This is a genomic window from Novosphingobium lindaniclasticum LE124 (genome assembly GCF_000445125.1).
Taxonomy (GTDB): Bacteria; Pseudomonadota; Alphaproteobacteria; order Sphingomonadales; family Sphingomonadaceae; genus Novosphingobium; species Novosphingobium lindaniclasticum.
On sequence record NZ_ATHL01000138.1, the window covers coordinates 1 to 48769 of the forward strand.

41 protein-coding genes and 1 pseudogene are annotated in these 48769 nt (G+C 64.9%); 18 read left to right on the forward strand and 24 right to left on the reverse strand.

Annotated elements, in window-relative coordinates; genetic code table 11:
* The 3 genes from rpoD to L284_RS43785 all read right to left on the reverse strand — a co-directional run.
* Nucleotides 1-1659 (reverse strand): RNA polymerase sigma factor RpoD (gene rpoD, locus L284_RS43775; protein ID WP_021235741.1); only part of this gene is annotated, 1659 nt, incomplete at its 3' end.
* Nucleotides 1660-1699: 40 nt separating this feature from the next.
* The gene (dnaG, locus tag L284_RS43780) at nt 1700-3586 is read right to left on the reverse strand and encodes a DNA primase (protein WP_021235742.1); all 1887 of its coding nucleotides are present in this window, start codon (nt 3584-3586) and stop codon (nt 1700-1702) included.
* Nucleotides 3587-3613: 27 nt separating this feature from the next.
* Complete coding sequence (locus tag L284_RS43785) at nt 3614-4066, reverse strand: GatB/YqeY domain-containing protein (protein ID WP_021235743.1); 453 nt, start codon at nt 4064-4066, stop codon at nt 3614-3616.
* A gap of 163 nt (nt 4067-4229) precedes the next feature.
* On the opposite strand from L284_RS43785, the gene carA reads away from it, so the two are divergent.
* The 3 genes from carA to greA all read left to right on the forward strand — a co-directional run bounded on the left by carA (nt 4230) and on the right by greA (nt 9494).
* A complete protein-coding gene (gene carA / locus L284_RS43790) occupies nt 4230-5396 on the forward strand; it encodes a glutamine-hydrolyzing carbamoyl-phosphate synthase small subunit (protein WP_031343041.1) in 1167 nt (388 codons plus the stop codon).
* Between the two features lie 168 nt (nt 5397-5564).
* Complete coding sequence (gene carB / locus L284_RS43795) at nt 5565-8888, forward strand: carbamoyl-phosphate synthase large subunit (RefSeq protein ID WP_021235745.1); 3324 nt, start codon at nt 5565-5567, stop codon at nt 8886-8888.
* Between the two features lie 129 nt (nt 8889-9017).
* On the forward strand, nt 9018-9494 hold the full coding sequence (greA, locus tag L284_RS43800; protein ID WP_021235746.1) for a transcription elongation factor GreA: 477 nt from the start codon (nt 9018-9020) through the stop codon (nt 9492-9494).
* A gap of 85 nt (nt 9495-9579) precedes the next feature.
* Here the strand turns inward: greA and L284_RS43805 are convergent, their stop codons facing one another.
* The 5 genes from L284_RS43805 to L284_RS43825 all read right to left on the reverse strand — a co-directional run bounded on the left by L284_RS43805 (nt 9580) and on the right by L284_RS43825 (nt 11738).
* Nucleotides 9580-9801, reverse strand: coding sequence for a DUF4170 domain-containing protein (locus tag L284_RS43805; protein ID WP_021235747.1), 222 nt, complete (start codon nt 9799-9801; stop codon nt 9580-9582).
* A 129-nt stretch (nt 9802-9930) separates the two neighbouring features.
* Nucleotides 9931-10512, reverse strand: a complete 582-nt coding sequence (locus tag L284_RS43810; RefSeq protein ID WP_021235748.1) for a hypothetical protein — start codon at nt 10510-10512, stop codon at nt 9931-9933.
* A gap of 12 nt (nt 10513-10524) precedes the next feature.
* A complete protein-coding gene (locus L284_RS43815; RefSeq protein WP_021235749.1) occupies nt 10525-10821 on the reverse strand; it encodes a hypothetical protein in 297 nt (98 codons plus the stop codon).
* Complete coding sequence (locus tag L284_RS43820) at nt 10818-11204, reverse strand: phage holin family protein (RefSeq protein WP_021235750.1); 387 nt, start codon at nt 11202-11204, stop codon at nt 10818-10820. Before L284_RS43820 ends, L284_RS43815 begins: the two co-directional genes overlap by 4 nt.
* A gap of 18 nt (nt 11205-11222) precedes the next feature.
* Nucleotides 11223-11738, reverse strand: a complete 516-nt coding sequence (locus L284_RS43825) for a hypothetical protein (RefSeq protein ID WP_031343045.1) — start codon at nt 11736-11738, stop codon at nt 11223-11225.
* A gap of 185 nt (nt 11739-11923) precedes the next feature.
* Between L284_RS43825 and eno the strand changes: the two genes are divergently transcribed.
* A complete protein-coding gene (gene eno, locus L284_RS43830) occupies nt 11924-13210 on the forward strand; it encodes a phosphopyruvate hydratase (RefSeq protein ID WP_021235752.1) in 1287 nt (428 codons plus the stop codon).
* 221 nt (nt 13211-13431) lie between these two features.
* On the opposite strand, the gene L284_RS43835 is transcribed toward eno, so the two are convergent.
* The 3 genes from L284_RS43835 to L284_RS43840 form a co-directional block, all read right to left on the reverse strand.
* Nucleotides 13432-13998, reverse strand: coding sequence for a hypothetical protein (locus L284_RS43835; RefSeq protein ID WP_021235753.1), 567 nt, complete (start codon nt 13996-13998; stop codon nt 13432-13434).
* Nucleotides 13999-14203: 205 nt separating this feature from the next.
* A complete protein-coding gene (locus L284_RS48440; RefSeq protein ID WP_021235754.1) occupies nt 14204-14350 on the reverse strand; it encodes a hypothetical protein in 147 nt (48 codons plus the stop codon).
* Nucleotides 14351-14765: 415 nt separating this feature from the next.
* A complete protein-coding gene (locus L284_RS43840) occupies nt 14766-15254 on the reverse strand; it encodes a GNAT family N-acetyltransferase (RefSeq protein WP_021235755.1) in 489 nt (162 codons plus the stop codon).
* 200 nt (nt 15255-15454) lie between these two features.
* Here L284_RS43840 and acpA point away from each other — a divergent pair, with 200 nt between their 5' ends.
* Together acpA and L284_RS43850 are read left to right on the forward strand one after the other, a co-directional pair.
* Nucleotides 15455-17137 carry an acid phosphatase gene (gene acpA, locus L284_RS43845; protein WP_021235756.1) on the forward strand — a complete coding sequence of 561 codons (1683 nt, stop codon included), beginning with the start codon at nt 15455-15457 and terminating at the stop codon, nt 17135-17137.
* Between the two features lie 119 nt (nt 17138-17256).
* A complete protein-coding gene (locus L284_RS43850) occupies nt 17257-18666 on the forward strand; it encodes a M20/M25/M40 family metallo-hydrolase (protein WP_021235757.1) in 1410 nt (469 codons plus the stop codon).
* A 21-nt stretch (nt 18667-18687) separates the two neighbouring features.
* Here L284_RS43850 and L284_RS43855 read toward each other — a convergent pair whose 3' ends face one another.
* The 4 genes from L284_RS43855 to L284_RS43870 all read right to left on the reverse strand — a co-directional run bounded on the left by L284_RS43855 (nt 18688) and on the right by L284_RS43870 (nt 24785).
* The gene (locus L284_RS43855) at nt 18688-19797 is read right to left on the reverse strand and encodes an acyltransferase family protein (RefSeq protein WP_021235758.1); all 1110 of its coding nucleotides are present in this window, start codon (nt 19795-19797) and stop codon (nt 18688-18690) included.
* Nucleotides 19798-19911: 114 nt separating this feature from the next.
* On the reverse strand, nt 19912-21579 hold the full coding sequence (locus L284_RS43860) for a phytoene desaturase family protein (protein ID WP_021235759.1): 1668 nt from the start codon (nt 21577-21579) through the stop codon (nt 19912-19914).
* Between the two features lie 9 nt (nt 21580-21588).
* Entirely contained in the window at nt 21589-22893 is a 1305-nt protein-coding gene (locus L284_RS43865; RefSeq protein ID WP_021235760.1) for an amino acid permease, read from the reverse strand.
* 149 nt (nt 22894-23042) lie between these two features.
* The gene (locus L284_RS43870) at nt 23043-24785 is read right to left on the reverse strand and encodes a gamma-glutamyltransferase family protein (RefSeq protein WP_021235761.1); all 1743 of its coding nucleotides are present in this window, start codon (nt 24783-24785) and stop codon (nt 23043-23045) included.
* A 172-nt stretch (nt 24786-24957) separates the two neighbouring features.
* Here L284_RS43870 and L284_RS43875 point away from each other — a divergent pair, with 172 nt between their 5' ends.
* The 5 genes from L284_RS43875 to L284_RS43895 are packed head-to-tail and all read left to right on the forward strand — an operon-like array spanning nt 24958 to nt 30023.
* Complete coding sequence (locus tag L284_RS43875) at nt 24958-25410, forward strand: MarR family winged helix-turn-helix transcriptional regulator (RefSeq protein WP_021235762.1); 453 nt, start codon at nt 24958-24960, stop codon at nt 25408-25410.
* Nucleotides 25407-27470 (forward strand): FUSC family protein, encoded by a 2064-nt coding sequence (locus L284_RS43880; RefSeq protein WP_021235763.1) that lies wholly within the window; start codon nt 25407-25409, stop codon nt 27468-27470. Before L284_RS43875 ends, L284_RS43880 begins: the two co-directional genes overlap by 4 nt.
* Nucleotides 27467-27682 carry a DUF1656 domain-containing protein gene (locus tag L284_RS43885; protein ID WP_021235764.1) on the forward strand — a complete coding sequence of 72 codons (216 nt, stop codon included), beginning with the start codon at nt 27467-27469 and terminating at the stop codon, nt 27680-27682. Before L284_RS43880 ends, L284_RS43885 begins: the two co-directional genes overlap by 4 nt.
* On the forward strand, nt 27679-28608 hold the full coding sequence (locus L284_RS43890) for an efflux RND transporter periplasmic adaptor subunit (protein ID WP_021235765.1): 930 nt from the start codon (nt 27679-27681) through the stop codon (nt 28606-28608). Before L284_RS43885 ends, L284_RS43890 begins: the two co-directional genes overlap by 4 nt.
* Nucleotides 28608-30023 carry an efflux transporter outer membrane subunit gene (locus tag L284_RS43895; protein ID WP_407635855.1) on the forward strand — a complete coding sequence of 472 codons (1416 nt, stop codon included), beginning with the start codon at nt 28608-28610 and terminating at the stop codon, nt 30021-30023. Before L284_RS43890 ends, L284_RS43895 begins: the two co-directional genes overlap by 1 nt.
* A gap of 3 nt (nt 30024-30026) precedes the next feature.
* Here the strand turns inward: L284_RS43895 and L284_RS43900 are convergent, their stop codons facing one another.
* From L284_RS43900 to L284_RS43915, 4 genes are all read right to left on the reverse strand, one after another.
* Nucleotides 30027-31178 carry a glycosyltransferase gene (locus L284_RS43900; RefSeq protein ID WP_021235767.1) on the reverse strand — a complete coding sequence of 384 codons (1152 nt, stop codon included), beginning with the start codon at nt 31176-31178 and terminating at the stop codon, nt 30027-30029.
* On the reverse strand, nt 31175-32092 hold the full coding sequence (locus tag L284_RS43905) for a hypothetical protein (protein WP_021235768.1): 918 nt from the start codon (nt 32090-32092) through the stop codon (nt 31175-31177). The genes L284_RS43900 and L284_RS43905 overlap by 4 nt, the downstream gene beginning before the upstream one ends.
* A 25-nt stretch (nt 32093-32117) precedes the next feature.
* Entirely contained in the window at nt 32118-33308 is a 1191-nt protein-coding gene (locus L284_RS43910; protein ID WP_021235769.1) for a glycosyltransferase, read from the reverse strand.
* A gap of 79 nt (nt 33309-33387) precedes the next feature.
* Complete coding sequence (locus L284_RS43915; protein ID WP_021235770.1) at nt 33388-34227, reverse strand: DUF2334 domain-containing protein; 840 nt, start codon at nt 34225-34227, stop codon at nt 33388-33390.
* 256 nt (nt 34228-34483) lie between these two features.
* Between L284_RS43915 and L284_RS43920 the strand changes: the two genes are divergently transcribed.
* Nucleotides 34484-36265, forward strand: coding sequence for a DEAD/DEAH box helicase (locus L284_RS43920; RefSeq protein WP_021235771.1), 1782 nt, complete (start codon nt 34484-34486; stop codon nt 36263-36265).
* Between the two features lie 106 nt (nt 36266-36371).
* On the opposite strand, the gene L284_RS43925 is transcribed toward L284_RS43920, so the two are convergent.
* Together L284_RS43925 and L284_RS43930 are read right to left on the reverse strand one after the other, a co-directional pair.
* A complete protein-coding gene (locus tag L284_RS43925; RefSeq protein ID WP_021235772.1) occupies nt 36372-36827 on the reverse strand; it encodes a GreA/GreB family elongation factor in 456 nt (151 codons plus the stop codon).
* Complete coding sequence (locus tag L284_RS43930) at nt 36824-38704, reverse strand: ABC-F family ATP-binding cassette domain-containing protein (RefSeq protein WP_021235773.1); 1881 nt, start codon at nt 38702-38704, stop codon at nt 36824-36826. The genes L284_RS43925 and L284_RS43930 overlap by 4 nt, the downstream gene beginning before the upstream one ends.
* A gap of 225 nt (nt 38705-38929) precedes the next feature.
* Between L284_RS43930 and L284_RS43935 the strand changes: the two genes are divergently transcribed.
* The 5 genes from L284_RS43935 to L284_RS43955 all read left to right on the forward strand — a co-directional run bounded on the left by L284_RS43935 (nt 38930) and on the right by L284_RS43955 (nt 43245).
* Nucleotides 38930-39256: an FtsB family cell division protein gene (locus L284_RS43935; protein ID WP_031343053.1), complete on the forward strand. Its 327-nt coding sequence runs from the start codon at nt 38930-38932 to the stop codon at nt 39254-39256.
* A 174-nt stretch (nt 39257-39430) separates the two neighbouring features.
* Entirely contained in the window at nt 39431-40516 is a 1086-nt protein-coding gene (gene pdhA, locus L284_RS43940; RefSeq protein ID WP_021235775.1) for a pyruvate dehydrogenase (acetyl-transferring) E1 component subunit alpha, read from the forward strand.
* The gene (locus tag L284_RS43945) at nt 40516-41895 is read left to right on the forward strand and encodes a pyruvate dehydrogenase complex E1 component subunit beta (protein ID WP_021235776.1); all 1380 of its coding nucleotides are present in this window, start codon (nt 40516-40518) and stop codon (nt 41893-41895) included. The genes pdhA and L284_RS43945 overlap by 1 nt, the downstream gene beginning before the upstream one ends.
* A gap of 118 nt (nt 41896-42013) precedes the next feature.
* A complete protein-coding gene (locus tag L284_RS43950; RefSeq protein ID WP_031343055.1) occupies nt 42014-42694 on the forward strand; it encodes a hypothetical protein in 681 nt (226 codons plus the stop codon).
* Between the two features lie 83 nt (nt 42695-42777).
* Nucleotides 42778-43245, forward strand: a complete 468-nt coding sequence (locus tag L284_RS43955) for an EF-hand domain-containing protein (RefSeq protein ID WP_021235778.1) — start codon at nt 42778-42780, stop codon at nt 43243-43245.
* A gap of 155 nt (nt 43246-43400) precedes the next feature.
* On the opposite strand, the gene trmFO is transcribed toward L284_RS43955, so the two are convergent.
* From trmFO to gyrA, 3 genes are all read right to left on the reverse strand, one after another.
* Nucleotides 43401-44747, reverse strand: coding sequence for a methylenetetrahydrofolate--tRNA-(uracil(54)-C(5))-methyltransferase (FADH(2)-oxidizing) TrmFO (gene trmFO, locus L284_RS43960; RefSeq protein WP_021235779.1), 1347 nt, complete (start codon nt 44745-44747; stop codon nt 43401-43403).
* 175 nt (nt 44748-44922) lie between these two features.
* Nucleotides 44923-45267, reverse strand: a complete 345-nt coding sequence (locus L284_RS43965) for a DUF952 domain-containing protein (protein WP_021235780.1) — start codon at nt 45265-45267, stop codon at nt 44923-44925.
* A complete protein-coding gene (gyrA, locus tag L284_RS43970) occupies nt 45264-48026 on the reverse strand; it encodes a DNA gyrase subunit A (RefSeq protein WP_152524763.1) in 2763 nt (920 codons plus the stop codon). Before gyrA ends, L284_RS43965 begins: the two co-directional genes overlap by 4 nt.
* 348 nt (nt 48027-48374) lie before the next feature.
* Here gyrA and L284_RS43975 point away from each other — a divergent pair.
* Nucleotides 48375-48769: pseudogene (locus L284_RS43975) on the forward strand (hypothetical protein); the annotation flags it as partial.

Sequence of the window (48769 nt, forward strand, 5' to 3'; positions counted from 1 at the left end):
CACCTTTTCGAGCGGCATGGACAGGCGCTCGGCCATTTCCTCGGGCGTGGGCTCGCGGCCCTGCTCGTGGAGGAACTGGCGGCTGGTGCGGACCAGCTTGTTGATCGTCTCGATCATGTGGACCGGGATGCGGATCGTGCGGGCCTGATCCGCGATCGAGCGGGTGATCGCCTGCCTGATCCACCAGGTGGCGTAAGTGGAGAACTTGTAGCCGCGGCGGTACTCGAACTTGTCGACCGCCTTCATCAGGCCGATGTTGCCTTCCTGAATGAGGTCCAGGAATTGAAGGCCGCGGTTCGTGTACTTCTTGGCGATCGAGATCACCAGGCGCAGGTTCGCCTCGACCATTTCCTTCTTGGCGATGCGCGCCTCGCGCTCACCTTTCTGGACCATGTTGACGATGCGGCGGAACTCGGGAAGCGCCATGCCGGTGGCGGCGGCGATGTCCGACACTTCCGAACGGATTCGTTCGACCGGATCGGCCTCGGCTTCCGCAAAGGCCGCCCACTTCTTGTCCTTCCTGGACATTTCGGCAAGCCAGGTATCGTCCAGTTCGCGGCCGACGTAGGTATCGAGGAAGTCGGCGCGCTTGACCTTGTGACGCTCAGCCAGGCGCAGCATCTGGCCGCCCAGCGTCGTCAGGCGGCGGTTGAAGGCATAGAGGTTGTCGACGAGATATTCGATCTTCGTCGCGTGGAACTTCACCGATTCGACCTGAGCGGTCAGGTCTTCGCGCAGCTGCTGGTACTGGTCTTCCTTGGCGGCGGGGAAATCGATGCCCAGAGCCAGCGCGTCGAGACGTTCCGACTGAAGGCGTTCGAAGGCCTGGAACAGCTCGGTGATGAGCATGAACTTCTCAAGCGCCTCGGGCTTGAGCGCCGCTTCCATCTGGGCGAGGCTGAGGGTGTTGTCCTCTTCCTCTTCCTCGGCTTCGCGCTTGGGGATCGGGTTGCCGTCCTCGTCCAGTTCTTCCGAGTTGTCCTCGTCCGAATCGTCCTCGTCCTTGAACGAGGGGCCGGCGGTCTTCTCGCTGATCTCGCCGTCGTCGTCGCCTTCACCGTCCTCGGACAGGCTTTCCGGCGCCGGCTCCTTCGAGAGCATGGCGTCGAGATCGAGGATCTCGCGCAGCTGCATCTCGCCGTTGTTGAGCGCTTCGGACCACTGGATGATGGCGTGGAAGGTGATCGGGCTCTCGCAAAGACCCAGGATCATCATGTCGCGGCCGGCTTCGATCCGCTTGGCAATGGCGATTTCGCCTTCGCGACTGAGCAATTCGACCGCACCCATCTCGCGCAGGTACATACGCACGGGGTCATCGGTGCGCTCGACGGTTTCCTTCTTCTTGGCGTCGACCACCATGCGCGGCGAGACGTCGTCCGAATCGACCTCTTCGTTGTCGTCGCCGTCGTCTTCCTGCTGGCCTTCGGAATCCTCGTCGTTCTCGACGATGTTGATCCCCATTTCCGAGATCGCGGCCATGATGTCCTCGATCTGCTCGGAAGACATCTGATCCTGAGGCAGCGCCTCGTTCAGTTCGTCGTAGGTGATCACACCCCGGCGCTTGGCACGGGCGATCAGCTTCTTGATCGCACCCTCGTTGAGATCGATCAGCGGTGCGTCATTACCGTCGTTATCGCCGGTGTTGTCGTTCTTGCTCATTCTTCGCCGTTATCCCCGTGCATTCGGCCCGATTATACCATCAGGACGAAGCCGCCTGTCTTGTCGCCATTTGCCTGAGACGACTATCAAATTCCAGCTTTCTCTCGCGCAAGCGCTGCTGGTCGGCAAAACTCTCCTCGGTGAACTCTCGTTCATGCCGTTCAGTCGCCGCTTTCAGAGCCGCCTCCAACACAGGCCGTTCAATTAAAAGCTGAATGGCCTGTGTCAGTTCTTCCTCCGATTTTTCGGGACTTCCGTTCTCTTCAAGAAAGCCAAAGCGTAATCCTGAATATTCGGCGGGAGATGGAGGCTCTGCGCCTCTGTTTTGCAATATGGTAGTTAATGCGCTGCTTTCAAGCGACACGCTAGCGTTCAGAGAATCAAGCAATATTCCAAATCGAATTTCAAGATCGGGGGTTTTGGCCAGAGCTTCGGCATGCCGTTGCAACAAGTGGGGCCACCGGATTAGTCCGGCAATTACAGCCGCAGAAAGGCTGTCACGGCCCGATCCATCCTTGCCGTAGCGGCTGTTAAGGCGATCTATCGATTCGGGAGAAGAGGGGATAATCGCAGGACGTTTGTTCCATTTTCCTTCACCGCGCTGCTGGTTTGGCCGGAACGGTCCTCCGCCACGGCCAGCTTGCTGCCAGCGGCTCTCGCGTTTGGGGAAGGCGAACTCCGAATAGCGATCCTGCAATTCGCGGCGGTAGAGGCTGGCGATATCGGAATTCTGGATCGCATCGACATGCGCCATGAGCCGCGCCTTGAGGCCGGCCTTGTCTTCCGGAGTATGCAGCGGCTGGGCATCGCGCTCCACTTCCCAGAGCACCTCGATCAGGCTTTTCGCGGCGCCCAGCACCTCTTCCATGGCGCGTGCGCCGCGCTGCTTGATGAGGTCGTCCGGGTCGAGGCCTTCCGGCAGCCGCACGATTCGCAGCGAATGCGCAGGGCGGAGCAGGGGCAGGGCGCGCGTTACGGCGCGCATCGCGGCGCGCTGGCCTGCGGAATCGCCGTCAAAGCACAAGATGGGCATTTCGACGTGACGCCAGAGCATCTCGATCTGCTGCTCCGTCAGCGCCGTGCCGAGCGGAGCGACGCATTCGCCGATTCCCGCCGCTGCCATGGCGACCACGTCCATGTAACCTTCGACCACGACCATCCGGCCCGACTGGCGCGCGGCAGGTGCGGCACGGTGCAGATTGTAGAGAGTGCGGCCTTTGTCGAAGAGGGGCGTATCGGGAGAATTCAGATATTTGGGCGCATCCGTTTTCTCCTTGGTGAGAATACGTCCGCCGAAAGCGATCACACGACCGCGCGCGTCCTCGATCGGCAGCATCAGGCGGCCGCGAAAACGGTCGTAGGGGTCGCGGTTCTCCACTTCTATCCGCAAACCTGCCTCGATCAGCATGGCTTCCGGGAACTTGCCGAGCGCTTCCTTCATCGCCTGACGCCCGTCCGGCGCAAAGCCGAAGCCGAAGCGCTGGAGGGTGTGGGCGTCGAAGCCGCGCGTCGCCAGGTAGGCACGCGCCGCTTCGCCGCCGGGCGCGGACAGGTTCTGCACGAACCAGCCTTGCGCGGCAGCCATCACGTCATGCAGCGTATCCCGCTTCTCCACCGCCTTGGCGCTGCGCGGATCGGGGGCTGGGACGTCCATCCCCGCCTCGGCCGCCAGTTCCTTGACCGCGTCCATGAACGACAGGCCCTGATGGTCGGTCATCCAGCGGATCGCATCTCCATGTGCGCCGCAGCCAAAGCAGTGATAGAAGCCCTTTTCGTCGTTGACGGTGAAGCTGGGAGACTTCTCGTTGTGAAACGGGCAGCAGGCCTTGAACTCGCGCCCCGCCTTGGTGAGGCGGGTCGAGCGACCGATCAGCGCCGAAAGCGTTGTCCGCGTGCGAAGCTGGTCCAGCCATTGAGGGGTAAGCACGGTCCTGCCGCCCGATTGCGTATCAGGTCAGGCCAGCGCCGCCTTCACCCAGCCAGAGGCCTTGCCCATGTCGAGCTGGGTGCCGTGGCGCGCCTTCAGTGCGGCGACGACCTTGCCCATGTCCTTCATGCTCTCCGCACCGACTTCCGCCTTGATGGCCTCGATCAGGGCCTTGGTTTCATCCTCGGACAGCTGTGCGGGCAGGAAGGTCTCGATCACGTCAAGCTCGGCCTTCTCCTCGGCAGCCTTTTCCGGCCGACCGCCTTCCTCGAACAGCTGGATCGATTCGCGGCGCTGCTTCACCATCTTCTGGAGCACGTCGATCACCATGGCATCGTCGTCCGGCAGGGAATCGGCGGTGCGCAGCTCGATGTCGCGGTCCTTGATCTTGGCAAGGATGAGTCGGACTGCGGCCAGACGCGGCTTGTCGCCCGCCTTCATCGCAGTGATCTGGGCGGCCTTGATCGAATCACGAAGCATTGGTTTCCTGCTGTTCTGAGTGGTTTGGGAAAGTGTCCTGGCGCAAAACTAGCAAGCCGCGCGCCAAATTGCACCTGTCGCGCCTTGACGCGGTGCGCAACCCTCTCTAGCGGGCACCTCTTAGCACACATAGTCAGAAACGCCGTAAACGGAGCGACCCACCATGGCCGACGCCGCATATACGCTTGCGCCCAAACCTGAAGGGGCGACAGGCGTTCTCGTCCTGAGCGATGGACACGTGGTCTGGGGCCGCGGCTTTGGAGCCGTCGGCGAAGCAGTCGGCGAAGTCTGCTTCAACACCGCGATGACCGGATATCAGGAAGTGATGACCGATCCTTCCTACGCGGGCCAGATCGTCACCTTCACGTTCCCCCACATCGGCAATGTCGGTGTCAACGACGAGGATCTCGAATCCAGGGTCGATGGCGCCGTCGGCTGCGTCGTCCGCGAGGACGTGACGCTGCCGTCGAACTTCCGCTCGGCCGGTGAGTTCGGAGACTGGCTTGCCGCAAAGGGCAAGGTCGGCCTTTCCGGCGTCGATACCCGCGCGCTCACCCGCCGCATCCGGCTTCAGGGCGCGCCCAACGCGGTGATCGCCCATAACCCGGAAGGCGAGTTCGACATTCCCGTGCTGATCCAGCGCGCACAGGAATGGCCAGGCCTCGAAGGCATGGATCTTGCCAAGATCGTCAGCCGCGAAATTCAGGAGGGCTGGGAAGGCTCGACCTGGGAACTCGGTCAGGGCTTCGGCGATGGCGTGGGTGAAGCGCCTCCGCATGTCGTCGCCATCGATTACGGCGCGAAAGACAACATCTTCCGCAATCTGGTGAAGGCTGGCGCGCGCGTTACCGTGGTGCCTGCCGAGACCTCGCTCGACGCGATCCTCGCACTGGAGCCGGCGGGCGTGTTCCTTTCGAACGGTCCGGGCGATCCGGCGGCGACCGGCGAATATGCCGTTCCCGTGATCCGCTCACTGCTGGAGCGCGACGTGCCGATCTTCGGCATCTGCCTCGGTCACCAGATGCTCGGCCTGGCGGCCGGCGCCAGGACCTCGAAGATGCATCAGGGCCATCGCGGCGCCAATCACCCGGTCAAGCGCCTGGACGATGCCGTGGTCGAGATCACCTCGATGAACCACGGTTTCGCGGTCGACAACCAGACCCTGCCCGAGAACGTGGAAGAGACGCACGTCTCCCTGTTCGACGGTTCGAACTGCGGTATCTCGATCAAGGGCAAGAAGGCCTTCGGCGTGCAGTATCACCCGGAGGCCAGCCCCGGCCCGCAGGACAGCTTCTACCTCTTCGAGAAGTTCGTGGGGATGCTGGCCTGATGGGCGTGCGGATCGCGCCTTGCCGATCCGCAGCAACCGCCCCGTCTGCTCGATCATTCTCAAAGCCGACGCCGAAGCCCCGGTATACTGAGGCAAGGCGTTCGGCGAACTGGTAGCCTCGGCCGCCAGTCCGACATACAAGACACACAGGACACCCCAGGACAGCCCATGCCCAAGCGCACAGACATCTCCTCGATCCTCGTCATCGGCGCCGGCCCGATCATCATCGGCCAGGCCTGCGAATTCGACTATTCGGGGACCCAGGCGATCAAGGCGCTCAAGGAAGAGGGCTACCGGGTCGTCCTGGTGAACTCGAACCCGGCGACGATCATGACCGACCCGGACATGGCCGACGCCACTTATGTCGAGCCGATCATCCCCGAAGTGGTCGCCAAGATCATCGAAAAGGAGCGCCCGGACGCGGTGCTCCCGACGATGGGCGGCCAGACCGCGCTGAACTGCGCCCTGGCGCTGTTCAACGACGGCACGCTGGAGAAGTTCGGCGTGCAGATGATCGGCGCCGATGCCGACGCTATCGACAAGGCCGAGGATCGCCAGCGCTTCCGTGACGCGATGGACAAGATCGGCCTCAACTCGGCGCGCTCGGGCGTGGCCCACACCCTCGACGAAGCGTTCAAGGTGCTGGAAACCACCGGCCTGCCTTCGATCATCCGTCCCAGCTTCACCATGGGCGGTACCGGCGGCGGCATCGCCTACAACAAGGCCGAGTTCGAGGCGATCGTCCGCTCGGGCCTCGATGCCTCTCCCACCACCGAAGTGCTGATCGAGGAATCGCTGCTCGGCTGGAAGGAGTATGAGATGGAAGTCGTGCGCGACAAGCACGACAACTGCATCATCATCTGCTCGATCGAGAACGTCGATCCGATGGGCGTCCACACCGGCGACTCGATCACCGTCGCCCCGGCGCTGACGCTGACCGACAAGGAATACCAGATCATGCGCAACGCCTCGATCGAGGTGCTGCGCGAGATCGGCGTCGAGACCGGCGGTTCTAACGTGCAGTTCGCGGTCAATCCGAAGGACGGCCGCCTGATCGTCATCGAGATGAACCCGCGCGTCTCGCGCTCGTCGGCGCTCGCTTCGAAGGCCACCGGCTTCCCGATCGCCCGCGTCGCTGCCAAGCTGGCGGTGGGCTTCACGCTCGACGAGATCATTAACGAGATCACCGGCGCCACGCCGGCCGCGTTCGAACCTACCATCGACTACGTCGTCACCAAGATTCCGCGCTTCGCTTTCGAGAAGTTCAAGGGCGCCAAGAACGACCTGACCACCGCGATGAAGTCGGTGGGCGAAGTCATGGCGATCGGCCGCAATATCAAGGAATCGATGCAGAAGGCCCTCCGCGGCCTGGAAACGGGCCTCGACGGTTTCAACCGCGTGGTCGAACTGGAAGGTGCGGGCCGTGATGCGATCACCGCCGCGCTGTCCAAGGCGACGCCGGACCGTCTGCTGGTGGCCGCTCAGGCCTTCCGCGAAGGCTTCTCGGTGGACGAGATCCACGCCATCGCGCACTACGACAAGTGGTTCCTGCGCCACATCGAAGAGATCGTCGCTGAAGAAGCGAAGATCATGAAGCATGGCCTGCCGGTCGATGCGCAAGGTCTGCGCCGGGTGAAGGCGATGGGCTTCTCGGATAAGCGGCTTGCCACGCTCGCCGTGCGTTCGGTCGGCGTCGCGGGCGGCATGGGCGAGACCCAGGCCAAGCGCTCGGGCCTGCTGCACGACACACTGCGCGCGATGGCCGGTGCCACCAGCGAAGCCGAGGTACGCCAGCTGCGCACCAAGCTGGGTGTCCACCCCGTCTTCAAGCGTATCGACTCCTGCGCGGCCGAGTTCGAGGCGATCACGCCCTACATGTACTCGACGTACGAAACCCCGATCTTCGGTGAGCCGGAGAACGAGGCGAACCCGTCCGACCGCCGGAAGGTCGTGATCCTCGGCGGCGGTCCCAACCGCATCGGGCAGGGCATCGAGTTCGACTATTGCTGCGTCCACGCCTGCTTCGCGCTGGCCGAAGTCGGCTTCGAGACCATCATGGTCAACTGCAACCCCGAGACCGTCTCGACCGACTACGACACTTCCGACCGCCTTTACTTCGAGCCGCTGACGGCCGAGGACGTGCTGGAGATCCTGCGCGTCGAGCAGCAGAATGGCGAACTTGTCGGCGTGATCGTGCAGTTCGGCGGCCAGACCCCGCTCAAGCTGGCGCAGGCGCTGGAAGACGCGGGCATTCCGATCCTGGGAACGTCGCCCGACGCGATTGACCTTGCCGAAGACCGCGAGCGGTTCTCGGCGCTGGTCGAGAAGCTGGGCCTGAAGCAGCCGGCCAACGGCATCGCCCGCAGCCGCGACGAAGCCGTGAATGTCGCCAATCGCATCGGCTACCCGGTGCTGATGCGCCCCAGCTACGTGCTCGGCGGCCGCGCGATGGAGATCGTCGACAGCGAGCAGCAGCTCGACGACTACATCACCACCGCCGTGCAAGTTTCGGGCGACAGCCCGGTACTGATCGACCAGTATTTGCGCGACGCCATCGAATGCGACGTGGATGCGCTCTGCGATGGCGACCAGGTCGTCGTGGCCGGCGTCATGCAGCACATCGAGGAAGCGGGCATCCACTCGGGCGACAGCGCCTGTTCGCTGCCGCCCTACAGCCTGCCGGCGGACATCATCGCGGAAATGGAGCGCCAGGCCGAGGCATTGGCGTTCGGTCTCGGCGTGCGCGGCTTGATGAACATCCAGTTCGCGGTGAAAGACGGCGAGGTCTACCTCATCGAAGTCAATCCGCGCGCCTCGCGCACGGTGCCCTTCGTCGCCAAGGCGCTGGGTCAGCCGGTCGCCAAGATCGCCAGCCGCGTGATGGCGGGCGAAAAGCTGGCCGATTTCCCGCCGTTCAAGCGCGACCTGCCGTACATGGCGGTCAAGGAAGCGGTCTTCCCCTTCTCGCGCTTCCCCGGCGTGGATCCGGTGCTGAGCCCCGAAATGAAGTCGACCGGCGAAGTCATGGGCATCGACGCCGACTTCCCGCGCGCCTTTCTCAAGGCCCAGCTCGGCGCCAGCATGCGCCTGCCGGACAGCGGATTGGTCTTCGTTTCGGTGAAGGACAGCGACAAGGGCGTCATCCTGCCCGCCGTCCAGACCTTGGTGAAGGAAGGCTTCCGCATCATCGCCACTTCCGGGACGCACAAGTACCTGACCGAAGCCGGGCTTCCGGTCGACCTGGTGAACAAGGTGGCCGAAGGCCGTCCGCATATCGTCGATAAAATCGTCGATGGAGAGATTGCGCTGATCTTCAACACGACCGAAGGTTGGCAGAGCCTCAAGGACTCGCAATCCATCCGGGCTTCGGCGCTGATGGGCAAGGTTCCCTACTTCACCACCGCCGCAGCCAGCCTTGCTGCTGCACAGGCAATTTCTGCACAGCGCGGGAGCCAGCTTGAAGTGCGTTCGTTGCAGGATTATTATAGCTGAAATCGATCTAGCCTCCCCACATCGCTGCGGATCGGCCCCGTCTCCTGGAACAACCTGAGAGACGGGACAGGAAACTAGTCTTCTCCGACTGGTTTCGCGTGCGGGGAGGCAGCAGGAAGGAAGTGTTAGATGGCCAGTATCGAAAAGCTCCCCATGCTCGCGGAAGGGTATGAGAAGCTGACCGCCGATCTCAAAGCGCTGCGTGAAGAGCGCCCCCGGATCGTCGATGCGATCGAGGAAGCGCGCGCGCACGGCGATCTCTCGGAAAACGCCGAGTATCACGCCGCGAAGGAGCGTCAGGGCCAGGTCGAGGCGACGATTGCCGACCTCGAAGACAAGATCAGCCGTGCTCAGATTGTCGATCCCGCCACGCTGTCGAGCGACAAGATCATCTTCGGCGCAACGGTGACGCTGCTGGACGAGGACGACAAGCCGGTGCGCTACCAGATCGTCGGTCCCTATGAAGCCGACGCGCGCATTGGTCGCATCAGCTACAACTCGCCGCTCGGCAAGGCGCTGATCGGCCGCAAGGTCGAAGAAGAAGTGGAAGTCACCGTTCCAGCGGGCGACAAGTTCTACCTCGTGCAGAACATCGAATTCATCTGAGTCAACTTCGCCTCATCGCGCACAAAAAAGGCCGGCAGAAATGCCGGCCTTTTTCGTTTCCGCAGCCTGTCCGCGGAAACCCGATTCAGGCGTCCGACTGGTCGGGCTGAAGCAGGCGGTGCAGGTGCACGATCACATACTTCATCTCCGCGTCGTCGACGGTGCGCTGCGCGGACGAGCGCCAGGCATCTTCGGCCGAGGCGTAGTCGGGATAGACGCCGACGAGATCGAGAGCATCGAGATCGGCGAATTCAAGGCTGCGGGGATCTTTGACCCGGCCGCCCATCACAAGGTGAAGCTTCTGCATGGGAGCGCTTTCGTGAGTGGGAAGAGAGATCCGGTCCCCATACGTATTGGCCAGTTGCAGGGCAAGAGCGGATCGCCCAGGCGATCCGCTCCGAAAATGCAACCGTTTCTCATTCGTAAATAGCGCGTTTCAATGCGGCAGGCGCTGGGTCAGTCCGCTGAAGATTTCGGCGATCCGATGGGAGCCCGAACTGGCTGATTCGCTTGCCGAATGGCCGATTTTGTGAGCCTGCCGGGTCGCCGCTTCACTGGCATCGCCAGCGCGTTTGGCGGCGGAGCGACCCAGCGCACTTGCAGCGGCCAGCGCCGTCATGCCGTATTTTTCAAGTCGCTCGGCGGCCAGTTCGCCGTTCTTCTCGGCATGATCGGCCAGGACGGCCGCCTTCTTGCGCGCGCTGGTGCCAAGGACCTGCGCCTTTTCGGCGGTTTCCTTGCCCAGCAGGACCGTGGCGGCACCCGCCGCCTCGGCAAGGTGCGCACCGCGCGAAAGCACCCCGCGCGTGACGCGTCGCGGCAGCAGAGCGCTGACGAGCGCCCCGGCGGCCAGCCCGCCCGCCACGACCAGGACCGGGTGCTTCTTCACGAAGGCAACGACCTTTTCCGAAGGTCGCTGCTCTTCATGGGCGGCCTTGAACGGCACGACTTTGCCGGGATTGGCATCGCTGACCGAGGTTTCCGGGAGGGCGGGGGTGGTGTTATCAGTCTTGCTCACCGTCGGTCTCCTTCAGGTGTGTTTGCCGGAACCGAACAGCCTTTCGATCCCGGCCTTGATCGGGTTGCGCAGAAGCCAAAGCACCAGGGCCGTGAAGGTTCCGCCGACCGCGACAGGATGCTCCTCCACGACGGCCACAGCCTCGTCGAGCATGTCGGCAGCCTGTTCGGTCACTTCGTCCAAGATGCGGCCGGTCAGTCCCCGGGCCTCGTAATCGGTCTTGAGCGCGCCGTAGCGGGCGTCGAACATGGCCTTCGCCGCATCGCGCGCCGAGCGATCGATTTCGAGTTGCCGTGCCAGCGCGTTCATTCGGATGACTCCTTGTCGAGTAGCAGAGCCATCATCCGTCTGGCTTTGCCGCGCGCCGAAAGCGCCATGATGACGGCGACCGCCAGGATCACCACAGGTACGACGATCATGGACAGCCACGGACCGATCACGGTGCCGAGCGCAATCACGGCCCCGATCACCAGCGCCATCAGCGCGAAGAACACCAGTACCGCCGCCCCGACGCCCAGTATGGCGATACTGCGCGTTTGCGCTCCGGCATAGGCCGCGCGCGTTTTCTGATAGGCGACTTCGGCCTGCGCGAAATTGCGTGCTTCGCCCAGGAGCAGGCGTACGTCCTGGATCAGGGAAAGATCCTCGCCCTCCTCGGTGGGAGGGGCGAGGCTTGCTGGAGTGTCGAGCATCGCCGTGCGTACGATCGGTTACTTGCCGCTCTTGAACAGGCGGGCGAAGAGGTAACCGGCGGCGACCGCCATGCCGACTGCCGCGACGGGGCTCTTGCGAACGAATTCCTTGGCTTCCTCGCCAAGTTCGTCGAGCGACTTCTCGTCGAGCTTGGTGGCGGTTTCGGCCAGGGACTTAGAGGCGGTGCGGGCATAATCGCCGTACTTGGCGCCTGCCTTCTCGTCGATAAGGCCCGCGTTGTCGTCGATGATCTTTGAAAGGCCAACTATGGCCTGGCTGGCCTTGGCCTTGCCCTGGTTGGCGAGATCGGCCGCCTTGACCTTGGCGTCATCGGCGAAGGCGCTTGCCTTGGCCTTGGCGTCTTCCGAGCGGACCTTGGCTTCGCTGGACCATTCGCCCTTGGTCTGGCTTAACTTGTCGTGGCAACCGTCGGCCATGGCCTGGACGCCGGCCTTGGCTTCCTCGACGGCTTTGCTGAAGTGGCTCTTGGCGTCGGCGTTGCCGTTTCCGGTGGCGGTCGTCGTGTCGGACATTGCGGTTTCCTTCCTTGCTTCCCGTTGCGCCGTAGTCACTCGCTTTTGGCGATATACGCCAAGAGTAACACAACTTGTCGTCGAAATGGCAACGCAACTTGTCAGCCGTAGTTCCCCTGCTAAGACGCCGGACGAGAGTGCGCCCTCGCGTCTCAGGGGGCGCCTTGCAGGAGGAATATGCCGTTATGACCGCGATTATCGATATCCACGGCCGCGAAATTCTCGACAGCCGCGGCAATCCCACTGTCGAAGTCGACGTTCTTCTCGAAGACGGCAGCTTCGGCCGTGCAGCGGTTCCCTCCGGCGCCTCCACCGGCGCGCATGAGGCGGTCGAATTGCGTGACGGAGATGCGAGCCGCTATCTCGGGAAGGGCGTTCTTAAGGCCATTGACGCGGTCAACGGCGAAATCGCCGAAGAACTCGTGGGCATGGATGCCGAGGATCAGCGCGACCTCGACCGCGCGATGATCGAACTGGACGGCACCGAGAACAAGGGCCGCCTCGGCGCGAACGCCATTCTCGGCGTGAGCCTGGCGGCCGCCAAAGCGGCCGCCAACGCGCGCGGCCTGCCGCTCTACTCCTATGTCGGCGGCGTCGCCGCGCATGTGCTGCCCGTGCCGATGATGAACATCATCAACGGCGGCGAACATGCCGACAACCCGATCGATTTCCAGGAATTCATGATCATGCCCGTCGGCGCGGATTCGATCGCCGAAGCGGTACGCTGGGGGGCGGAAATCTTCCATACGCTGAAGAAGGGCCTGCATGAGAAGGGTCTGGCAACGGCGGTCGGCGACGAAGGCGGCTTTGCGCCGAACCTTGCCAGCACCCGCGATGCGCTGGACTTCATCATGGCATCGATCGACAAGGCCGGGTTCAAGGCCGGATCGGAAATCCAGCTCGCGCTCGACTGCGCGTCGACCGAGTTCTTCCGGAACGGCAAGTACGAGATCAGCGGTGAAGGCCTCAGCCTGTCGCCAGTGGCGTTCGCCGACTACCTTGCCGACCTGACCGAGGCTTACCCGATCATCTCGATCGAGGACGGCATGGCTGAAGACGACTTCGAGGGCTGGAAGGCGCTGACCGAGAAGATCGGCCACAAGGTTCAACTCGTCGGCGACGATCTCTTCGTCACCAACCCCGAGCGTCTGGTCATGGGCATCGAAAAGGGCCTTGCCAACTCGCTGCTGGTCAAGGTCAACCAGATCGGCACCTTGACCGAAACGCTGGAAGCGGTCTCGATCGCCCAGAGCAACGGCTACACCGCAGTCATGTCGCACCGTTCGGGCGAAACCGAGGATGCGACCATCGCCGACCTCGCTGTCGCCACCAACTGCGGCCAGATCAAGACCGGCTCGCTGGCGCGTTCGGACCGGCTTGCCAAGTACAACCAGCTCATCCGTATCGAGGAAGAACTGGGCCGCGCGTCGCGCTATGCCGGCGCTTCGGCTTTCGGCCGCCTGTCGCGCTGAGCAGCAGGTGTGATCTGAACCGGCCGGATCATTCGGCCGGTTTCAGGCGCTTCAAAGAAAAGGCTCGGTTCCTTTGGGAGCCGAGCCTTTCTCGTTGAAGACGAAGCCGGGTGGCCGGTTCCTGTCAGGAAGAACCGGCCACCCGGTCGCCTCCGCGATATCCCCTTTTTTTGGCCTGGCTAACCCCCTGTGGGGCGGAACGGGTCATTTGCAGGCGTCTCTTACAGGGCTGCCAGGATCCCGGGGCGGGGATCGTCGAGCAGCACTACGGATCGGGAAGCGGAGGCGAAGTATTCGAGCATCGCGGCATAGCCCCGCGCGCTCAATTTGACGTAGACGCGCCGCGCGTCGCCGGTATCGGCTTCGCGGACGAGCAGGTTCTGTTTTTGCAGAATGGTGATCCAACGCAGCGCCGTGGTCGACGGCACCGCCGAGCCGATGCAGGCGCTTGTCACCGAGACGCGGCGGCGTTCCTTGGCAGCGATGAACAGGTCCAGAAGAATATCCCAAGCCGGCTCTCCGAAGAGGTCGTCGGACTGGAAGATCTTGGCGCGTCGGCGGCGATCCTCATACGTTTGCCGCGCCAGTTCCACCCATACGGGATGGTCCTGGCTTGCGGACGTCTTCGCGACCTCCTGAGCTTCGATACGCGTGCCGATGTCCAAGGGATCGGCGGCGACACTTGTTCCGATTTCGAGTTCGCGTGCCATGGCAAGAAGTTCATTGGCGATTCCTATAAGGCGAATGGCCTTCGCCCGATTGCGCATCAACTGATCCGTCTTCTCCATAAACCGGTGCCACCAGCGCCTGGCTGCAAGCATATCGCAGCCTCGCCATAAGACGATTTGCGACGTTCTTGGCAGCTGTTATTCCCCCAGTTGGCGAAAAGGCCCATCTGACAGCACCGAATTCTCGAGAACTGGCAGGATAGACAATCTTGGTCGCGAACTGGGAAGCGGTTAACCACAGCGCGGGGTGTCCGTCTTGCGAAGGCTAATCCGCTTTGGAGCGATTTTGCTCCGGTTCGCGATAAGCGCGGAGGGAATCGATCGCCGCCTGAAGGTGGGCGGCAGCGACGAGCGCGCCCAGATCCTCAAGTTCCTGCAGTTTCGATCCTAGTTCGCCGATCAGTTGAGTCATGTTCGCGTCCCTTTTCACCATGTGGTTCTCCGGCAGCCGAGAGTGCTTTTTCCTGGGTTCCGTGTCTCTTGAACCAAGGCTGCGACCCGCACCGGAAGGGGGCGGAGATTTTCGACTGACAATATCTCCGAAAACGATCAATATCGGAGACATAGGGAGGGCAATTACAGATTTTTCATCGCAGCGAAATAGCGGTAATGGCCCTGTCCAGATTGTGAACAGCTTCTGAAAGTTCGTTAATCAGGTCGCGAGTTGAGGAATTTCAGGATTCTGTAATGTTGTTCATCTTGTGGCGTTTACATCACGTATTTTTACTTAGATACCATCTTTGTTGGTTTCGATTTATTCTGGAGCGGACTTTGCCAGGAGGTTCGAGGGCGAATTTTCGTCACGAGCGCATCAAGCCGTGTTCGGCTTAGACGAGCCGCTGGTACATCCGCGCCTCCGGCCCGTAGCCTTTCGCCGGAGCCACCCGGCCGTCGCCCAGCAATCCGAAGCCCTGCTTTTCCCAGAAGCCATGCGCATCGCCCACCGCGATCAGAACCACACAAGTGAGCCCGCAGGCCCGCGCCTCGTCGAGGACGATCCGAACGGCCTCCGCCGCAAGGCCTGATCCCCGCGCAACAGGGCCGAGCGCAAGGTCGTGCAGGAAATAGCAGTCGAACGGCTCTGGCAGGCCGGTCAGCGGCGTGTCGAGCACTGGAGGCCGGTCTTGGCGGCCCGGATGCGAAATGAGGTAGCCTGCGATGTCACCCCGATCGCTTTCGACTACCCGACAGCCGGAAGGATAGAGCCTGAAACAGGCTGCGAACACCTCCGGATTCTCGGCATAATCGACGTGGACCGCTTCCGCCACGTTCCAGACGTGCGGGAGGTCATCGCTGCGCATATTGCGCCAGTGCATGGATCGTCGTCCTTGTGTTGGAAGCTTGCGAAATGTCGCGTTCGGGTTCCGGCCATGTCGGGGAGAAGGGCGGCATGATCAAGGGTGATGACGCGCGCTCTTCTCCCCCGCCCGCGCTCGATGATACAAAATATCCTAAACGGTTGACGCGGTACGGCTGGAAACGCAAACAGCCGCAAATTTTCTCCCAAGGACATGCCATGACCGACTCCGATCTTCCCGAGCCGCAGGCCGACGCCTCCGTGGTGCGCCCGGACCGCCGCGACTTTCTTGGCGGGCTTGCGGCGGCTCTCGGTGCCGCTGCAGTAGCCGGAGCGCCCGGTGAAGCGGCCGCGGCAACAAGGAAGGGTCGGACGAAGAGCAGTGCGCCCGTCAGTGACGCGCGGCTGCGCGAGGCGATCGAGACGGTCGTCGTGATCTTCGCAGAGAATCGCAGCTTCAACAATCTCTTCGCCGATTTTCCCGGTCTCGAGCAGCCTCTGGCGCAAGTTCCTCCCGAGCGCACGCGTCAGCGTGACCGCGACGGCAAAGTCATGGAGCGCCTGCCTAAGATCTGGGAAGGCCTCGTACCCAGCAAGCAGGTGGTCGAGCACACCGAGTACCTGATCGGACCCGACGACCTGGCGCCGCTGCCGAACGCACCCTTCGCGCTCAAGACACCGGAAGGCGATCCGCTGCCACATGGCCTGGTCACACGCGACCTGGTCCACGCGTTCTACCATAACCAGATGCAGATCAACGGCGGCGCCAACGATCAGTTCGTCGCCTGGGGAGACAGCGGCGCGCTGGTCATGGGGCACTACGGCGACATGCGCGCGCAGCTTCGCCTATGGCAGATCGCCCGCGAGTTCACGCTCTGCGACAACTTCTTCATGGGCGCGTTCGGCGGCTCTTTCCTGAACCACCAGTACCTGATCGCCGCGCAGCCGCCGTTCTATCCGGACGCCGACAAGAGCCCGGCCGCCAGGCGCATCGCCAGGGTGGAGGGGAACGACCCCAAGGGCACCCGCCTGGCAGTCGATCCGAAGACGCCCGCCAGCGCGCTCGACGGACCGGCGATATTCGGCCCGAGCACACTCTCGCCGGACTTCTGGGCCGTCAACACGATGCTGCCGCCCTATGCGCCGACCTACGAACTGGATGCCGAGAAGCCCGGCTATGCCAATGCCGCCAGCTCCCACACGCTGGTGCCGCAGCAGCACAAAACCATCGGCGACATGCTTTCGGCCAAGGGCGTGGACTGGGCCTGGTATGCCGGTGGTTGGGATGCGGCGCTGGCGGGGAACATGAACGACGCCTCGTTCCCGTCGCGCCCGAACTTCCAGCCGCATCACCAGCCGTTCAACTACTACGATCGCTTCGCCCCCGGTAAGCCCGACCGCGCCAAGTTTCTGCGAGACGCCGGCGAGGGCAGCACGCCGCGCACCAGCAGGTTCCTGGCCGATGCAGCGGCGGGCAAGCTGCCGGCGGTCAGTTATTACAAGCCGCAGGGCAACCTCAACATGCATGCGGGCTACTCGGACATCGACGCGGGCGATCGCCACATCGCCGCCGTCATCGACGGCCTGCGCGCCAGCCCGCAGTGGGAAAAGATGCTGGTCGTCATCACCTTCGACGAGAATGGCGGCTGGTGGGATCATGTCGCACCCCCGAAAGGCGACCGCTGGGGGCCAGGCACGCGCATTCCGGCCGTGATCGTCTCTCCTCATGCGAAGAAGGGGGCGGTCGATCATACGATCTACGACACCGGCTCGATCGCGCGCTTTCTTACCCGCCGCTTCGGGCTGGAGAAGCTGGCGGGCCTCAAGATGCGTGAGGAAGCGATGGTCGCGGCGGGAGGCGTTGCCCCGGGCGACCTGACGGGCGCGCTCGATCTGGCCTGAGCCGCGCAAAACAGGTGCGCCTGCCTCGTGATTGCGACAAAGTATCGACGCCGGGACCGATTCTCGATCGATCCCGGCCAATCATGAACTTCGGATCGTTTCAGGGGGCCAGAACATCCATGCGGGTCATCGCATCCACCGTCTTCACGCTCGGCGTGACTCTTGCGACATCAGCAGGTGCACAGGCTGCACCCAAAGCCTATCCCCAAGCCGAGAAGCAGGTTCTCGAACTCTCCAAGCAGGCGATCGCGCTGCGCTCGGTCGCAGGGGAGGGCAACCAGACGCAGCAAGTGGCGGAACTCTTCCGCAAGGAACTGCTCGCGAACGGCTGGGACGCCAAGGACATCGAGATCGTTTCCCACAACGACACCGCGTACCTGATTGCAACCTGGCCGGGCAGCGATGCTTCGCTGAAGCCGCTGGTGGTGTCCGCCCATATGGATGTCGTCGAGGCCAGGGCTGCCGACTGGGAGCGCGATCCGTTCACGCCGGTCGTCGAGAACGGCTACCTTTACGGGCGCGGTGCGAGCGACACCAAGTTCGAGGCGGTCCTGGCGATGGAATCGATGATCGAACTGCGCAAGCAGGGCTTCAAGCCCAGGCGTACGCTCGTCATCGCCTATTCCGGCGACGAAGAGACCTCCATGGCGACTTCCAAGCTGATCGCAGAGCGTTTGAAGAACGCCGAACTCGTGCTCAATGTCGATGGCTCGTCCGGCACTCTCTCGGAAAAGACCGGCAAGCCTGCGTTCTGGTCCTGGGGCGGTGCGGAGAAGACTTACGTCGACTATCAGATCGAGGTGACCAATCCCGGCGGCCACAGTTCCGCTCCCCGGACCGAAAATGCGATCGTCCAGCTCTCGGAAGTTCTGGAACGTATCGGCCATTACCACTTCAAGCCCGAGTTGAACGACATCACCCGCGCTTATTGGGTCGAGGCGTCGAAGCTGGAGCCTGATGCCACGCTGGCTGGAGCCATGCGCGCTTTTGCCGCCAATCCCAAAGACGAGGCGGCGCTCAAGGTGCTGCGCGCCAACCCCTCTATGGTGGGTCGTACAGGCACGACCTGCGTTCCGACCATGCTCGCGGGCGGCCATGCCCAGAACGCCCTGCCGCAGCGCGCCACGGCCAATATCAACTGCCGCATCTTCCCGGGTCACACCCGCGAGGAGATCATGGCCGAACTGGAGAAGGTCGCGGCCACGCCCGCCGCCAAGTTCTCCGACGTGACGGGCGATGCGTCGACGATGTCGCCCGCCTCGCCCATGCGCGCGGACTTCGTGGCAGCGATCCGCAAGGCGGTGACGGCGGCCTGGGGCCCGATCCCGATCATTCCCTCGCAGGCCTCGGGTGCGTCGGATTCCATGTGGTACCGTGCGCTCGGCGTGCCGAGCTACAGCGCCAGCGCCTCGATGATGAAGGACTCGGACGAGTTCGCCCACGGCCTGAACGAGCGCCTGCCGCTGCTCAACATTCGGCCGGGGCTTACCTACTACATCAGCCTTTACCAGGACCTTGCCGGGAAGTGATCCCCTGAAGCGGCTGGCGGCTCACGCGGTCGCCAGCCTCTTTCCGGTGCTCTTTCCGCTCAGCCGTCCGCCGCTCAGGATCCGCGCTGGGCCGGGGGCCGCGCGGCTGAGCAGGGTGCCCAGCAGGACCACGGCCAGCAGTACGATCAGGGGCTGGGTCACGAGGTAGACAGGATAGAGCGGCGAGCCGAGCGTTCCGAACAGTCGGCCGAGCAGCGGACCACCCAGCCATATCAGGATCAGGTGCGAGCAGAACAGGAAGAACGCGAAAGGCTCGATCTTGAGCAGCGGGCGCCGCACTATGGTTCCGGCCAGCCCCCAGGAGATGCGCCAATAGGCCAGTGCTGCCGAAATGCGCACGGCAAGGTCGAGCGTCGCCGCGGGAAGGCTGATCGGCGACCAGTCCACAACCAGCGTGAAGTAGAGCTGCACGGCGGTCAGCACGGCGAAAGGCGTCATGGCGGCAAGCAGGGGCCACGCCGCGATCTGGTCAGACAGGTTCTCGCGCCGGGCGATGATGCCGAGCGTGAAGAAGAAGGGGATTGAGGCGCGCATGAACACGGGCGGCCCCCATCCGGCGATCTGACACACGGCCGCTACCAGCGCGATCGCCAGCAGAGTGCGCTTTCCGCAGCGCACGAGCAGCGGCGCCAGCAGCATGCAGAGGAACAGGTCGCGCAGGAACGGCATCTGGACGTTAATGTCGGGATTGCGGCTGGCGATGAAGACTTCCTGGAAGATCCAGTCCAGCGACTGCGGCGTGGGGGCGGCGAGCCGTGTCGCCACCGCCGCGCCGGAGACGAGCAGAATGGCCAGCGCATTCCAGAGCACCATCGGCAGCAGGATCGTCTTGGCCTTGCGCCCGACATGGCTCGCCCAGTCGAACGTGCGGCTCGATCCGGCGACCAGCCAGCCGGAAATCAGTCCCAGCAGGGGCACGGCGCTGCGGCCGAACACGTCCATCAGCACCCAGCGCAAGTTTTCCTGCGGAGTACCGTGGGCAAGCTGGAGGTCGTATCCGGTCAGGCCGGTCCAGGCATGGACGTAGACCACGCCGAGAATGCAGATGACGCGGGCAACCGAAATGGCATCGGACCGGCGCCGCGCATCGATAGTGAGAGTTTCAGGCAAACCGTCTTCCCATTTGTTCGCGACCCGCCGAACTTCCGCTGCTCCCGCATGATCATCCGGGGAAGGGGCCGCTCGTCCTGAGCTTCAACCAACAGGATCGGAACAGGTCTGTCTTTAATCGGCGGAATGAGCCGGGGAAGGGACGAAACGGCGGTAAGGATTTCCAAAGCGCCTGCGGTCCGCAATGACTTCATGCGCGCAGTTGTGCCCAGGCGCGCCTGTCACGCCGCCGCCGGGATGAGTACCAGAACCACACATGTAAAGCCCCTTGACCGGCCCGCGATAGGCGCCGTGCCCCAGCACCGGGCGGGCCGACCACATCTGGTCCAGCGTCAGGTTGCCGTGCATGATGTCGCCGCCGACCAGACCGAACTTGCGCTCCAGTCCCTTCGGACTGAGCACCTGCCTGCCGAGGATCGAGGCGCGGAAGCCGGGGGCATATTCTTCCATGGTATCGATCACGGTGTCCGCCGCCTTGCTTTCCTCGGCGTCCCAGTCACGCGGAGTGCCATCATCCTTGGCAGGCAGTTCCGGCGCGAACTGCTGGCAGAACAGGCTGGCGACATGCTGGCCCTCCGGCGCAAGGCTGTCGTCCACGGCCGAGGGGATCAGCATCTCGACGATCGGTTTCTTCGACCAGCCATGGCTCTTCGCATCCAGGAAAGCGCGGTCCATGTAGTCGAGTGTCGGTGCGATGATGATTCCGGACCGGTGATGCTCGCCCACTCCACCCGGCTGGCTTGTAGGAAGGCACGTGAACCGGGGGAGTTCGGAAAGCGCGACGTTCATGCGGAAAGTGCCGCTGCCCGCCTTGAAGCCGCTCATGCGGCGGCGGAAGTCGGGCGGTAGGTCGCTTTGTCCGATCATTCTGCCGTAGAGCAGCTTCGGCCCGACATTCGCGATCACGCGCAGGGCGGGGATCTCCTTGCCGCTTTCCAAGCGTACGCCCGCGACCTTGCCGCCATCGACGAGTACCCGATCGACCGGGCTTTCGAGGCTGATCTCCACGCCCAGCGCGCGGCAAACCTCACCCATGATGCGCGTGATCGTACCCATGCCGCCGATCACGTGCCCCCAAGCGCCTTTCTTGCCGTTCACCTCGCCGAAGACATGGTGCAGCAGGACATAGGCGCTGCCCGGCGTATCCGGCGAAGCGTAGTTGCCGACCACGGCGTCGAAACCGAAGGCGGCTTTCACCGCTTCGCTCTCGAACCAGCCGTCCAGCAGCGAGCGGGCGGACTTGGTGAAGAGGTCGAGCACGTCGCGCTGAGCCTCGATGGGGAGGCCTGCAAGCCTGCGCCCCTGGAACGCCGCATCGATCAGTCCGCGCCAGCCTTCGCCGGCGTTGGGCGGGCACTTCAGGGCAAGATCGCGCAGCACGTCCGCAACCGTCTCCAGCGCGTCGTAGTAGGCCGGCAGCGCCTCGGCATCGTGCTTGGAGAAGCGGCGGAACTCCGCCTGCGTGCGCTCCAGCCCCCCGCCCAGCTTCAGGTAGCCGCCGTCTTCCTGCGGCAGCATGTTCGAGATCGGCCGTTCGATCACACGGTAGCCATGGTCGGCCAGCCGCATGTCGGCGATGACCTTCGGCTGGAGCAGGCTGACGGTATAGCTGGCGACCGAATTGCGAAAGCCGGGGTGGAACTCTTCCGTCACGGCAGCGCCGCCGATCACGTCGCGGCGTTCCAGAATGCGGACCTTCAGCCCCGCCCGGGCGAGATAGAACGCGCAGACGAGACCGTTGTGGCCGCCGCCGATGATCAAGGCATCGTACCGGATAGTCATGCGGCGGGTCTAATCCACGTCGCTGCGCCGAAGCCAGAGCCATATCGGCAGGCCCAGCACCATCAGGACGAAGCTCAGTCCGCTGGCGCCGATGCCGGCGCCCCACAGCGTCCAGAGCGCGTAAAGCGTTCCGACCAGCGCCGGCACCCGCGCGACGCCCAGCTTTAGCGCCGCCAGAGCGCAGGCGAGGTAAAGCCAGAGCGTTGCCGAAGTGGAAAGCAGCAGCAGGTACTCGAACAGCGCCTGCATCGTCCGGCTGGCGTTCATCGCCGCGAACAGGCTGGCGACCACGGCGGAGATCAGCAGCGCGCGCCGGGCGGTGCCGCGCGCATCGGTCTCGGCGAACCAGGCGGGCAGCAGGCGGCGCGCGGCCATGTCGCGCACCATCTCCGCTTCCAGCAATGTCCAGCCGTTCAGGGCGCCGATGCAACTGATGACGGCGAAGATCGCGACCAGGGTGGCGACGTCTCCGTCGAGGAACCGGGAGACGAACGTGGCGAAGGGCGCTGCCGAGTGGGCGGCCTGGTCTCTCGGCAGCAGCAGTGCGATGGCCGAACAGACCATGAGGTAGAGCACGCCTGTCAGGGCGGTGCCCCAGAGCGTCGCGCGTGCCACATTGACTTCCGGTCTGCGGACGCGCGCCGCTGCGACGCTTGCGGACTCGAAGCCGAGCAGCGCCCAGAGGGTGAGAGTGGCCGCCCCGTTGACGGCACCGGCATTCACTTCCGTAGCGTCGAAGCGGGGAAGAGAGGCCTGTCCGCTCGAGACGACGTAGACGGCCAGGAAGATCACGACCAGCAAGGGGATCACCTTCAGCCCTAGCGTCACGATCTGGAACCCGCCTGCGGCTCGGGTTCCTCGCAGGTTGATGAGCGTCATCAGCCAGAGTAGCGCAATGGCGGCGAGTGCCGGAACGTAGGCTCCGCGCCCCAGGAACGGCATCATGCTCGACAGGTAGCTGACGGCCGCCACTGCGATCGTCACGACCGAGGTCCAGAGCGAGACGAGGTAGATCCAGCTTATGAAGAAGCCCGCGCGCCGTCCGAACGCTTCGGTTACGAAACCGGCGGGGCCGCCAGCGGAAGGACGGGCATGGGTCAGCCGGCTCAGGACGAAAGCGAGGACGAGGGCGCCGCTGATCGTCGCCAGCCAGCCGATCACCCCGTTCCAGCCGAACGGCGCCAGACTGGCGGGCAGCAGAAAGACGCCCGAGCCGATCATGTTCCCCATGACCAGCGCAACCGCCGCCATGAGCCCGAGGCTGCCGGCCGATGTCCTAAGGCGCGGATCGCTGCTGTCCCGGTCGCCTGCCATATGTCGTTTCTCTTGCTGAAGCAGCGCGATCGAAACGGCTGCGCGTGAATCGGGGGGCGGTGAAGGCGGCGGCCCCTAAGGCAAGATCATGCGCCGATCAACAAGGCAAGGGTCAACGAGGCGAGACGATCGGGATCGGAACCTTCCGATCAGAACCCGCGCGCTACGCCCTCTCTCCGGGGATCGGCACCGCCGACGTAGCCCTTCGGCGTGGCGATGACGGCCTGCAGGCCGGACTCCTCTCCCTTGGAGGTGGACAGCGGCATGTTCCGCGCTGCCAGGGCTTCCAAGATCGGCTGCGGAAACGCGTCCGCGCTGTAGGTGTCTCCCTTGGCGACGAGGTTGGGCAGCGAGACGGCTTCCTGCGGCGTCATCTTCCAGTCCAGCAGGGCCACCAGCACCTTCAGGTTGTAGGCCTGGATCGCCGAGCCGCCCGGCGATCCCGCCGCCGCCACGAACTTGCGCTGCGGCGTCAGGACGATGGCGGGCGCCATGCTCGAGCGGGGGCGCTTACCGGGGGCAGGGGCGTTGGCGGCCTTCGCGCCGTCGGGATCGGTGGGGCTGAACGAGAAATCGGTGAGCTGGTTGTTGAGGAAGAACCCGCCGACCATTCGTCCGGAACCGAAAATGCTCTCGACCGTGGTGGTCATGGAAACGACGTTGCCTGCGGCGTCGACGATGACGATGTGGCTGGTGCCGCCCGGCTCCTGAGTCGTATCGGGTCCGACCTTCGGCGCGCCGTCGGGCAGGCCGAAGGTCACCGGGCCGGCGCGTTCGCCGATCTCTGCCGCCCGGCGCTGGAGGTAGGCCGTGGCGAGCAGTCCGTTCAGCGGAACCTGTACGAAGGCGGGATCGCCGACGTAGCGGTCGCGATCGGCATAGGCCAGGCGGCTCGCCTGCGCGAACTGGAACCAGGCCTTCTCGTCGGACGCGTCACGCTTGGCGATGTCGGTATGTTCGAGCACGCCCAGCGCGATCTGCAATCCGGGGCCGCCCGAGGGCGCCTGCGGTGTGCAGACCAGATAGACGCGGTAGGGACGGCAAAGCGCAGGGCCGGAATGGGGGCGGTAGTTCGCCAGGTCCGCCAGCGTGATCGTGCCGGGCCGGGAGTCCTGATGCACCCTGTCGACGATCTTTTGGGCGAGCGGCCCGGTGAGAAGGCCGGAGGCGCCGTAGCGGGCTATGCGGTCCAGCGACTGCGCATAGTCCGCGTTCCTGAGCCGGTCGCCAGCGACGTATGGCGTACCGTCGGCCTTGGTGAAGTAGCGCTTCGCGTCCGGTGCCGAGGCTTGGGGGGCCTTGCTGGCGATCATCCCGGCCAAACGCGGGCTGACGGTGAAGCCGTCAGTCGCCAGGGAGCGAGCCTCATCGAACAGGCCGGACCAGGGTAGCTTGCCGTGATCGCGATGCGCCATGTCGAGCATCGCTACCGCTCCGGGCACGCCCGTGGAGATACCGCCGAGCACCGCCTCGACGAACGGCAGGCGATTGCCGTCCTTGTCGAGGAACAGCCGATCGCTGGCTCCGGCAGGTGCGACTTCGCGGCCGTCGTAGGCCGTCGCCTGGCGGGTCTTGGCATCGTAATAGACCATGAAGGCCCCGCCGCCGAGACCGGAGCTTTGCGGCTCGACAAGGCCGAGCACGGCCTGGATCGCCACGGCCGCATCCACGGCGGAGCCTCCTGCCTTGAGGATGTCGGTGCCGGCTTTGACTGCGAGCGGATTGGCGGCGGCGACCATGGCATGGGGCGCCGTCGCCGATTGCGCCCGCTTTTGCGGTTGTGCGCTTGCCGGCCGCTCCAGCAGAGCGGTGGGCTGGGCCAAGGCGGGTGAGCCGGCCGCAAGCACGAGAGCCGGCAGGCCGAAAGCCAGGATCGATCGGCGCAAGGTCATTCTCCGGGACACGATAGGCATTTGCAGTGACTTAGCGGGTCGATCCCGGCGGCGCCACCCTCGCAGGAACGCGGCGAATGGATCGCTAGGTTGCAATAACCTCAACGCCGATCACATAATATCCACGTCAAACCAGCTTGCGCGGAATAGTTAGCCGTCTAATTACCGCCTCATGCAAGATCGACAATCGAGCGAGAAGGCTCTGGCTGCAAGGCTGGGGCCGGTTTCGCGTTCATGGCAACAACTGGCCGATTCGGCACTGTCGTCCCTGGGGGTATCGAACTCCTCGGGCTGGGCGCTTGTCCATCTGCTGCGTCTCGGCCGTGCGGTGCGGCAGGGCGACCTTGCGCGTGCCATCAACGTGACCGAGCCTTCATTGGTGCGGACCCTGCACTTGCTCGAAGACGCCGGGCTGCTCGAGCGCGTGGCCGATGACAACGATCGCCGGGCCAAGCACTTGCGGCTGACCGAGGAAGGCCTCGTCGCTGCCAAGCGCATCGATAAGCGATTGATCGAGTTGCGTGCGAGCCTCCTCGATGGCATTTCAACCGAAGATGTCGAGACTGTCGTGCGGGTGCTGGATCGCATCTCCGCGCGCATTGCGGAAAGCGCCGCCCGGCAATGACGAAGCGTTTCGGAATGGACGCCGCGCTGTTCTCCGTGAAGGCCTACCTGGCCTCGATGCTGGCTATCTACATATCGCTCTCCATCGGCCTGGAGCGTCCTTACTGGGCGTTCCTGACCTCGTACATTGTGGCGCAGCCACTAGCCGGCGCGGTGGTATCGAAAGCGATGTTCCGCGTAGTCGGCACTTTCGTCGGGGCAGGCATGGCCGTGATCCTGGTGCCCAACCTCGTTCAGGCGCCTGAATTGCTGGTCATCGGAACGGGGGCGTGGCTGGCTCTCTGTGTCTTTGTGTCGCTGCTGGACCGTACGCCGCGATCCTACGCCTTCGTGCTTGCGGGCTACACGGCGGTGCTCATCGTGCTGCCGAGCGTGGACGTGCCCGAGACGATCTTCACCGTCGCCAGCCTGCGCGTGCAGGAGATCACGATCGGTATCGTCTGCAGCAGCTTCGTTCATGCACTGGTGTTTCCGAGATCCGTCTCCGCATTCATGCTGCAACGCGTCTCTACCATCCTGGACGACGCGGAGCGCTGGTCGCGAGACTCGCTGCACGCCGAACCGGACGCGACGATCGACAAGGAGCGCCAGCGCCTTGCCCTCGACGTCACCGAACTTCACCAACTGTCCATCCATCTCCCTTACGAGACCACGCGGATAGCGCCGCGCATCCGCACGGTGCGGGCCTTGCAGGATCAACTCTCGCTCATCATGCCGCTGGGCGCCGCCGTGACCGATCGGATTGCGCAGCTCGATGCCGCGAAGGCCATTCCTGCCGATGTGGAGAAACTGCTGGCGGATGCACGCGACTGGTTCGGGCAGTTGAACGCGTTGTCGCTTGCGGAGCGTGAAGAGGCCGCCGTGGCCTTGCAGCGGCGTAGCCGTGCACTCGAACCTGAAGTTGGGCCGGACGCCTCCTGGAACGAGTTGATCCTGCTCAGCCTCCTGTCGCGGCTTTCAGCGCTGATTGGGGCCCATCGCGACTGCCGGATCCTGGCGGAACAGCTGGCTACGCCAAGCACCAGGCCCGTCAGCCCGCGTGCGGCGGAACTGGTGGAAGGACGGCGAGGGCGGGAGCTTCATGTCGATGTCGGCGGAGCCACCCGCGGCGCCATCGGTGCATTCCTCACCATCGTCATCGGCTGCGCGCTGTGGATCGGCAGCGGCTGGCACGAGGGTGCCACTGCCGTCATGCTCGCCGGCGTCTTCACTGCCCTGTTCGCTGCCGCTCCGGATCCGCTGGCGCCCTTGCGCACGTTCTTCACCGGCACGTTCATAGCGACCCTGATCGGGCTGCTCTACGGGTTCGTACTCTTGCCGCGGCTCGACGGTTTCGTCGAATATGCCCTGGCAATGGCGCCGATGCTGCTCATGTTGGGGGCGCTCATGCAGTCACCGCGCTGGGCCGGGATCGCTTTGCCGATGCTGCTGGGGCTGGGATCGCCCGTCCTCGTTTCGGACCAATACGTCGGCGGCTTCGCCAGCTTCGTGAACGGCGCCTTCGCGCAGCTCGTCGGCATTCTCTATGCGATCGTGGTCATTCGCCTGCTGAACTCGACCGGCACGCGCGCCGCGATCCGGCGCACCGTCCGGGCCGGCTGGGCGGATATCGCCGAGCGCGCCAACCTGATGAGCGCGCCCAACGTGCGCGCCTGGATCAACCGCATGCTGGACCGGATCGCGCTTCTGGCGCCGCGCCTCGCCATGGCCGGCCGTTCGCCCGGCGCGCCGCTCTATGACGCCCTGCGCGACCTGCGCACCGGCGTCGCGATCGGTGAACTTCGTGAACTGCGCCTCGACATGCCGCCCTCCAAGCGCGGGCCGCTTACCGAAGTTCTCCAGAAAGTCGGCGAATACTACCGCGCTCTCGATCCCGACAAGCCCGCGCCCGCAGATCCCATCCTGCTCGAGGATATCGACATTGCCATGACCGCCGTCCTGAACGACGAAGACCCGCAACTCAGCCGGGCAGGGGCGCTGGGGCTGGTTAGCCTGCGCCGCAATCTCTTCCCAGCCTCCGCCCCCAAGCCGAGCGCAGCTTCGATGGAGGCACCCGCATGAGAGGGGAAGTTTCCATCGACGGGGTCTTCCTGCCCACTCTGCTCGTCCTCGCGATCATCGCTTCGGCCATCACCCTGGTGCTGATGCGCATCGCCAACGTCACCGGTTTCTACCGCCTCTTCGCCTATCGGGCGATGGTGGACCTGTGTCTCTACATCCTCGTGCTCGGGCTTCTCGTCTGGGCCTCCCCCATGATCGGTTTCCGCCAATGAAGCGCTTTCTTGCCCGCGTCGCTCCCAGTCTTGCCACCACTGTCCTCGTCATCCTCGCCGCCGCCATCGCGATCTGGCTCTGGCGCCATTACGAGGACAGCCCGTGGACACGCGACGGCCGCGTGCGCGCCGATGTCGTGCGCGTGACGCCGGATATCGGGGGGCTCGTCACGTCGGTCGAGGTCAGGGACAACCAGACGGTCAAGGCGGGCGACCTGCTCTTTGTGATCGACCGTCCGCGCTATTCGCTGGCAGTCGAACAGGCGCGGGCCGCCGTGACCAGCGCCCAGGCGCGGCTGGGTCAGGCGCAGCGCGAGGCGAAGCGCGATCTCGCGCTGGGCGACCTGGTGGCGACCGAAACCCATGAGCAGAACGTGGCCGCCGTCGCGACGGCGCGTGCGGCTCTCGACCAGGCGATGAGCGCGCTCGACAAGGCCAAGCTCGATCTCGCCCGTACCAACGTCCACGCCTCGGTCAACGGCACCGTCACCAACCTCGACCTGCACCCGGGCGACTATGTGGCGCCGGGCACGCAGGCGATGGCTTTGATCGATAGCGATTCCGTTCGTGTCGAAGGCTATTTCGAGGAAACCAAGCTCGGCAATATCCATGTCGGATCGCCGGTGACGGTCGTGTTGATGGGCGAGGACCGCCCGCTGAAGGGCGTGGTCGAAAGCATAGCCGCCGGCATCAACGACACCACCCGCAGCGATTCTCGCAACCTCCTGCCGAGCGTGGACGCGACCTTCACCTGGGTCCGCCTCGCCCAGCGCATTCCGGTCCGCGTTCGCCTGACGCAGGTGCCCAAGGATGTGAACCTCATCTCCGGCCGCACCGCCACCGTGACGATCGAACAGCCCGGCCAGGGCAAGCCGGCTAAGCCGGCGCAAATCCAGCCGGCGCCTTCGATGGAGGCCGCGCAGTGATCCGCTACACCGCTTCTCTCGTCGCGCTGGCACTTCTGGCCGGTTGCGCCACGGCCGGGCCGGACTACGCACCGCCGGAAAACGCGGTGGCAACAACGCCTGCCGCGAACGGTGCGTTCGTGTCCGGGCAGGGGCCGGAGTTCTCTCAAGCGGATCTGCCCGACCGCTGGTGGCGGCTCTACGACGATCCGCAACTCGACAGCCTCGTCGAACAGGCTCTGGCAGCGAACGCCAACATCCGCGCCGCTGATGCGAACTTGCGCAGGGCCGATGCGATCGTGCGGGAGACTGCCGGGCAGAGGGCGCTCAATACCACAGTCGGAGCCGATGCCGATCTGGAGCGCGACTATTCGCCCGTGTCGGCCGGAACCAACCTGCCCGGCGTGCTGACATACGATCTCGGCCTGACGCTTTCCTACCCGCTCGATCTCAACGGCAAGATCAGGCGGGCTATCGAGAGCAGCCTGGCGGACCGTGAAGCGGTGGAAGCGGCGCGCGACGCGGTGCGGATCAGCGTAGCCGCCTCGGCCGCCAAAGCCTACGCCGATGTCTGCGCGGCGAACTACCAGATCGCGACGGTGCAAAAGGTCGTCAACCTGCAACAGCAGACCCTGGAAGCGACGGGGCGCCTGCAGCGGGGCGGTCGCGGCACCGCGTTCGATGTCAGCCGCGCCCGCAGCGCCGTCGAGAGCAGCCGGGCGAACTTGCCGGCGTTCCAGGCCAAGCGCCAGGCGGCGCTCTACCTGCTCGCGACCCTGCTGGGCAGGGCGCCCGCCGATTACCCGAGGGAAGTGGAGAACTGTGCGGCTCTGCCCCGCCTGTCTCAGCCGATGCCGATCGGAGACGGCGCCGCGCTGATCCGCCGTCGCCCCGACATCCGCCAGGCCGAACGCACGATCGCCGGCAGCACGGCGCTTATCGGTGTCGCCACGGCAGACCTCTACCCGACGGTGAGCATCGGCGGCGGCATCATCAACAGCGGCAAGCTGGAGAACATCGGCAAGTCGAACAGCTTCGGGTTCAGTCTCGGACCGCTGCTGAGCTGGTCGTTCCCCAACCGGCCGATCGTTCGCGCGCGGATCGAGGCGGCCAATGCCCAGGTCGAGGCGGATATCGCCCGGTTCGACCAGACCGTGCTCGATGCCTTGCGCGGCACCGAAACGGCCTTGGAAACTTATGCGCGCGACACCGACCGCGCCACCGCGCTCAGCCGCGCCAGCGACAGCGCGGCCCTCTCGGCGCAGCAGGCCGGGAAACTGTTCCGCTTCGGTCGCAGCGACTTCCTCAATCTGCTGAGCGCGCAAGGTGCTCTGGCGACGGCGCAAGTCAACCGTGCCGCGGCCGAGGCGGCGCTGGTGGACGATCAAATCGCGGTGTTCCTCGCGCTGGGCGGTGGCTGGCAGAGCGCCGAGTAACCATCAGGCCGCTCTGCGTCCTCCCTCGCGGCAGAGAGCGTAGGCAGCGAAAAGCTCCCGGAAGTGTTCATCCATCGATCTTGCCTGTACGGCAGGGCGAGGGCGTTCCCGCACGACCTCCAGGATCGCCGCCGCCGCCGCGTTGCAGTCTGCCGCCGCATATGTCCGCCCCGCGCCGCCGGAGGCATGGTCCGCCGCGCCGCCCGCATCGGGAACGACGACCGGCAGGCCGCTGGCGCGCGCTTCGGCGGCGGTCATGCAGAAAGTCTCCGCTTCGCAGCCATGGACGAGGGCATCCGCACTGGCCATGATCCGGGCGAAGGCGGCGCGGTCGCGTTCCGGCGCGAACAGGCGGACGTGCGGATTGCCGGCGATGTGGCGCAGGATCGTACGCTGTTCGCGCCCTTCGCCCAACATGACCAGGCCGATCGGGCTTTGCTGGCTGGCCAGGCCGACCGCGTCGATGACCATGGGCCAGCGCTTCTCCGGCGCAAGGCGACCCACGGCCAGCAACAGCGCGGCACTTTCGGGCAAGCCGCAGTCCGCCAAGAGCCGGGCGCGCAGCGACCTGTCGCGCAGGGCCGGCGAGAAGCAGCCCGCCTCCACGCCCATTGGGATCGTCACCGTGTGCCGCACGCCGCCCTCGTCCAGGCGGCGCGAGAGGTCGCGGTTGGCGCAGACGACGTGATCGAACTTGCGGCTATGCCGCCGCAGATGCTCCCAGAAGATCGAGAACTGGCGGTCGATCGTCCGGCGCGAGAAGATGTTGCCCAGCCAGCGATAGGCATAAGCGGACAGCGGATCCGCATGCATGACCAGGCTGCGCGGCGCGGCGCCCGGCCAGTTGGCCACCAGCCCGGCGCTGCGCCAGGGCGATGTCGCCTCGACGAAATCGGGCGCTTCGGCATCGAGCGCGGCATAGAGCCGTTCGGCTTCCGCGAAATAGCCGTATTTGCGATCGAGCGGAAAGCGCGGGCTCTTGATCGTCACGATCCTTGCGCCCGGACGGCGCTCTATGACGGCATCTTCGTCGCCGGGAGCGAGGATGACGATCTCGTGCCCGAGCATCGGTCCAATCCGCATCTTCTGTTCCACGTAAGTACGCACCCCGCCGCCCTGGGGCGAGTAGAAGGCGCAGACATCGACGATCTTCATGCCGGTTGCTCCGGTGCGGCGAGATCCCGGATCGCCAAAGCGCCGCCGAGCACGAGGTGGGCCGCCAGGATCAGCCCTGCCATCAGCGTCATCAGGGCGCCGATGTCCTGTTCATGGCCGAGCGCCAGCACCGCCACGCCGGCGAAGAGCAGGTCCTTGTTCGGGATCAGCGGCAGGCGCGACACCAGGAGCCGCAGGGTCGCGAGGAATAGCCACCAGGAAAGCTGCACCTGCGGAAGCACCAGGTGCCACAGCAGGGCATTGAACAGCGTCGTCACGGCGATACGGGCGAGATGCACCTGCGTGATCATCACCAGATCCTGCCGCGGCAGGGTGAAGACCCGGCGCCGGAAGACCATCGCCAGGGCCGAAATGGCCACCAGTACGCCCAGCGACACCGCGACCATCGCCGCATCGACGGCCAGGCGGGCCATGCCCATGATCGGCACGATGATCGCCAGCAGCACCATGGTGACGCCGTTGCCGGTCATGGCCGAAAGGATGGCCACGTCCTTCACGGCCCCGAAAGGCGCAGCATCGAGCGCGACGCGCCGCCGCGCCCAGGTGTAGAAGTAGGCTTCTCCCAGATAACCCAGCAGCAGTTCGTTGTAGACCTTCTTGCGCAGCAGCGCGAGCAGGCCCGATGCCGGGACGCCCCAGAGACGGCGGAAGATCAGCCATTCGCTTGCAGGCGTGACGAAGTAGCTTGCGGCGAACAGCGCCCAGAACAGCGGGCTTGCCGGGAGCATCGCGGAAAGATGCCGCAGATCCAGCCCGCGAGTCTCGTGGAACACGGCTACGATCACGGCCAGCGAGAGCGCCGTGGAGAACAGGACATTGCGGCCGAGGCGCGGACGGCGGTCCTGCGGGACCAGCTGGATGTCGGGTGCCAGGACGGCGGCAGTATCTGTCACGAACGTCTCCGCGAGGGGATCGGAGTCAAAGCGACCGGCGCCAGGGCGCGTGCCGCGCCCAGGTGCTCAGTTCCCGATCGTGACGCCGCCGGCTTTCGCGCTCGCGGCGAAGCGTCATCATCATGTCGATGTAGCGATCGGCGGCGTCCGCCACTTCGTAGCGGGCGGCGATGGTGCGGGCGCGCTGGGCGTCGCCCCTGAACTCGCGGATGCGGGCGAGTCCTTCGGCGAAGGCGGCTTCATCGTCTCGGGGCACAAGCAGTCCCGTCCGGCCGTCTTCCACCAGGCAACGCATGCTGGCGCAGCAATCCGTCGAGAGAACCGGGAGACCTGCGGCAAGAGCCTCCACGACGACGCCCGGAAGCCCTTCGTAATCGGAACTCAGGACGAACGCGTCCGCCTGTTCCAGGAGGGGATCGATGGAGGCGACATGGCCGGCCAGTCTCACGCGATCGGCAATGCCCGATTCGGCGGCAAGCTGTTCGAGAGCGGAGCGTCCAGGGCCTTCGCCGGCTATTGTCAGGGTGTCCGATGGCCGGGCGGCGCGTGCGAAGGCGCGGAGCAGCATGGCGTGGTTCTTCTGCGGAACGAGACGCCCGGCCGTGAGGTAGCGCGTACCCCAGATGGACGGGGCGCGGCGATCGAGCTTGCCCAGGGCCCGCAGGCGCGAGCGCGGAAGGATCGGATTGGCGATCACGTCGATCCGGGACGACGTTGCGCCGGTAGCTTGCCGGATTTCGCGCGCCATGGGTTCCGAAAGCCCGACCAGCCGCTCGAACAGGCGCCCCTGGGCACGCAGCCAGATGCCGTAGCCCTGCCGGAGCAGCGCCGGCATGTCCGGCCGGTGAAACGTATTGCTGACCTTGAGCGCCATGGGCGGTTCATGGTCGCCCAGCAGCAGCTTCATCGCGGCACCGACGACCGCATAAGTGTTTCCCGGAAGGAACAGAACGTCGGCCCGGTGCTCGATCAGATAGCTGTAGAGGCAGTAGACCATCCAGGGGGTTTCCCAAGACGCCGTGGAGAGCCGCGAGGGGATCTGCCAGTAATCCAGCGGCGGCGCGCTCGCGAGGCGATCGCAGCCGGGACGGCCGAGCACGATCGTGACCTGATGACCGGCCCTTTGCCAATGCCCGGCGAGGCCCAGGGCCACGCGTTCCACGCCGCCCGGATCCAGGCTGTGGATGGGTATGACGATCTTCAGCGCGTCCTTCATGCAAATCCCCACGGGACGCTGGACTGCCGGGCGACGCCTGATGGCGGGGCTGTCGAGCTGCTCCTCATGGCGAGGGCTCCTATGGGGCGGCCATGTCGGATTCGTGACGGTGCTGGGTGCGGTCATCGCCCGGACGTGAAAGTGCTGTCAAATCGTCACTATCCGGCACATATCCTCCCAGATCGGCGTAAGCCGAGGGCGCGTGGGTAGCGGCGAAGCGATGCAGCGTCAGGTCGATGCTGGCCAGGAGCGAGGCCTTGGTGACGTCTCCCGGATGCGCCGCGACCCGCACGATCCTGGAGGCCGGCAGCGCGGCTCGGGCGAGGGCGGCAACGGCAAGCGACGATGCGAGGCGCGGGACCGAGCGGCTGGCCCAGGTCACGACCGGGCCGCGCGCCAGGATGCGCTCGTCCGCAGGGCGCCAGACGCGCCAATGATCTTCGGCGATCGGGAAAGCGGCCCGGCGCAGGGCAACGCGCGCGCCTTCTCCGTAGAGCCAGGCCGGCGCGATGAAGCCCGCTGCCGGACGGCCGATGACATCCTCGATCAAGGCCTTGCCGTCCAGCATGCGGGCGAGCGCCGTGGCTGCGTCGAGCCCGAGAAATTCTCCCTCGCCGGCGGTCATGTGCCGGGCCTTGAACTTCGCCGCTCCGCGATGCCGTGCGGTGTCCTTGTGATACCAGCCGTGCACGAACATTTCGATTCCCGCCTCGGCCCAGCCGCGCAGCCGTGCCTTGAACGCCATGTCGCCGGAGAGCGGATGGCATCCCCAATGGTCGGGAACGACAAGCATCGCGAAACGCTGGCTCTCCAGGCGACGTTCGAACATGTCTGCGAGCCGGCTGACCGCCCCTGCGGAACCGGGACCGACGTCATGGATAGAGGCGAGCAGGCGCTTGCGGCGCGGATCTTCGGTCATACTTCGCTCCCTGCACCTCAGGGCGCGGCGTAGAAGCGGTGCATGAAGATCCCATGACGAAAAGCCCGCTATACCGGGCCGCGAACGAAAATTTTCCGCCTGCGCAAGGCCGTTGTTGCCTTTTATGAAATTGGTGCGCGCCAAACGCGAGTTTTTTGTCTATGGAGCGGCGCAAGAAGGGCCCCTTGGGTCGCGCACTCCATATCAGGCCCACTCAGACAGACCGCTTCAGCGGCATAGGACAGATTCGAAACGCATGACTTTTTCCCAGCTCCCCCAACCTCTTTCCGATGCGCTGACCGCGCAGGGTTATGAGAATCTGACCCCGGTCCAGGCCGCCGTCGCCGAAGCCGAGGCGCGTGGGCGCGACCTGGTGGTTTCCGCACAGACCGGCTCCGGCAAGACCGTCGCCTTCGGCATCGCCATGAGCGACGAACTTCTGGCGGACAGCTCCATCCCTTACGCCGAGGCGCCGCTGGCCCTCGCCATCGCCCCCACGCGCGAACTCGCGCAGCAAGTCAGCCGCGAGCTGGAATGGCTCTACGGCAAGACCGGCGCGCGGATCGTTACCTGCGTCGGCGGCATGGACCCGGTGCGTGAGCGCAAGGCCCTCGAACGCGGTGCGACGATCGTCGTCGGCACGCCGGGCCGTCTGCGCGACCACCTGGAGCGCGGCAAGCTCGACCTCTCGGCGCTGCGCGTCGTCGTACTCGACGAGGCCGACGAAATGCTCGACATGGGCTTCCGCGAGGATCTGGAAGAGCTGCTCGACGCCAGCCCCGAAACCCGCCGCACGCTGCTGTTCTCGGCGACGATGCCGCGCCCGATCGAGGCGCTGGCTCGCCGCTACCAGACCGACGCGCTGCGCATTTCCACCGTGAGCGAAAATCGCGGTCATGGCGATATCACCTATCAGGCCGTCACCGTTGCTCCCGCCGACGTTGAAAATGCCGTGGTCAACCTGCTGCGCCTTCACGACGCCGAAACCGCGATCCTGTTCTGCGCCACGCGCGACAACGTGAAGCACCTGCACTCGACCCTGACCGAACGCGGCTTCTCGGCCGTGGCGCTGTCGGGCGAGCATTCGCAGAACGAGCGCAACAATGCGCTCCAGGCGCTGCGCGACAAGCGGGCCCGCGTCTGCGTCGCCACTGACGTCGCCGCGCGCGGCATCGACTTGCCCTCGCTGACGCTGGTGATCCACGTCGAGATCCCGCGCGATGCCGAGACGCTTCAGCACCGCTCTGGCCGCACCGGCCGCGCCGGCAAGAAGGGCACTGCCGTGCTCATCGTGCCGTTCCCGCGCCGTCGCCGCGTCGAAGGCATGCTGCGCGGCGCCCGGATCGAGGCCGAGTGGATCGCTGCGCCGACTCCCGATGTCATCCGTGCGGCCGACCGTGGCCGTCTGATGGAAAAGCTGCTGGCGCCGGTCGAGGCCGATGAGGAAGATCGCGAGATCGCCCGTGAAATTCTTGAAAAGGTCAGCGCGGAAGACCTGGCGGCAGCACTCGTGCGCGCACACCGCGCCGCCATGCCGCAGCCGGAAGAGCTGATCGGCAACAGCCCCGAGGCTCGCGAAGCGCGCCAGCGTCCGGGCTTCGACGACGTCGTGTGGTTCACCATGGACATCGGCCGTCAGCAGAATGCCGATCCGCGTTGGATCCTGCCGCTGCTGTGCCGTCGCGGTCACGTCACCCGCAATGCGGTGGGGCAGATCCGCATCAACAGCAACGAAACCTACTTCCAGATTCCGCGCGCGCAGGCTGACCAGTTCATGCGCTCGGTCGAGCGCACGGCAAACGACGAAAGCGGCGATGTGGAGAACACCATCCGCATCCAGCCAGCCACCGACACGCCGCGCGATGCTGCGCGCGATCGTCGCCGCGAAGGGCCGCAAGGCCGAGGTCGCAAGCCGCATGGCCGTGAAGACGGACCTCGCGGAAACTATCAGCCGCGTCCTACGGGCGGTCCTCGTCAGGAGCGCAGCGGTGGCGGCGGCAAGCCGTTTCACAAGAAGCCCCGCAAGGGCAACTGGTGATCCGGTCTAAGGGTTAAACGAAAAGGCGGAAAAAGGACCCAGTCCCTTTTTCCGCCTTTTCTGTTTTGGAGGTGGGACGCCGGCATGTTCTGCCGCCGTGGGTCCGTCAGGCGAGGCTCAGAACCTCGATCGCCTCTTCCCGCCCGTTGAAGTCTATCAAATCACCCACCTCTGTTCCGAGCAATGCACGGGCGAGGGGAGCGGTGAAGGCAAGGTCCCCCTTGGCCGGATCGGCTTCGTCATGCCCGACGATTCTGACCTCGCGTGTCTTGCCGGACAACGTGAAGCGCACGCGGTGGCCGAACATCGCCCGATCGCCCGACGGCGCCGGTTGAACTTCCGCCGTTGTCAGCCGATTCTTCCAGTAGCGCAGATCGCGCTTTGCCGTATTGAGCGCGGTTTCGTCGGCAAGGGCGGCGACCTGCTCCTCCAGGGCCGCGATCCGCGCCTTCACCAACGCAAGGCCGGCGGCGGTCACGAGATTGGGGCCCGGCGGGATCGGCACTTCGAACTTGGGCTCGAGATGCTCCTCGTCACCGTCGCGCCGGAAGGCGACGCTCACGCCGTCACGCCCATGTACTCGTCCATGGCCTCGCTGGCTGCAAACCAACTCAGTTCGGCCTGTTCCAGTTCCTCGGCCGCCTGGGTGCGGCGCTTGCCGATCTCGCCGATCCCCAGCTTTGCGAGGTCGCCCTTTATCGATGACGGGTCCGCCAGCGCAGCGTCGAGCGCGTCGAGCTGCTGCTGGATCCGCTTCATGCGGGTTTCCGTCTCGGACACCTTCTTGCGCAGGGCCTTCAGTTCTTCCCGCGCGACCGCGCCGTTCTTGCGCGCGGGCTTTCCTTCGACCTGAGCCTTATCACCCGACTTGGGCTGGTTCCGCCCGAGCACGAAGTCGATGTAGTCCTCCATCGAACCCTCGTAGTTCTCGGCGGTGCCCTGATCGACGAGCACCAAGCGGTCCGCCGCCAGTTCGACCATGTGGCGGTCGTGGCTGACCAGGATTACCGCCCCGGCGAAGTCGTTGAGCGCCTGCACCAGTGCCTCGCGGGCATCGACGTCGAGGTGGTTGGTCGGTTCGTCGAGGATCAGCATATGCGGAGCATCGCGGGTCACGAGCGCGAGGGCGAGGCGCGCGCGCTCACCGCCGGACAACGTTCCGATACCTGCCGTGGCCCGGTTGCCGGAAAAGCCGAAGCGGCCAAGCTGCCCGCGCACCGCGACCGGCGGCTTGTCGGTCATGGCCCGCGTCATCAGTTCGAGCGGGGTCGAGTCGGAAGGCAGTTCCTCCACCTGGTACTGGGTGAAGTAGCCGATGCGGATCTTGGGCGAGAAGGACAGCGAACCTTCCATGGGTTCGAGTTGGCGGGCGAGCAGGCGCGCCAGCGTGGTCTTGCCGTTGCCGTTGCGGCCCAGCAGGGCGATGCGGTCCTCCGGATCGATGCGCAGGTTCAGGCGGCGAAGAATAGGCTTCTCCGCCTCGTAGCCCACTGAGGCAAGGTCCAGTGTCACCAAAGGCGGGCGCAGTTCGTCGGGGCTGGGGAAGTCGAAGCTGAGCGACGAATCCTCAGCCATGGCGGCGATCGGCTGCATCTTCGCCAGCATCTTGGCGCGCGACTGGGCCTGCTTGGCGGTGGAGGCGCGCGCGGAATTGCGGGCGACATAGTCGGCCAGTTTCTTGCGCTGCGCGTCCTGATTGGCGCGCGCGGCGGCGGCTTGGGCGGCGCGCTCTGCGCGGATGCGCTCGAAGCTGTCGTACGTGCCGGGGTAGAGGGTGAGCTTGCCCTGCTGCAGATGCAGGATGTGATCGACCACGTTGTTGAGCAGGTCGCGCTCGTGGCTGATCACGATCAGCGTCTTGGGATATGTCTGGAGGAAATTCTCCAGCCAGAGCGTCGCTTCGAGATCGAGGTGGTTAGAGGGTTCGTCGAGCAACAGCACGTCGGGCTGCGAGAACAGCAGGCCGGCCAGGGCCACGCGCATCTTCCAGCCGCCCGAGAAGCTGTCGAGCGGACGGTTCTGCATCTCCTCGTCGAAACCCAGACCGACGAGGATGCGCGCCGCGCGGGCTTCGCCGGTATAGGCGTCGATCGCGATCAGCCGATCGTGCACGTCGCCCAGGCGGTTCGGGTCGGTGCAGGTCTCGGCTTCGGCCAGCAGCGACATGCGCTCGGCGTCGGCGTCGAGAACGGCCTGAAGCGCGCTGCGGTCGCCGGCAGGCGCCTCCTGGGCGATGTAGCCGAGGCGCGCGCGGCGCGGCATTTCGATGGAACCTTCGTCGGGCTCAAGCTCGCCGATGATGGCCTTCACGAGCGTGGACTTGCCCGCGCCGTTGCGGCCGATCAGGCCGACCTTGCCGTCCTTGGGAATCGTGGCAGCGGCCTGGTCGAGAATGGTACGCCCGCCAAGGCGAACGGTGATGTCGCGGATCGTCAGCATCGGGAGCGCCTAGAGGATTTTGCGCGCGGTTGGAAACATCTTCCGGTCTCACGCTATAAAGGGCTGTGTTCACCGGTTAACGCCCGGAAGAGCTGCGCTGAAGTTATCAACACCAATATGCCCGGTATTGCGATGACAGGCTCCGTTACGGCCTGTTCCGCCGCCCGGCGAATCGGTTATCAATTCGCTTGCAACGTGGAATCACTTATGATTCTATCGCTTTTCATGAGGTCCAACTCTTCCGCCATGCGCCAGGACGCCAGCCTTGCCAAGGAACGCCTGATTCAGGGTGTCGCGCTTGCGTTGCTCCTGTTGATGGGGGCCTTCGTGATCGCCGGACCCAGCGGGCTGATCGCCTGGACGGAGAACCAGCACATGCTGGAAGAGCGCCGGGCCAAGCTGGCCGAACTTCGCCTGGCCCGCGATCATCTGAAGAACCGGGTCGGCCTGCTCGACCAGAACCATGTCGATCCCGATCTGGCCGGCGAATTGCTGCGCAGCAACCTCAACGTCGTGCGGCCCGACGAAATGGTGATGATGCTCGACAAGTAGGGCGGGTTTGGGAGAGGCGAAGTCTCTGCCCGACCTTCCATTTATGGCCACTCTGTTGCGGGCGGCCATAATTTTTGTGCCACCTGCGGCAAATTTCCTTCATCGCGCTTTCGATTTCCGCTGGGCGTCCTATAAGCGGCCGGAAATCAATCGCACCAACGATGGGGAGCCCCGTTGCCCAAAGCAAAGATTGACGCCGAGTCCGGCGCCGCGCCAGCCGTAACACCGGCACAGGACGAAGACTTCGCGCTGCACAGCCTCCAGGAGGCCCTCGCGGCCGACCGGCGCTACACGCCGAACAAGGAAGAGCTTCTCAACCTTTACGAGCAGATGGTTCTCATCCGCCGCTTCGAAGAGCGCGCAGGCCAGCTTTACGGCCTGGGCCTGATCGGCGGTTTCTGCCACCTCTACATCGGCCAGGAAGCCGTTGCCGTGGGCCTGCAGTCCGCGCTCGATTCCAACCGCGACTCGGTGATCACAGGCTATCGCGACCATGGCCACATGCTTGCCTATGGTATCGACCCGAAGGTGATCATGGCCGAACTGACCGGTCGCGAAGCCGGTATCTCGCGTGGCAAGGGCGGTTCCATGCACATGTTCAGCGTGGAGCATAAGTTCTACGGCGGACATGGCATCGTCGGTGCGCAAGTGTCGCTCGGCGCCGGTCTTGCCTTCGCGCACAAGTACCGCGAAGACGGCGGCGTCGCGATGGCCTACTTCGGCGACGGCGCGGCCAACCAGGGCCAGGTCTACGAGAGCTTCAACATGGCGGCCCTCTGGAAGCTGCCGATCATCTTCGTGATCGAGAACAACGGTTACGCGATGGGCACTGCCGTGAAGCGCGGCTCGGCCGAGACGCACTTCTATCGCCGCGGCACCGCGTTCCGAATTCCCGGCATGCAGGTGGACGGCATGGATGTGCTCGAAGTCCGCAAGGCCGCCGAAGTGGCGCTGGAATATGTCCGCGCGGGCAACGGTCCGGTGCTCATGGAACTGAACACCTATCGTTATCGCGGTCACTCGATGTCTGACCCCGCGAAGTACCGCAGCCGTGAGGAAGTGCAGGACGTTCGCGAAAAGCGCGATCCGATCGAGCATGTGAAGCAGGATCTCGCCGCCCTCGGCGTGGACGAAGCCGCGCTCAAGGAAATCGACAAGCGCGTGCGCGCGCAAGTCGCCGAATCGGCCGACTTCGCGGAAAGCTCTCCCGAGCCGGCACCCTCTGAACTCTATACTGACGTCCTGGTGGAGCGCTACTGATGGCGATCGAACTGAAGATGCCGGCGCTCTCTCCGACGATGGAAGAGGGCAAGCTCGCCCGCTGGCTGGTGAAGGAAGGCGACGAAGTCGCTTCCGGCGATATCCTCGCCGAAATCGAGACCGACAAGGCGACGATGGAATTCGAAGCCGTCGACGAAGGCACCGTCGGCAAGATCCTGGTGGCCGAAGGCACCGAGGGCGTGAAGGTCGGCACGGTCATTGCCGTGCTCGCCGGTGAAGGCGAGGACGCTTCGGCGATTTCGGCTCCGGCTCCGAAGTCGGAAGCGGCCGAAGCGCAGTCCGACGCGTCGCAGAACAAGCCTGCCGACACGGGCACCGCCCAGCTGGTGGCCGACGTTCAGACGAAGAAGGACCCGGAAGTCCCTCACGGCACCAACATGAAGACCTCGACCGTCCGCGAAGCCCTGCGCGACGCCATGGCTGAGGAAATGCGCCGCGACGACCGCGTCTTCGTGATGGGCGAGGAAGTCGCCGAGTACCAGGGCGCCTACAAGGTGACCCAGGGACTGCTCGAAGAGTTCGGTGCCCAGCGCGTGATCGACACGCCGATCACCGAATACGGCTTCGCCGGTATCGGTACCGGCGCCGCCATGGGCGGTCTGCGTCCGGTCATCGAGTTCATGACGTTCAACTTCGCCATGCAGGCGATCGACCACATCATCAACTCGGCCGCCAAGACCAACTACATGTCGGGCGGCCAGATGCGCTGCCCTATCGTGTTCCGTGGCCCCAACGGCGCGGCGGCCCGCGTCGGCGCGCAGCACTCGCAGAACTACGGTCCGTGGTATGCCAACGTGCCGGGTCTGGTAGTGATCGCGCCTTATGACGCTTCGGACGCCAAGGGTTTGCTCAAGGCTGCGATCCGTAGCGACGACCCGGTCGTGTTCCTCGAAAACGAACTGGTCTACGGTCGGTCGTTCGAACTGCCCGAACTCGACGATCACGTCCTGCCCATCGGCAAGGCGCGCATCATGCGGGAAGGCAAGGACGTGACCATCGTGTCCTACTCGATCGGCGTCGGCCTCGCGCTCGAAGCGGCCGAGCAACTCGCGGGTGAAGGCATCGATGCTGAAGTGATCGATTTGCGCACCCTGCGTCCGCTCGACAAGGAAACGGTGCTCGCCAGCCTCGCCAAGACCAATCGCATGGTCGTGGCCGAGGAAGGCTTCCCGGTCTGCTCGATCGCTTCCGAGATCATCGCGATCTGCATGGAAGATGGCTTCGACGACCTCGATGCTCCGGTCGTGCGCGTCTGCAACGAGGACGTGCCGCTGCCTTACGCGGCCAACCTCGAAAAGCTGGCGCTGATCGACACGCCGCGCATCGTCGAGGCGGTTCGCAAGGTCTGCTACCGCTAAGATCTTGGCGCGGGTCGCAGCACCATAGCCGATTGATGAGACGGCGGCGAAGCGCAGGCTTCGCCGCCGTCTTGCGTTACAGGCTTGCGCGATGGACCCGGAGGTCTAGAGAAGCCGGGTGTCCGAACCAAGTACCCCCGAAATCCGCCCCGAAGACCTGCTTATGCCGGCTCTGCCGCAGACGATGCGGCTCGCGCTGGCCTATGCGCCTGCTTCTGCGCGCCTGCCGACGCTGGCGTTGCTGGCGCTGGACCAGCGGCTTGCCGGACTGCTGCGCCACTCCCGCGAGCCGATGATGGCGCAGATACGCCTCGCCTGGTGGCGGGAAACTTTGGACCGTGATGCGGCCGAATGGCCGCAGGGCGAACCGCTGCTGGCGGCGCTGCGGAGCTGGAACGGAGAACATCGCGCTTTGGTCGCCCTTGTCGATGGATGGGAAGCGCTCACCGGAGAGGCGCCGCTTGGGCCGGAAGCGTTGGAAGAGATGGTGAATGGGCGTGCGGCTGCCTTCGCCGGGCTTGCTCGAGCGCTCGGTCGTCAGCGCGAGGCGGAAGCGGCGGGCTCTGTGGGGCGGCGGTGGGCCTTGGCCGACCTTGCCACGAAGCTCAACCATCCCGGCGAAAGCGTGATCGTGCGCCGCCTTGCGCAAGCCGAGACGGGACGGACGGCCCGTGTCTCGCGGGCGTTGAGGCCACTCGCGGTCCTTGAGGGGCTGGCACGGGACAATCTGGCGAACGGGGGACAAGGCTCGGCCCGCACAGTGCTCAAGGCCCTGCGCATTGGCCTGCTCGGGCGCTGAATTAACCCGGATAACAGACATGTAATTTCCCTGACGAGCGTGGCTCGGGAGATAAGCCGCGCGCGAACTCAGGGAGATCGGCAATGCAGCGCTTCATCCTCGGCGGTGTCACGGCACTCGTGATGCTGTCGATCGGGCTGTTCTGGTGGCAGGGAAGGGCGGAAGTGGAACAGGGTGCGCCGCTGCCGCAAGCCGTGGTCGCCGCGCCCGATCCGCAGGAGATACCCAGCACCGGTCCGGGCGATTTCGAAGGACCCGAGCTGCCCGAAGCGACCGAGCAGACGCGCGAGCAGCGCCGCTTCGGCCGCTACGACCGCGATCGCGACGGACGAATTACGCGCAACGAGATGCTCTCGACGCGGGTCGATGCCTTCCGCAAGCTCGACAAGGACGGCAACAATCTATTGACCTTCGAGGAGTGGGCGGTGGCGACCGTCACCCGGTTCGAAGATGCCGATACGAACCGGGACCAGTGGCTGTCGCCTGCCGAGTTCCGCAGGACGGCACCGCCGTCGGCCAAGACGAAGCCAAAGTGCAGCTGCAAATCCTGACCCGGAAAGAGCCTTCCGCACCTTCGTCATCCCTGAGTTGATCCGGGACGGGGGTCGGTCTTCAGGCGCGACCTTGCGCGGCGCGCGTCGGGAAACCCGCCCCTGAAGATCGGCGGTCCCGGATCGGGTCCGGGCCGAGCGATGGTACGGGACCTTCAGCCCGCAGGCAGGCTATCCAGCCAAGGCGCGATTTCGTGCTTGGCGCGCTCGGTATAGGCTTCCTTGCGCTGCTTCTTCTTCACATCGTGAAGGGGCGGGAAGAGGCCGAAGTTGACGTTCATCGGCTGATAGCTCTCCGCCTCGGCGTCGCCGGTGATGTGCGAGAGCAGGGCGCCGAGAGCGGTCGTGCGCGGCGGGGCCTGCCAGTCGCGCCCGGCAAGCTGGGTTGCAGTCATCAGGCCTGCCATCAGGCCGACAGCGGCGCTTTCGACATAGCCTTCGCAGCCTGTAATCTGCCCGGCGAAGCGGACGTGCGGCGCGGTCTTGAGGCGCAGCTGGCGGTCCAGCAGCACCGGCGAGTTGATGAAGGTGTTGCGGTGCAGCCCTCCAAGCCGCGCAAATTCGGCATTTTCGAGACCCGGAATGGTGCGGAACAGGCGCACCTGCTCGGCGTGCTTGAGCTTGGTCTGGAACCCGACCATGTTCCACAGCGTGCCGAGCTTGTTATCCTGCCGCAGCTGGACGACCGCATAGGCCCAGCGGCCCTTGGGATGCTCCTCGGTTGCCCAATGCGGATTGTCGAGGCCCACCGGCTTCATCGGCCCGAACCGCAGCGTTTCGACGCCGCGTTCGGCCATGACCTCGATGGGCATGCAACCGTCGAAATACGGCGTGTCGGCCTCCCATTCCTTGAAAGCGGTTTTCTCGCCTTCGAGGAGCGCCTGATGGAAGGCCAGGTACTGGTCTTTGTCCATCGGGCAGTTGATGTAGTCCTTGGTCTCCCCCTTATCCCACCGCGAGGCCATCCAGCACACGTCCATGTCGATGCTCTCGCGGTAGACGATGGGGGCGATGGCATCGAAGAAAGCCAGGCTATCCGAGCCTGTAGCCCGGCCGATGCTACCGGCGAGCGAATCCGCCGTCAGCGGTCCGGTCGCGACGATGGTGGTGCCGCTTTCCGGCAGGGTGTCGATCCGCTCGCGCACGATCTCGACGTTGGGCAATGCGGAGAGGCGGGCTTCGACTTCGGCAGAGAACACGTCACGATCGACCGCGAGCGCGGTACCTGCGGGGACCTGCGCCTTCCCGGCCGCCGCCATGATCAGCGAATCGCAGCGACGCATTTCCTCATGGAGCAGGCCGACCGCGTTCTTCTCGTGATCGTCGGAGCGGAACGAATTGGAGCAGACCAGTTCGGCCAGCCCGTCGCCCTGATGTGCCGGACTGCGTTCGCCGGTCCCGCGCATTTCCGAAAGGCGAACGCGGAAACCGCGCCGCCCGAGCTGCCAGGCCGCTTCGCTGCCGGCGAGGCCGCCGCCGATGATGTGGACGTCTTGTGTCATGGCGCCAGCGCCTAGACCTTTGCGCGCCGTCAGGGAAGGGCGCGCGGACTCATGAGTCTTCTTCGCTCGTCGTTGCGAGGAGGCGAAGCCGACGCGGCAATCCGGAACGGCTCGCTGGCTTGCTTCGCTACGCTCGCAATGACGAGGGAGTCGTGGATACTCGCGCGCGCCGAAGTCAGCTGCCGGGCAGGATCAGCTTTCCAGCGGAATTTCGCTCGACCGGGCCATGGGCGATCACGGCCGAGAGCGGCAGGTCGGCGTAGATATGCGGAAACCGCGCGCCGCCGCGCGAGACTTCCCACTTCACGCTGTCGCCCAGCGCGGCGAGGTCCACGGCGGCGATGCCGAGCCCGGTCTGACCTGCGAAGTGCTTGTCCAGCGTCTCCTGCGCCTGATCGGCAGTCGACATGTGGATGTAGCCGTCAGCCAGATCGATCGGCGCACCGGTGAAGGTCCCGTCGGAGAGCAGCGTTTGCAGCTGCTCTCCGGTCAGGATCTTGTAGGCGACGGCATCGGTCACGCTTCGGTGTCCGGCGCGTCCGCTTCCGGCGATCCGGAGTCCACGGCCGGAGTCTCAGGCGACGCTTCGCCCTCGATCGCGGCTTCGATGATTTCCTCTTCCGAAGGCTCGTCGAGGCGAACGGCGCTGACGACGTGTTCGTTGTTCGAGACGTTGAACAGGCGCACGCCTGCCGAGCCACGGCCGATCACGCGCAGCGATTCGAGCGGCAGGCGGATCAGCTTGGCCTGATCGGTCACCAGCATGAGCTGGTCCGCGCGGCTTGCGGGGAAGCTGGCGACGACCGGGCCATTGCGATCGATGTTGTCGATATTGGTGATGCCCTGACCACCGCGGCCGGTGCGGCGATACTCGTAAGCCGAGGACAGCTTGCCGTAGCCGTTGGCGCAGACCGTAAGGATGAACTGCTCCTTCTCGACCAGGTAGGCGAGGCGCTCGGCGTCCAGCGTGCTCTCGCCGTCCTTCTCACCCTTCCAGGGTGCGAAGCGGAGGTAGGCTTCGCGCTCGTCCTGATCCTTCATGCCGACGCGGTGGAGGATCGAAAGCGAGATGACTTCGTCTCCTTCCTTCAGCGTCATGGCCTTGACGCCGGTGGAGGTCCGGCTCGCGAATTCGCGGACGAGGTCGCCGGCGAAGCGGATGGCCTTGCCCTGGCGGCTTGCCAAAAGCACGTCGTCGGAATGGCTCAGCAGGGCCACGCCGATCAGGCGATCCTGGCTGTCCTCTTCGAAGCGCATCGCGAACTTGCCGTTGGAGGGGATGTTCGCGAAGGCATCCATGGCGTTGCGGCGCACGTTGCCCTTGGCGGTGGCGAAGACGACGGAGAGCCTGCTCCACTCGTTTTCGTCTTCCGGCAGCGGCAGCACGGTCTGGATCGTCTCGTCCTTGTCCAGCGAGGGCAGGAGGTTGACGATCGGGCGTCCGCGTGTGGTCGGGCCGCCTTCCGGCAGCTTGTAGACCTTGAGGCGATAGACCTTGCCGGCGGTCGAGAAGAACAGCACCGGGTTGTGGGTGGAGGTCACGAACATCGTCGTGACGACGTCCTCGTCCTTGGTCGCCATGCCCGCGCGCCCCTTGCCGCCGCGCGCCTGGGCGCGGAACGTCGAGAGCGGCGTGCGCTTGATGTAACCGTCCATGGTGACGGTCACGACCATCTCCTCGCGCTCGATCAGGTCCTCGTCCTCGATGCCGTCGGCGGCGCCGGTGAGCTGCGAGACGCGCGGCGTGGCGTAGAGTTCGCGCACGGCCACCAGTTCCTCGCGCATGACCCCGTAGAGCTTCACGCGGTCGGCGAGGATCGAGAGATATTCCTCGATCGCGGCGGCCAGTTCCTTCAGCTCGTCGCCGATCTCGTCGCGGCCGAGCGCCGTCAGGCGGTGCAGGCGCAGGTCGAGGATGGCCTTCACCTGAATTTCGGACAGGCGATAAGTGCCGCCGTCCTGCTCGGCACTGGGCTCGATCGCCTCGACGAGGCGGATATAGGGGGCGATGTCGCCGATCGGCCATTCCTTGGCCAGCAGGCGTCCGCGGGCTTCCGCCGGGTTCGAGGCGCCGCGGATGATCTTGACGACTTCGTCTAGGTTCGAGACCGCCACGACCAGGCCGAGCAAGATATGCGCACGGTCGCGCGCCTTGTTCAGCTCGAACTTGGTGCGGCGGGTGATGACCTCTTCACGGAACTGGATGAAGGCCTGGAGGAAGTCCCGCAGGTTCATCACTTCCGGGCGGCCGCCCTTGATCGCCAGCATGTTGGCGGCGAAATTCGACTGTGCCGGGGTGTTCCGCCAGATCTGGTTGAGCACGACTTCCGGAGTGGCATCGCGCTTGAGATCGACGACGACGCGGACGCCTTCGCGGTTCGATTCGTCGCGGATGTCGGAAATGCCCTCGATCCGCTTTTCCTTCGCGGCCTCGGCGATCTTCTCGACGAGGTTCGACTTGCCGACCTGATAGGGAATCGAGGTGAGAACGATCGAGCGGCGGTCGCCGCGGCCTTCCTCGATCTCGTGGCGGCAGCGCATGATGATCGAGCCGCGGCCCGTCATGTAGGCATTGCGGGCGCCGCCCTGGCCGAGGATCAGCGGGCCGGTGGGGAAGTCCGGCCCGGGGATGATCTGGATCAGGTCCTCGATCGTGGTGGCCGGATTGTCGATCATGGCCAGGCAGCCGTCGATCACTTCGCCCAGGTTGTGCGGCGGAATGTTCGTGGCCATGCCGACCGCGATGCCGCCCGCGCCGTTCACCAGCAGGTTCGGGAAGCGCGCGGGAAGCACGGTCGGCTCGCTTTCGGAGCCGTCGTAGTTGTCGGCGAAATCGACGGTGTTCTTGTCGATATCGGCCAGCAGCTCGTTCGCGACCTTATCGAGGCGTGCCTCCGTGTAACGCATGGCCGCTGGCGGATCGGGATCCATCGAACCGAAGTTGCCCTGGCCGTCGATCAGCGGAAGGCGCATCGACCACGGCTGCGTCAGGCGCGCCAATGCATCGTAGATCGCGCTGTCGCCATGGGGGTGATACTTACCCATGACGTCGCCGACGATGCGGCTCGACTTGCGGTAGGGACGACCAGCGACGTAGCCCGCTTCCTGGCAGGCATAGAGAATGCGGCGGTGGACCGGCTTCAGGCCGTCGCGCACGTCGGGCAGGGCGCGGCTCACGATCACGCTCATCGCGTAATCGAGATAGCTCGTCTTCATCTCATCGACGATGTCGATGCGGGTATATTCGCCTTCGGGACCGATGTGCTCGGGGCCGTTCATGTCGGTGTCGTCGCTCACGCGCTGGATCGTTCGTTGCTGCGGGACAAAGGGTGATGGATCGCCCTAGGACATGCGTCCGGGGAAAGCCACATGATCAGCGGGGCGGCACCGGCCTTGCGAGGATTTTTCCACACTTATGGGGCAGGGGGAGCGCAGCCGCCGCCCTGACGGTCCTTGGGAACCGGCAAGCCTGCGGTGAATTGCATTCAAACAGCGTTAAGTGGCGAGGTTCTAATTGCGCCATCAGGTTGCCAAGCGGCCGTTTCCCGGCCAAACCGGCAACACCGGTTTCAGGAGATCGCGTCTTTCCGGCGGGTCTTCGAAGTGTCTTTATGAGGAGTGGCCTGAATGGCTCGCAAGTTCCTGATTTCCCGTATTGCCCTGGCCGTGGCCATGACGGGCGGCATCGCCGCGGCAGCCGCGCCGACGATGGTGGCCGCCAAGGAAAAGGCGCCTGCCAAGGCGACCTTCTCGAAGGAATATGCCGCTGTGGCCGCGCCGGTCGACAAGGCGATCGCGGACTCGAAGGCGAATGCCGCCGTGCAGGCCGCTTCGCAAAAGGCCCAGGCCGCCAAGACGGATGCCGAGAAGGCTGCGGCCAAGGCAGAAGTCGACGCGGCGATGGGCGGCGTGCTGGCCCAGCTCCAGACGGCCGAAGCACAGGCCACCCAGCCCTTCGACAAGCTGAAGCAGGGCGAGATGACCCGCAACGTGGGCGTTCTGATGAACGACCCGGCGATGCA

Excerpts from the sequence above, each read along its gene's own strand:
- L284_RS43785 (WP_021235743.1), bottom strand. The coding sequence starts at position 4,066 with ATGCTTCGTGATTCGATCAAGGCCGCCCAGATCACTGCGATGAAGGCG.
- carA (WP_031343041.1), top strand. The coding sequence starts at position 4,230 with ATGGCCGACGCCGCATATACGCTTGCGCCCAAACCTGAAGGGGCGACA.
- carB (WP_021235745.1), top strand. The coding sequence starts at position 5,565 with ATGCCCAAGCGCACAGACATCTCCTCGATCCTCGTCATCGGCGCCGGC.
- greA (WP_021235746.1), top strand. The coding sequence starts at position 9,018 with ATGGCCAGTATCGAAAAGCTCCCCATGCTCGCGGAAGGGTATGAGAAG.
- L284_RS43805 (WP_021235747.1), bottom strand. The coding sequence starts at position 9,801 with ATGCAGAAGCTTCACCTTGTGATGGGCGGCCGGGTCAAAGATCCCCGC.
- L284_RS43815 (WP_021235749.1), bottom strand. The coding sequence starts at position 10,821 with ATGAACGCGCTGGCACGGCAACTCGAAATCGATCGCTCGGCGCGCGAT.
- L284_RS43820 (WP_021235750.1), bottom strand. The coding sequence starts at position 11,204 with ATGCTCGACACTCCAGCAAGCCTCGCCCCTCCCACCGAGGAGGGCGAG.
- L284_RS43825 (WP_031343045.1), bottom strand. The coding sequence starts at position 11,738 with ATGTCCGACACGACGACCGCCACCGGAAACGGCAACGCCGACGCCAAG.
- eno (WP_021235752.1), top strand. The coding sequence starts at position 11,924 with ATGACCGCGATTATCGATATCCACGGCCGCGAAATTCTCGACAGCCGC.
- L284_RS43835 (WP_021235753.1), bottom strand. The coding sequence starts at position 13,998 with ATGGAGAAGACGGATCAGTTGATGCGCAATCGGGCGAAGGCCATTCGC.
- L284_RS48440 (WP_021235754.1), bottom strand. The coding sequence starts at position 14,350 with ATGACTCAACTGATCGGCGAACTAGGATCGAAACTGCAGGAACTTGAG.
- L284_RS43840 (WP_021235755.1), bottom strand. The coding sequence starts at position 15,254 with ATGCACTGGCGCAATATGCGCAGCGATGACCTCCCGCACGTCTGGAAC.
- acpA (WP_021235756.1), top strand. The coding sequence starts at position 15,455 with ATGACCGACTCCGATCTTCCCGAGCCGCAGGCCGACGCCTCCGTGGTG.
- L284_RS43850 (WP_021235757.1), top strand. The coding sequence starts at position 17,257 with ATGCGGGTCATCGCATCCACCGTCTTCACGCTCGGCGTGACTCTTGCG.
- L284_RS43860 (WP_021235759.1), bottom strand. The coding sequence starts at position 21,579 with ATGACTATCCGGTACGATGCCTTGATCATCGGCGGCGGCCACAACGGT.
- L284_RS43865 (WP_021235760.1), bottom strand. The coding sequence starts at position 22,893 with ATGGCAGGCGACCGGGACAGCAGCGATCCGCGCCTTAGGACATCGGCC.
- L284_RS43870 (WP_021235761.1), bottom strand. The coding sequence starts at position 24,785 with ATGACCTTGCGCCGATCGATCCTGGCTTTCGGCCTGCCGGCTCTCGTG.
- L284_RS43875 (WP_021235762.1), top strand. The coding sequence starts at position 24,958 with ATGCAAGATCGACAATCGAGCGAGAAGGCTCTGGCTGCAAGGCTGGGG.
- L284_RS43880 (WP_021235763.1), top strand. The coding sequence starts at position 25,407 with ATGACGAAGCGTTTCGGAATGGACGCCGCGCTGTTCTCCGTGAAGGCC.
- L284_RS43885 (WP_021235764.1), top strand. The coding sequence starts at position 27,467 with ATGAGAGGGGAAGTTTCCATCGACGGGGTCTTCCTGCCCACTCTGCTC.
- L284_RS43890 (WP_021235765.1), top strand. The coding sequence starts at position 27,679 with ATGAAGCGCTTTCTTGCCCGCGTCGCTCCCAGTCTTGCCACCACTGTC.
- L284_RS43900 (WP_021235767.1), bottom strand. The coding sequence starts at position 31,178 with ATGAAGATCGTCGATGTCTGCGCCTTCTACTCGCCCCAGGGCGGCGGG.
- L284_RS43910 (WP_021235769.1), bottom strand. The coding sequence starts at position 33,308 with ATGAAGGACGCGCTGAAGATCGTCATACCCATCCACAGCCTGGATCCG.
- L284_RS43915 (WP_021235770.1), bottom strand. The coding sequence starts at position 34,227 with ATGACCGAAGATCCGCGCCGCAAGCGCCTGCTCGCCTCTATCCATGAC.
- L284_RS43920 (WP_021235771.1), top strand. The coding sequence starts at position 34,484 with ATGACTTTTTCCCAGCTCCCCCAACCTCTTTCCGATGCGCTGACCGCG.
- L284_RS43930 (WP_021235773.1), bottom strand. The coding sequence starts at position 38,704 with ATGCTGACGATCCGCGACATCACCGTTCGCCTTGGCGGGCGTACCATT.
- L284_RS43935 (WP_031343053.1), top strand. The coding sequence starts at position 38,930 with ATGAGGTCCAACTCTTCCGCCATGCGCCAGGACGCCAGCCTTGCCAAG.
- L284_RS43945 (WP_021235776.1), top strand. The coding sequence starts at position 40,516 with ATGGCGATCGAACTGAAGATGCCGGCGCTCTCTCCGACGATGGAAGAG.
- L284_RS43955 (WP_021235778.1), top strand. The coding sequence starts at position 42,778 with ATGCAGCGCTTCATCCTCGGCGGTGTCACGGCACTCGTGATGCTGTCG.
- trmFO (WP_021235779.1), bottom strand. The coding sequence starts at position 44,747 with ATGACACAAGACGTCCACATCATCGGCGGCGGCCTCGCCGGCAGCGAA.
- gyrA (WP_152524763.1), bottom strand. The coding sequence starts at position 48,026 with ATGAACGGCCCCGAGCACATCGGTCCCGAAGGCGAATATACCCGCATC.